The following is a 53927-nucleotide window of genomic DNA, read 5'->3' on the forward strand; positions in this document are numbered from 1 at the left end:
CAGTGAACACGCATTCTACGGCCGCCTTGAAACCCTCGACGTCAAACAAGTCGTCCTGGTCCAGGAACGTCAGCAGGTTGAGGCTTGCGAGGTTGCACGCCGAATTGTCGAGGTGGACGTACTCCGAGCATGGGTTGCTGCCGTTAATGCGGCCGGTGTTCGACGCGGTATGCCAGCGGTTTATCGTCGAGTCGAACTGCATGCCGGGGTCGGCGCATTCCCACGCAGCTTCGGCAATCTGCCTGAAGAGAGCACGGGCTTTCATGGTCTTTAGGACCTCGCCACTGCTGACAGCCCTTAGCTCCCAGTCCTTGTCGTCGAGCACAGCCTGCATGAACTCATCCGTGACCCTGACTGAATTGTTGGCATTTTGGTACTGGATCGAGTGGCTGTCCTTGCCATCGAGGTCCATATCGAACCCGGCATCTCGCAGAGCGCGTGCCTTTTTCTCCTCGATTGCTTTGCACCAGATGAAATCCTCGATATCTGGATGGTCGGCATTGAGGATCACCATTTTTGCGGCGCGCCTAGTTTTTCCGCCCGACTTTATGGTGCCGGCCGACGCATCGGCGCCGCGCATGAAGCTGACCGGGCCCGATGCAGTGCCGCCGCCGCGCAGCCCTTCTTTTGAGGACCGGATGCGCGAAAGGTTGATCCCGGCGCCCGAACCGCCCTTGAAGATCTTGCCCTCCTCGACGTACCAGTTGAGGATCGAGTCCATCGAGTCGTCGACGGAGAGGATGAAGCAGGCGGAGACCTGCTGCGGCGACTCGGTGCCGACGTTGAACCAGACGGGGCTGTTGAAGGAGAAGTACTGGTGGACCAGCAGCCAGGTCAGCTCGTGCTCGAAGACCTCGGCGTCGGCGTCGCCGGCGAAGTAGCCGTGCTCCACACCCGCCTTCGTGTAGGTCTTCACCACGCGGTCGACGAGCTGGCGCAGGCTCCACTCACGGGCGTCGGTGCCGACGGCACCGCGGAAGTACTTCGTCGTGACGATGGTCGAGGCGTTGACCGACCAGAAGTCGGGGAACTCGACGCCGCGCTGCTCGAAGACGGACTCGCCCGTCTTCCAGTTGGTCTGGACGACGTCGCGACGCTCCCAGGTGAGCTCGTCGTAGGGGTGCACGCCCGGGGTGCTGAAGACCCGCTCCAGAGTGAGACCCTTCCCCTTCGCGGACGCGCCCGTCGTCTCGCCGCTGACCGTCTCCGTCATGCCGTCTCCTCTGAATCCCGTGATGTGCATCGTTGTTGTCCATGGTCGTCGAGACCACCGACAGTTGGTGGGCCGTGCTGTCGTGCGTCCTGCTTGACGTGGTGCGCCCGGCACGCAGCTTCCCCACTACGTGCCGGGCGGCTCTGGGTCAGCCCGTGGCGACGGGCTGAGGGGCGGGGCCCGAGGAGGGTTGCGGCGCAACCTCCTCGCCCACCGTGGGCGCGCGCTCGGCGCGCAGCATCGCGATCTCGTCCTCGAAGTCGTCGGCGGACTCGAAGGCCCGGTAGACGCTCGCGAACCGCAGGTAGGCGACCTCGTCGAGCTCGCGCAGCGGGCCCAGGATGGCCAGGCCCACCTCGTTCGCGGGGATCTCAGCCGCACCGGACAGGCGCAGCGCGTCCTCGACGGCCTGGCCGAGGCAGGCCAGCTGGTCCTCGGTGACCGGGCGGCCCTTGCAGGCCTTGCGGACGCCGGAGACGGCCTTCTCCCGCGTGAACGGCTCGGTCGCGCCGGAGCGCTTGAGCACCGTCAACTGCATCATCTCGACGGTGGTGAACCGCTTCGTGCACGCCGAGCAGGTACGCCGCCGGCGGATCGAGCCGCCGTCGTCGGCCACCCGCGAGTCGAGGACCCGGGTGTCGGTGCCGCGGCAGTACGGGCAGTGCATCTGGGTCTCCTTCCGGGCGCGCCACGACGACCCCCGAAGGAGTGGTGAGGCTGTGGATATCGGGGGGATCTCTGTGTACAACAAGCGGTTCGCTGTGAGTCTTCCGGATCCAGCTGTGCACTAGATGTGGATAACTACAGCGATGTAAGTACTAGATGTGGTGAACCGTACGCCTGCTGGCAGGAGCGCGCAAGCGCACCGGCGTGTCGCCGGCCCACCGGCCTGGACCGCCCGCGAAACCGCAGGTCAGCGGCCCGCGAGTCCCGCCAGGTCGCGCCACCAGGACAGCCGGTTGGGCCGGCCGTCGTAGTCGCGACGCTGGTTGGCGCCACTGGTCCCGGGCAGCACGAAGACCTGGGCCGGGCCGACGTACCAGTCCTGGACGCCGAGGCCGGGACGACCACGGCGACCCAGCGCACGCGAGGCCTCGAAGGCCACGCCCTTGCTCGTGAACGCCAGCCACTCCGGCCGCCATCGCTCCGTCTTCGCGACCAGCTCGTCGATCTCGACCCACCGGGGGTCCCAGTGCCCGACCAGGTCGGTGAGGCCGAAGCCCAGCTCCGGGACGAGGCGGTCCTCCTCGGGAGCCAGTCGGCGTGGACTCAGCCCGCTGAGATGGAGCGACTCCCAGAAGCTGTTGCCCGGCGACTCGTAGAAGTGCTCGCGCGTCTTCGTCGACTCCGCACCCGCGAGCCCGCAGAAGACCACGACCGGCTCGCGGCCCACGATGTCCGGCAGCACCTCCATGTCCTCACTCTCCGGGCCGCACCAAACCGCGCGCCGAGGCGGGACGGGTCAGCTCGCGGCGGTGCGGTCCAGCTCGACCCAGACCGTCGTGCCGGTCTCGTCGCGCTCGGCCCCCCAGCGGTGCGCCAGGGCGTCGACCACCTGCAGCCCGCGCCCGCGCGGGCGGAGCGGGTCGCGATCGGCGTCGGGCGCGGCGACCTCGTCGGCACCACCCTGGTCGCGCACGACGAGAGTCAGCGTCGGGCCGTCCAGCACGACGTGCAGATCCGAGGCGGTCCCGGCATGGGTGACGGCGTTGGCGACCAGCTCGGAGAGGCACAGCACGGCCACGTCGACCAGCTCGCTCTCCACGTCCCAGGCCGCGAGCTCGCGGCGCAGGAACTGACGGGCGGTGCGCGCGGCCCGCGGATCCCCCTCCACGGCCGTCGAGGCGCTCCGGGCGTCCTCCGACGGCTCGAGACGCGAACCCGTCGCCGCCCGAGGGGTACGCCGTGGCTCGGGCCGCATGCCTACCTCCTGGGCTGTCCCGTCAACCGCTCGACCGCGGCAGGCCGAGCCGCCGCGGCTGACTGCAGTAGACCACGAACCGCCCCCACCTCGGCCAGTGCCCCGGACCCTCGATCAGCGCCGGCCGCGACACCCTGCGGATGGGCGGGTCCTGCCCCGCGATCAGGCACCGTGCGACACAATGACCGGCGTGGCGGGCGAGGGAAAGCGAGCAGGGTCCCGACGAGCCGCACGCCCACGTCCGACCTTCCGCCCGCGGCTGCTGCTGCTCGCCGTCGGCGTGACCCTGGCGGTCGTCGCCTGGGGCTACCTCGTGTACGCCGCCATCGACTTCGGCTCCAGCGCCCGGTCCGGCGACGGCGGCGCCTGGGCCTTCCTGGCACTCGCGTCCGTCGGCGCCATCGCCTGCCTCTTCCTCGGCCTGATGATGATCGCCCGCCTGCTCCGCAGCCTCGGGATCACCACCCCTCCCCCGTCGGCCGCCCCGGCCGTCGACACCGCGGACGAACTCGGACCCGGGACTCCGCCCGCACCGCGCGCACCCGGCGGTCGACGCGCGGCGCGCTGACAGTCACCGGATCAGGACGCCGCAGGGGCGGGGCCACCCGGTGGCCCCGCCCCTGTCTTCCCCGGCTCGCCAGCCGGGGTCGAAGCGGCTGGCGAAGTCTGTGGTGCGTCTACTCCGTGGGGATCCGGAGCTCCTGGCCGGCGATCAGCATCGTCGAGTCGAGGTCGTTGAGCCGCTTGATCCGGGCGATCATGTCCTGGACCCGGCCGTCCTCCGCCGCACCGGCGGCGATGTCCCAGAGGGTCTCCCCGGTCCCGACGGTGACCGCGGTCGTCGGCTCGGCGGCGCCGGGCTCCGGCGTCGCCACGGATCCCGCCGCGAGCATCAACCCGACCCCGAGCACGACGACCAGACCGACCAGGAAGATCACCAGCCGGCCGCGGCGGGTGAGCCGGAGCTCGCCGCGCGAGGTCATCAGGTCGGCGGACATCTGGATCGTGCTCATCGGGACCTCCTGGGGAAGTGGCGGTCAGCCTGGGTGCCTGGCCACGAGCGAATGTCTATCCGCGGCCACCGACAGTCCGGTGCGGGCCAGGTGATCGATCAGACGTTCGATCGAACATGTGTACGAGGTTAGAGCAGGTGTTCGAACGAAATCAAGCACCTGGCGAACATTTGTTCGAACTGCACCGGCGACGCGCCCGTTCGAACAGGTGTTTGAAGTCGACGGTGGGTGCCGATACCGTGGGTCCAGGAGCATCCCGGCGAAAGGCATCACCATGGCCCCCAAGAAGAACGTCCGCGAGCTGCCCGACGGGCCGCCCGACGCCACCGGTCTCACCCCGCGCCAGCAGCGCGTGCTCGCGCACATCAAGGACTGCATCGAGAAGCGCGGCTACCCGCCGAGCATGCGCGAGATCGGCGACGCGGTCGGGCTGACGAGCTCCTCGAGCGTCGCCCACCAGCTGAAGTCGCTGGAGGAGAAGGGCTTCCTCAAGCGCGACCCGCACCGCCCCCGCGCACTGGAGGTGTTCCTCCCGGAGGTGATGGCCGCCCGGCGGGCGCTGTCCGGGGCCGAGGAGTCGTCGTACGACGAGACCGGTGTCGGCGACGCCGCCCCGGCGCCCACCAACGTGCCGCTGCTCGGACGGATCGCCGCCGGTGGACCGATCCTGGCCGAGGAGCGCTTCGAGGACGTCTTCCCGCTCCCCCGCCAGCTCGTGGGCGAGGGCGAGCTCTTCCTGCTCGAGGTCGCCGGCGACTCGATGATCGACGCCGCCATCTGCAGCGGCGACTACGTCGTGATCCGCAAGGAGCAGACCGCGGAGAACGGCGACATCGTGGCCGCCCTCCTCGACGGCGAGGCCACCGTCAAGACCTTCAAGCGCAAGGACGGGAAGGTCTGGCTGCTGCCGCACAACGAGGCCTACGACCCGATCGACGGCACCCACGCCACGATCCTGGGCAAGGTCACCGCGGTCCTGCGCCGGGTCTGACCCGGCGCGGGTCGCCCCGTCCGGAGGGGAAGGGCGTGCGACGATTGCCCGCCCGCTCCCCGTCCGGATGGATGCTCGATGCCAACTCGTCGTCGCCCGCTGCTCGCGCTGGTCGGTGCTGCCGTCCTCGGCGCCTCCCTGCTGGTCGCGCCGAGCTCCGCCGCCGGTCCGACCGGTGGGCCGGACGACGCCGCGGCCGCGCTCCCGACCGCGCGGGCCGTCGCGGTGCTGGAGGAGGCCGCCGGGATCTTCCGCGGCACGCCGTCGGGTCGCGACACCAGCCTCGTGCTGCTCGAGCTCGCCCGGTCGCGTGCCGCTCTCCCGGCGACGCGGCGAGCCGAGGCCGACCGGCTCCTGGCCCGGCCCACCGACCATCCCGACCCCCAGCAGTTCGGCTACCGAGCCGGCGCGCTACCGACCTCGTCGTGCCAGGACGGGTTCTGCGTGCACTGGGCTCGCCGGACCTCCGATGCCCCCGACCTGGCCGACGCCGACGGGAACGGTCGTCCCGACTACGTCGACCTGGTCTTCGCCACCCTGTCGACGGTCAGCGGCACCTACGTCCGCGCCGGCTACCGCCGCCCGGTGGCCGACGGCGTCCGTGGCGGCGGCGTCGACCAGTTCGACGTCTACCTCGTCGACAGCGGCACCCGCGGGGGCGGGATCTACGGCTACTGCGCACCGGAGAGTGTCATGTCGAGCGCGCAGCGCAGCGCCCCGGCGTACTGCGCGCTGGACAACGACTTCGCCGAGTTCCCGGCCCACACACCGACCGAGAACCTCCAGGTGACCCTGGCGCACGAGTACTTCCACGCCGTCCAGCTCGCCTACGACCTGACCGAGGACCCGTGGTTCCTGGAGTCCACCGCCGCCTGGGTGGAGGACGAGCTCTTCGACAGCGTGAACGACAACCTGCAGTACCTCCGGCACAGCCCGATGAGCCAGCCCCGCGTGCCGATCGACCAGGGCGAGGGGCTCCGGGTCTACGGCAGCTGGATCCTCTTCCGCTACCTGAGCGAGATCGAGCCCGCGGCGCAGGGCGGGCTGCCGACGATCGTCCGCGAGATCTGGGAGCAGGCGGCCGGCCCGGCGTACTCGATCCAGGCCGTCCGGAGGGTCCTCGACAGGAGGGGACGATCGCTGACCGCGACCCTGGCCCGGTTCGCGGCGGCCAACCTGCAGCCGCGACGCAGCTACGCAGAGGGGGCGAGCTATCCCGTGGCCGCTCCCGAGACCAGCGTGCGGCTCGCGCGGGGGCAACGGCGGCGTGACCGTCTCGTCCTCGACCACCTCTCGAGCGGGACCCTGCGCTACCGGCCCGACGCGGCCCGGAGCGCGTCCCGGTTGCGGGTGGCGGTCGACCTGCCGCGGCGCACCCGACCGACCGCGGCGGTCGTGTCGGTACGCCCGAGGTCGGGTGCCCCCCGCATCCGGATCGTGCGGCTCAGCCGGTCCGGCGCGGGACGGGTCACCGTTCCCTTCGCCGCCCGCCGGGTCCGGTACGTCGACGTGACGCTCGTCAACGCCGGCACCCGCTTCCGGTGCGGTCTCGGCACCGTCTACTCGTGCCGCGGTCGGTCGCTCGACGACAACCTGGGCCTCCGGGCGGCCCTCCGCGCGCTGCGGTAGCCGCGAGATCGCTCAGCCGGCGGCGAGCCGGGCGAGGGCCTTGCGGACCACCGCAGGGTCCGTGGTGGTCCACATCGGGGGCAGGCTGGACCGGAGGAACCCGCCGTAGCGGGCGGTCGCGAGCCGGGGGTCCAGCACCGCGACGACGCCGCGGTCGGAGGTGGTGCGGATCAACCGGCCGGCCCCCTGGGCCATCAGCAGCGCGGCGTGCGTGGCCGCCACCTGCATGAAGCCGTTGCCGCCGGCCTTGTCGGCCGCCCGCTGGCGCGCGGACATCAGCGGGTCGTCGGGGCGCGGGAACGGGATCCGGTCGATCAGGACCAGCTGGCAGGTGTCCCCCGGCACGTCGAGCCCCTGCCACAGCGACAGGGTGCCGAACAGACAGGTGTGCGGGTCGGCGACGAACTGCTTGGCCAGCTCGGGGAGCTGGGCGTCGCCCTGCGCGAGCGTGGTCAGGTGCGGCAGCCGCTCACGGACCACCTCCGCGGCGGCCTCGGCGGCGCGCCGCGACGAGAACAGCCCGAGCGTGCGCCCCTCGGCCGCGTCGATCAGCTCCACGATCTCGTCGAGCTGGGACTTCACCAGGCCGTCACGCCCCGGCGGCGGCAGGTGGCGGGCGACGTACAGGATGGCCTGCTGGCCGTAGTCGAACGGCGAGCCGACGTCGATGCCGCGCCACGGCAGCCCGCTGCCGGAGGCGTGCGCGTCGGCGGGGGCGCCCTCCAGGACCCGCTCGGTCGGCTTCAGCCCGACGCCGGTCGCCACCGCGCCGAAGTCGCCGCCGAGCATCAGGGTCGCCGACGTCAGCACGACCGTCTTGTCGGTGAGCAGCTTGTCGCGCATCGTGCCCCAGACCTGCAGCGGAGCGACGCACAGCCGAGGAGGCATCCGCTCGGTGCCCTCGCTCATCCACAGCACGTCGGCGTCGGAGAACGCCGCCATCCGCTCGGACGTCGCGAAGACCTCCTGCACGGCGCCGCGGGCCTGGGTGCGGCCCGCGTCCGGGTCGCCGTCCTTCTCGGGCTTCGGGTACGCCGAGATGCACGCCCGGGCCGCGTCGCGCACCAGGACCAGTGCGTCGGCGAGATCCTCGGGCACCGGCTCGAAGCGGCCCGGCCGGGCCTCCCCCATCGCCGCCCGGAGCGCGTCCGCGGCGTCCGCGAGGTCGTCGGCCTCGGAGCCGTCGACGTAGCGCTGGGAGCGCCGGGCAGAGCGCTCGACCTCCGCCGCCCAGAGCTCGTCGGTGGCGGCCTGGGTGACCCGCGCGGTGAGCTCGTGCGCCTCGTCGACCACGACGACGTCGTAGTCGGGGATCATCGGCACGCCCTCGATCGCGTCGATCGCGAGCAGGGAGTGGTTGGTGACGATGAGGTGGGAGCGCTGCGCCTTCTCCTTGGCCAGCTCGGCGAAGCACTCCTGGCCGAAGGGGCACTTGGCGGCGCCGAGGCACTCGCGGTGGTTCACGCTGACCTGACGCCACTCGCGGTCGGTGTGGCGCGGCGCGTGGTCGCGCTCGCCGGTGCCGCCGTCCTCAGCCGCCTGCTCGGCCCACGCACGCAGCTCCAGGACCTTCGCGCCCATGGACCCCTCGGGCATCTGCACCAGCGCACCCTGGTCGTCCGGCACGCCCTCGCGGACGCGGTGCAGGCAGGCGTAGTTCGACCGGCCCTTGAGCACGGCGTACGACGTGTCGACGCCCGGCACACCCTTGACCGCCTCGGCCAGCCGCGGCAGGTCGCGCTCGACGAGCTGGTGCTGCAGCGCGAGCGTCGCGGTGGCGATCACCACCCGCTCGTCGTGCAGCAGGCTCGGGACCAGGTAGCCGAGCGACTTGCCGGTGCCGGTGCCGGCCTGGACGAGCAGGTGGCGCTCGTCGGCCATCGCCGCGGCGACCGCCTCGGCCATCGCGACCTGACCGGCGCGCTCCTGCCCGCCGAGCGCCTGAACGGCAGCGGACAGCACCTGCGTCACGGCGGGGGTCTCGGGCACCCGAGCACCCTAGACGTCCGCGCCGACCGCCGGGACGGCTGTCCCCAGGCCGTCCCGGCGGACCGGTCAGAACCGCAGGTGGTCGAGGTAGAGGTGGCCGACGGCGGCGCTCGTGAGCGGGCTGACGTCGGGCGTGTCGTTCTCGACGATGTACTCCTCGACCGTGTGCCGGCGGAAGATCCGGGCGAAGTCGACGACCCCCGTCCCGAGGTCGCACATGTCCCCCGTGGCCCCGTCACGATCCTTGACGTGGAACTGGCGCACCTCCTGGGGCGCCTTGCGGATCACGTCGATCACGAACCGGTCCGGATCGGCGGCGCCGACGCCGACCCCGCCGGTGTAGGCCCAGTAGAGGTCGACCTCGAGGTGCACCAGCCGCGGGTCGAGCCGCTCGGTCAGCACCTCCCACGGCGTCACCCCGCCGCCGAGGTCGGTCGTGAACTCGTGGGCGTGGTTGTGGTAGCCGTAGCGCAGTCCGTAGCGCCGCGCGAGCGCCGCCTCGGCGTTCATCTGGTCCGCCCAGCGCTGCCAGTCGGCGAGGGTGCTGGAGGCGAGGTACGGGACCACGACGTACCGCTGCCCGAGCGTCGCGGCGTTCTCGAGCTTGTCGCGCAGCGCGGTCCGGTCGGCGCTGATGCCGTCGTGGCTGGAGGAGGCCCGGATGCCGAGCCCGTCCAGGAAGTCGCGGAGCTCGGCGGCCGTACGGCCGTAGTAGCCGGCGAGCTCGACGCGCTCGTAGCCGTACTGCGCGAGCCGCTCCAGCACCACGTCGAAGCCCGGCGTGCCGCCGAGCGCCGCCCGCAGCGTGTAGAGCTGGATGCTGATCCGCTCGTGCGGTACGCCGTGTGGCCGGCCGCCTCCGTGCCGGCCGCCGGCGACGGCGGGCGAGGCGAGCCCCGACCCGGCAACGGCGACCCCGGCGGCCCCGGCGGCCCCGAGCGCCGCCCCGCGGAAGAGCGAGCGCCGGCTCGCCCCCTTCTCCTCGAGCGAGCGGCGCAGGGCGCCCTCGCCGTCATGTCCGAAGCACATGCGGTGTCCTTCCCGAGATGGTGGTGCACCCGGGCCGGCGGCCCGGGGAAGCGCTAGTCGTCCGTGGCGAAGGCGGCGTCGAAGGCGGCCGCGGGCGCGTCGAAGGCGAGCCGGCGCACGAAGGCCAGCGCCTCGGGCGCTCCGACGAGCCGGTCCATGCCGGCGTCCTCCCACTCGATCGAGATCGGGCCGTCGTACCCGATCGTGTTGAGCATCCGGAAGCACTGCTCCCAGGGGACGTCGCCGTGCCCGGTCGACACGAAGTCCCAGCCCCGGCGCGGGTCGGCCCACGGCAGGTGCGAGCCGAGCCGGCCGTTGCGACCGTTCCCGGTCTGGCGCTTCGCGTCCTTGCAGTCCACGTGGTAGATCCGGTCGGCGAAGTCCCACAGGAACCCGACCGGGTCCAGGTCCTGCCACACGAAGTGCGACGGGTCCCAGTTGAGACCGAACGCCTCACGGTGCCCGATCGCCTCCATGGCGGCCTTCGTCGTCCAGTAGTCGTAGGCGATCTCCGAGGGGTGCACCTCGTGGGCGAAGCGGACCCCGCACTCGTCGAAGACGTCGAGGATCGGGTTCCAGCGGTCGGCGAAGTCGCGGTAGCCGGCGGCGACCATCTCCTCGGTGGCCGGCGGGAACATCGCGACGTACTTCCAGATCGAGGAGCCGGTGAAGCCGACGACCGTCCGTACGCCGAGCCGCTGGGCGGCGCGCGCGGTCATCTTCATCTCCTCCGCGGCCCGCTGCCGCACGCCCTCGGCGTCGCCGTCGCCCCAGATCCGCGCGGGCAGGATCGCCTGGTGGCGCGCGTCGATCGGATCGTCGCAGACTGCCTGGCCCTTGAGGTGGTTGGAGATGGCGAAGACCTGCAGCCCGTGCTGCTCGAGCAGGTCGAGCTTGGCCTGGACGTAGGCGTCGTCCTCCGCGGCCTGCCAGGGGTCGAGGTGGTCGCCCCAGCAGGCGATCTCGAGGCCGTCGTAGCCCCACCCGGCCGCCAGGCGGACCACCTCCTCGAAGGGCAGGTCGGCCCACTGGCCGGTGAACAGCGTGATCGGGCGGGGCATGGCCGGTCCTTTCAGGAGGGGATCTGCTGCCAGGTGCGGGTGTCGGAGCTGGTCTCGACCGCGGCCAGCACCCGCTGCACCTGCAGGCCGTCGGCGAAGGTGGGTGCCGGGTCGGTGCCGTCGGCGATCGCCGTCACCAGGTCCACGACCTGGTGGGTGAACCCGTGCTCGTAGCCGAGCCCGTGGCCGGGCGGCCACCACGCACCGGCGTACGGATGGGTCGGCTCGGTGACCAGGATCCGCCGGAAGCCGGCGGTCTCGGCGGGCTCGGCGGCGTCGTACAGCTCCAGGACGTTCATGTCCTCGAAGTCGAACGCGAGCGATCCGGCCGAGCCGTTCACCTCGATGCGGATCGAGTTCTTGCGGCCGGTCGCGAAGCGGGTCGCCTCGAAGACGCCGAGCGCGCCGCCCGCGAAGCGGCCGATGAAGACCGCCGCGTCGTCGACGGTCACCGAGCCCCGCTCGGTGGACGCGGTGCCCGACAGCCCGACCCCGGTCGCCACCAGCGGACGCTCCTTGACGAAGGTCTCCAGCTGTCCGGAGACCTCGTGCAACCGGTCGCCGGTGATGTGCTGGGTGAGGTCGATGATGTGCGCACCGATGTCGCCCAGCGCCCCCGAGCCGGCGCGCTGCTTGTCGAGGCGCCAGGTCAGGGGCGCCTCCGGGTCGGCGATCCAGTCCTGGAGGTACGTCGCCCGCACGTGCCGGATCTCGCCGATCCGGCCCTGCGCCACCAGCCGACGCGCGAGCGCGACCGCCGGGACCCGGCGGTAGGTGAAGCCCACCATCGCCCGGACGCCGCGCTCGGCCGCGGTCGAGGCGGCCGCGGCCATCTCCTCGGCCTCGGCCACCGTGTTGGCCAGCGGCTTCTCGCACAGCACGTGCTTGCCCGCCGCCAGCGCGGCGATCGCGATCTCGGCGTGGGTGTCGCCCGGCGTGCAGACGTCGACCAGGTCGATGTCGTCACGGACGACGGCGGCGTGCCAGTCGGTGGCGCTCTCGGCCCAGCCGAGCCGGTCGGCGGCCTCGGCCGCCCGAGCCGCGTCGCGCCCGACGACGAGCGCCATGGCCGGGTGCAGCGGGAGGTCGAAGAAGCGGTGCGCGCTGCGCCACGCCTGCGAGTGGGCGGCACCCATGAAGGCATGGCCGACCATCGCGACGGCGAGCGTGGGGCGGGAGGAGGTCAACGTCGTTCTCACTTCCTGGTGCGGTCGGCAGGCCCCGCGGGCCCGCCCGGAGAGAGCCGGGCGGGTCCGCGGGAGACAGGGTCAGGACGCGAAGGCGGTGTCGATGAACTGGTCGACGTTGTCGGCCGTCACGACGGGGGCGTAGAGCTGCACCATCCGCGGTACCTCGACCTCGACCAGGTCGCTCATCGCCTTCTCCTGCACGAGCAGCCGCGCGAGCTTGACGCCGTCGGCGGCCTGGGTGGAGGGGTAGATGACGGTGGCCTTCAGGACACTGTCGTCGGCCTTGATCGCGTCCATCGCGTTCCTCGAGCCGGCGCCACCGACCATGATGAACTCGTCGCGGCCGGCGTTCTCGATCGCCGCGAGGACACCGACGCCCTGGTCGTCGTCGTGGTTCCAGAGCGCGTCGATCTGGGGTGCGGCCTGGAGCAGGTTGGCGGCCGCCTCCTCGCCGCCCTCGACCGTGAAGTCGGCGGCGACGCGGTTGTCGACGTCGAGGCCGCACTCGCTGAGCGCGTCCTCGAAGCCCTGGCTGCGGTCCTGGGTCAGCGGCAGCGAGTCGATGCCCGCGATCTCGGCCACGACCGCGTCCGGGTTGTCGCCCACCTGCGAGCAGACGTAGGCGCCGGCGGAGACGCCCATGCCGTAGTTGTCGCCGAGCACGGTCACCCGCGCCGCGTTCGGGTCGTCGAACTCCCGGTCGACGTTGATGACGGGGATGCCGGCCTCCATCGCCTTCAGCGCGACCGGGGTCATGGCCGCGCCGTCGAAGGGCAGCAGCACGATGGCGTCGACCTTGTCGTTGATGAAGGTCTCCACCTGGCTGATCTGGAGATTCACGTCGTTGGTGCCCTCGGCCACCCGCAGGTCGATGTCGTCGTACTGCTCCGCGACGTTGCGGGCGGACTCGGTGATCGAGCCCATCCAGCCGTGGTCGGCCGCCGGCGCCGAGAAGCCGATGACGACCGTGTCACCGGACTCGTCGTTGGAGCCCTGCTCGGCGGCCGAGGTGCCGCCGCCCAGGTCCTCGTCGTCGTTTCCGGACTCGTTGCTCGTGCACGCCGCCAGGGCGAACACCGTGACGCCGGCGAGCAGGCCGGCTCCGAACTTCGTGCGCATGGGTCGCAGGGGCCGTAGTGACATAGTGGGCTGCTCCTTGAACTGAGGTGGCGCTACTTGGTGAAGGACGACGCGGGAGGCGTCAGGTGGTGTTCCGAGACGCCAACCGCTGCTGGAGCAGGACGGCGGCGACGATGATGGCTCCCTTGAGGAGCGACTGCTCCGAGATGGAGCGGTTGTTGAGGGTGAAGACGTTGGTGAGCGTCGTGAAGATCAGCACCCCGAGCACGGTGCCGACGATGGTGCCGCGCCCGCCGGAGAGCAGGGTGCCGCCGATGACCACGGCCGCGATCGCGTCCAGCTCGTAGAGCCCGCCGTGCGTCGAGCTGCCCGTCGTGGTGCGCGAGATGATCATCAGCGCCGCGACGCCGCAGCAGAGCCCGAGCAGCACGTAGAGGTAGACGGTGTGCCGCTTGACGTTGATCCCCGCGAGGCGGGCGGCCTCCGGGTTCCCGCCGACCGCGAGGGTACGGCGCCCGAACGTCGTCCGGTTGAGGAGCACCCAGCCGGCCGCGGCCACCAGCACGAACAGGATCACGATGAACGGGACGCCGAGGATCTCGCGGGCGAAGAAGTCCTGGAACCCCGGGACGTCGACGATCTGGGTCTTGCGGTCGGAGATGATCTCGGCGAGACCGCGAGCGCTGGCGAGCATGGCCAGCGTGGCGATGAACGGCACCACTCCGCCGTACGCGATGAGCAGGCCGTTGACGAGCCCGCATCCCGCTCCGACGGCGAGCGCGGCCCCCACCATCACCATCCAGTGGAGGTCGTTGGCCAGGTCCTGGGTGGCCACTGTCGTGCACCACACGGACGCCAGGGCGAGGATCGCGCCGACCGACAGGTCGATGCCGCCGCCGGTGATCACGAAGGTCATCCCGATGCTGACCACGCCGATCGTCGCGGCGAGCCGGAGGATCGTGAGGACGTTGTCCATCGAGGCGAACCGGTCCCCCGCCGTCGCCGCGCCGACCACGCACAGCAGCAGCAGTGCGACCACCAGTCCGAGGTTGCGCCCGACGCTGGTCCGCAGCACGGCCAGCACCGGGTTGTCCGTGCGGGTGGTCTCCAGCGCCGCGCGCTCGACCCGGGCGGTGCTCTCGGTCATGCGACCTTCCCTTCCATGACCAGGTCCAGGACCCGGGACTCGTCGAGCTCCCCGGCCGGGGAGTCGTGCACGACCGCGCCCTCGCGGACGACCAGCACCCGGTCGGCGAGACCGAGCACCTCCTCGACCTCGCTGGACACCACGACCACGGCGACGCCGGAGTCGGCGAGCCGGCGGACCAGCTGGTAGATCTCGCTGCGCGCCCCGACGTCGACACCACGCGTGGGCTCGTCGAGCAGCAGCACCCGGCAGTCGCGCAGCAGCCAGCGGGCCAGCACGACCTTCTGCTGGTTGCCGCCCGACAGGGTGCGTACGGCGCGCTCCACGCCCGCCGGTCGTACGTCGAGGGAGCGGGTCAGCTCCTCGGCCCGCTTCCGCTCCGACCCAGAGCGCAGGAAGCCGCCCCGCGCGAACCGGCCGAGGGAGGAGATCGTGATGTTGCGGTAGACCGCCTGGTCGAGGAGCAGTCCCTGGCTCTTGCGCTCCTCCGGGGCGAGGCCGACCCCGGCGCGGACGGCGGCCGGGACCGAGCCCCGGCGCAGCGGCCGCTGGTCGACGCTCACCGTGCCGGCCGAGGCGTGGCGGGCGCCGTACAACGTCTCGAGGATCTCGGAGCGCCCGGCGCCGACGAGGCCGGCCAGACCGACGATCTCCCCGGCGTGCACGGTCAGGTCGACGTCGCGGAAGACGCCGGCGAGGGCGAGGCCCCGCACCTCCAGGACCGGGGCGCCGCGGTCGCGCGGCTCCTCGGGACGGGGCGGGAAGACGTACTCGATCGAGCGGCCGGTCATCAGCTCGATCAGCCGGCTGGTGGGCGTCTCCGCCACCGGCAGCCCGGTGGCCACGGTGATGCCGTCCTTCAGCACGGTGATGCGGTCGCCGATCGCCCGGATCTCCTCCAGGCGGTGCGAGATGTAGACGATCGCGACGCCCTCCTCGGTGAGGCCGCGGATCACCCGGAACAGGTTGTCGACCTCGCCCTGGTCGAGCACGGCGGACGGCTCGTCGAGGACCAGCAGCCGGGTGTCGTGGGACAGCGCCCGGGCCATGCTGACGATCTGCTGGCTCGCCGGGGAGAGGCTGCCGACCGAGCGGGTCGGCGAGATCTCGGCGTGGCCGAGCCGGGCGAGCAGGTCGCGCGCCACGGCGTTGGTGCGCTGCCGCTGGGTCAGGCCGCCGCGGGTGAGCTCGTGGCCGAGGACGATGTTCTCGGCGACGCTGAGGTCCGGGACCAGGTCGAGCTCCTGGTAGATCGTCGCGATGCCGACCTTCAGGGCCGCCATCGGCGACGCGAGGGTGACCTCCTCGCCCTCCCAGGCGATGGTGCCCTCGTCGGGCCGGTACGCCGCGGCCAGCACCTTGATCAGCGTCGACTTGCCGGCGCCGTTCTGACCGAGCAGGCAGTGCACCTCGCCCGCCCGCACGTCCAGGTCGACCCCGCCCAGTGCCCGGACGCCCGGGAACTCCTTGACGATGCCGCTCATCTGGAGCAGCGGTCGATCGTTCATGCGCACCTCGCCACGGGCCGATCGAGTGACGAGCGTCACTCGGTGGCGTCAACGTACGGCGACGAGAACGGAAAGAGCAAGGGGTTCTGGCGAAAGTTTGCACATCGCTGTGCAAACTTTCGCAACTAATTGGACAAAGTCGTCAGCCGACCGACTCCGGGGCGTAGACCGAGCCGCTGATCAGCCGGGCGGCGCCCACGACGCCGCCCTCGTCGCCCATCTCGCTCAGCACGACCGGCAGGCTGCCGGTCGCCAGGGAGAGCGAGCGGCTGTAGGTCACGCCACGGATCTCGGCCAGGAACGGGTGCCCGAGGCCGGTCACCCCGCCGCCGATGACGATCATCCCGGGGTTGAAGAACGACACCAGGGTCGCGAGCACCTGGCCCACCCGGCGGCCCCCGCCGCGGATGAGCTGCACGGCCTCGGCGTCGCCGCGCTGGACGGCCAGCCCCACGTCGGCCGCCGTCAGCGCGCCGTTGGTCTCGAGCAGCTCCGCGAGGACCGGCGACCGGCCGGCGCGCGCGGCCGCGGTGGCGTCGCGGGCCAGGGCGGCGCCGCCGGCGTACGCCTCCAGGCAGCCGATGTTGCCGCACGCGCACGTGGGACCGTCGTCGGCGACGCGGATGTGCCCGATGTCGCCGGCGCAGCCGTCGACGCCGCGGTAGAGCTCGCCGTCGATCACGATGCCGCAGCCGATCCCGGTACCGATCTTCACGAACAGGAAGTCCCGGGCACTGCGCGCCACCCCGGCGTGCTGCTCGCCGATCGCGAGCAGGTTGACGTCGTTGTCGAGCAGCGCCGGGCAGCCGAGCTCGCGCGAGACCGCGTCCCGGACCGGGTAGCCGTCCCAGCCCGGCATGATCGGCGGCGACGCCGGCTGGCCGCGGTCGAAGTCCACCGGGCCGGGTACGCCGATGCCCGCGCCGGCGACGCGCTCCACGCCGAGCTCCGCCAGCACCTCGCGGACCCCGGCGATCGCGATCCCCAGGACCTCCTCGGGTCCCGTGCGGATGTCGGAGGCGAACTGCCGGGTCGCCAGCGTCGCCAGCCGGCCGTCGGTCACCCCGACGGTCATCCCCGTGGCTCCGATGGCGATGCCCACGAAGCGGATGTCCTCGGCGAGGTCGACCATCGTCGAGCGCCGCCCACCCCGCGAGGCGGCCGGCCCGGCCTCCTGAGCCAGGCCCAGCTCGATCAGCCGGCCCACCTCCGCCGCGACCGTGGTCCGCGAGACCTCCAGCCGATCGGCGAGCTGGGCCTTCGACAGCGGCCCCTCGTCACGGAGCCGGGTCAGCAACCGGGCCTGGATGGCGCTCTCCGCCCGACCCGCCAACGAATGACGCACGGGCAGATCCTTGCACGCGCTACCGGACGAGGGCCTCGATCTGCGCGGCGACGTGGTCGCCGAACTCGCGGTGACCGTCGGCGGTCAGGTGCAGCCGGTCGTCGAGGTAGCCCAGCTGCAGGTCCGAGGTGCGGATGTACGACGCCCCGTGCGTCGCGCTCAACCGGGCCAGCAACGCGTCGAGCGCCGGCACCCGCCTCTCGCGTGCCGGGGCCGAGGCCGGCCCGACCACGACCAGCTGGCGGTCGCCGACGGCGCGGACCAGCCGCTCGAACCCGAGCGTGATGGCGGCCGGGGTCTGGTCCCAGTCGTTCAGGCCGCCCTCGACCACGACCATCCGGGCGCCGGATCCACGGAGCGCGTCGGGGGTGCGGCTGGCGAACGACACGGCGCCGCACGGGCTCGCGGCGCGGCTGAAGCCGGAGCCGGAGAACCCCGCGACGTGCACCCGGCCGGGCAGCCGGGTCGGCCACGAGTCGGCCGGCTCGTCGAGGCCCAGCCCGGCGGCGTACGAGTCGCCCACGACCAGGACGTCGGGGCCGGATCCGGTCACCTCGGCGGCGCGCGCCGCGGACGCCTCGGCGAACCGGTCGCACCGGGTGTCGCCGGCGCCGGCCCGGGCCGTGACCCAGCCGACGGCGAGGGTCGCCACGAGGGCGACGACCAGCACCAGCACGCGCGCGCGGGTCGGCCCCGCGACCCCCCGGAGGACCACCGGGCAATTCTGCGGCCCACGTCCCCAGGGCCGGTATGGCCCGGTCGGACTACCCGATGACTATCCGGGGAGCACCGTTCAGGGGCTGACGAGGAAGTCCGCGAGCTCGCCCGCGAGGGCCTCGCTGGCCCGGCCGGTGACCCGGGTGCCGTCGGCGGTGTGCTCCAGGCTCCCGATCTCGCCCTGCTGGTGGATCTTGTTGACCAGGTCGCCACGGGAGTACGGCACCAGCGCGTCGAACTCCACCGACGGCCGGGGCAGCTCGCCCTCGACGAGCGCGAGCGCCTCCGCGATGCCCTCCCCCGTCCGGGCCGAGACCACGACGGAGTGCGGCTCGCGCTGACGCAGCCGGGCCAGCACCAGCGGGTCGGCCGCGTCGGCCTTGTTGATCACGATGATCTCGGGCACGCCGGCCGCGTCGATCTCCGCGAACACCTCGCGGACGGCGGCGATCTGGCCCTCGGGGTCGGGGTGCGAGCCGTCGACCACGTGCAGGATCAGGTCGGCGTCCGCGACCTCCTCCAGCGTGCTCCGGAACGCCTCCACCAGCTGGTGCGGCAGGTGCCGGACGAAGCCGACCGTGTCGCTCATGGTGTAGACGCGGCCGTCGGCGGTGGTCGTACGACGGGTCGTCGGGTCGAGCGTCGCGAACAGCGAGTCCTCGACCAGCACGCCCGCGCCGGTGAGCCGGTTGAGCAGCGAGGACTTGCCGGCGTTGGTGTAGCCCGCGATCGCCACGGCCGGGATCTGGTGACGCCGGCGCTCCTGGCGCTTGGTGTCGCGGGTGCCCTTCATCTCCTTCAGCTCGCGGCGGAGCTTGGCGATCTTGGTGTTGATCCGCCGGCGGTCGGTCTCGATCTTGGTCTCACCTGGGCCACGACCACCGATGCCGGCACCGCCGGCGACCCGGCCGCCGACCTGGCGCGACAGGTTGCCGCCCCAGCCGCGCAGCCGCTGCTTCATGTACTGCAGCTGGGCCAGCTCGACCTGCGCCTGGCCCTCCTTGGACTTCGCGTGCTGGGCGAAGATGTCGAGGATCAGCGCGGTCCGGTCGACGACCTTGACCTTGAGCCGGTCCTCCAGGTTGCGCAGCTGGCTGGGCGCGAGCTCGCCGTCGCAGATCACCGTGTCCGCGCCGGTGGCCGCGACGATCTCGGCCAGGCCCTCGGTCTTGCCGCGGCCGATGTAGGTGGCCGGGTCCGGCGACTGGCGCCGCTGGTAGATCGCGTCGAGGACCTCCGAGCCGGCGGTCTCGGCCAGCAGCGCGAGCTCGGCCATGGAGTTCTCGGCGTCGGCGACGGTGCCCTCGGTCCACACTCCGACGAGGACCACGCGCTCCAGGCGGAGCTGGCGGTACTCGACCTCGGTGATGTCCTCGAGCTCGGTGCGCAGGCTGGCGACGCGGCGCAGCTGGTGGCGCTCGGCCAGGTCCAGCTGGCCCGTCGTGGGGTCGTCGGAGTCCTCGGGGTCGGGCGCGTCGAGGTCGGGCTCGGCGTACCCGGACTCGAACTCGTCGTTCTCCCAGGCGGAGGTCGCGTCGAGCTCGGCGTCGAGATTGAAGTCAGATGCGTTCGTCATACGCCTTCCAGAGTAGGTCTCCGTCTCAACGCGCGCGAACGGTTAACTAATCCCGTGCCACTGCCTCCGCTCCCCGACGTACGCCTGCTCGGCCTGACGGGGGCGCCCGGCGTCGGCAAGTCGACCCTCGCGGCGGCCCTCGGGCGGCCGGTCGTGGCGATGGACGGGTTCCACTACGCCGACGTCGAGCTGGTCCGCCGCGGCCTGCTCGACCGCAAGGGTGCACCGGAGACCTTCGACGCCGAGGGGTACGCCGCGCTGCTGCGCCGGGTCCGGCGCGGGGAGCCCGAGGTGGTCGCGCCGATGTTCGAGCGGGACCTGGAGCAGCCGATCGCCGGCGCGGTGCGGGTGCCGCCGACCGGGCCGGTGGTGACCGAGGGGAACTACCTGCTGCTCGACGAGCCGCGCTGGCGGGCGGTGCGGGCGGAGGTCGAGGTGGTCTGGCACCTGCACGTCGACCGCGCGGTGCGGGTGGAGCGGCTGGTCGCCCGGCACGTGCTGTTCGGCAGGTCCCCCGCCGACGCGCAGGCCTGGGTGGAGCAGGTGGACGAGCCCAACGCCCGCCTCGTCGACGTCGCCGCGTCGCGCGCCGACCTGGTGGTCGACCTCACCGACTGGGCTCCTCCCTCGGCTCCGCCGCGAACCGGCCCGGCGTGAGCCCGGTCGCGGTGCGGAAGTCGCGGGAGAAGTGGGCCTGGTCGGAGTAGCCCAGCTCGGCCGCGACCCGGGCGAGGTCGGGCGTCTCCCCCGCCTGCAGCCGCTCGGACGCCTCGTGCAGCCGGCGCCGCTGGATGAGCCACTTCGGCGTCAGCCCGAGCCGGCTGCGGGTGAGCCGCTGCAGGGTGCGCTCGGTCAGCGCGAACTTCTCGCACACCTCGCTGACCCGCTGGACGCGCGGATCGCCCTCGACGTACTCGACGACGGCGTTGATCAGCAGGCCCTCCTCGTCGACGGGCAGCAGCCCGGCCAGGGCCTCCTCGACGATCCGGACCCCGGCGGAGCGGCGGGCGGGGTCGAGCGGCTGGTCGGCGACCGCGGAGCGGATGCCGAACGTCAGCGCGGCGCCGTCGAGGACACCGGCCTCGGTGAGCGGGACGGTCGTGTCGGTGAGCCGCTCCACCGGGCCGCCCACGAGCGCGCGGCCGACCGCGGGCTGGAGCATGGTGCCGAGCGCCCAGCCGTCCCCGGCGAGCGACTGCACCGAGAGGCCCCGCTGCGGACCCACCAGCAGCGCGTAGTCGGCGGAGACCACGATCAGGCAGACGGGGTACTGCAGGACCCGCTGCTCGCTGACCCGGCCCGGCGGCAGCGACCAGACCGGCATCCAGTAGCGGCGTACGACGTCGGCGAGCGCCGGGCTCGGCGCGTAGCGGTGGATCGGCGGCGTGTAGCCCTCCGCGTCGAGCAGGTGCGCTCGCTCGGTGGGGTCGATCGGCCGCGGCTCGGGCATGTGTCGGATTCTTGCAAGAACCACCGACACCCGCGGACCCACGATGAGGCCATGAACCTCTACCTCGACGCCGCCGACCGCTTCACCTCCACCGTGACCGCCACGACCGACTGGTCGGCCGCCAGCCCCTGCCAGGGCTGGACCGCCGCCGACGTGGTCGACCACGTCGTCGACACCGAGCGCCAGTTCCTCGAGACCCACGGCCTCGGGCTCGGCGAGCGGCCGACCGGCACACCCGACGTCGTCTGGCTCCACCACCTCGACGCCGTCCGGCCGATCGCCACCGACGAGGACGTCCGCGCCCGCGAGTACGACGGGTTCTTCGGCCGCACCACGATCGGCGCGACGCTGGACCACTTCTACGGCTTCGACCTGGTGGTGCACGGCTGGGACCTCGGCTCCGCGGGCGGCCGCCCCACCACGTTCACCGACGCCGACATGGACGCGATGGAGCAGGCCTTCGTCGGGTTCGGCGACCACGCCTACGACGAGGGCGTGTTCAAGCAGCCGGTCGACGTACCCGACGACGCCGACCGGCAGACCAAGCTGCTGGCCCGGATGGGGCGGCGCTCGTAGCCGCCCTCGTTAGGTGACCCTCGCCGCGAGCTCCTTCGTCGCTCGCGACGAGGGCGCTCACTTCGGAGGCATGCGGATGCCGCCGTCGACGCGGACGACCTCGGCGTTCATGTAGGAGTTGGTCAGGCACTCCAGCACCATCGAGGCGAGCTCGTCGGGGGTGCCGAGGCGCTTCGGGAAGAGCACGCTCTCGCCCAGCTTGGCCTTGAACGCCTCCGACTCCGGCCCCTCGCCGTAGATCGGGGTCTCGATCAGGCCGGGGGCGACGGTGTTGAGGCGGATGCCGGCGGCGGAGAGGTCGCGCGCCACGGGCAGGGTCATGCCGACGACGCCGCCCTTCGACGCGGAGTACGACGCCTGCCCGATCTGGCCGTCGAACGCGGCGACGCTGGCCAGGTTGACGATCGCGCCGCGGTCGCCGGACTCGGTGAGCTCCAGCGTGCTCATCACGGTCGCGGCCTGGCGGACGACGTCGAACGTGCCGACCAGGTTGATGGCGACGACCTTCTTGAACGAGTCGAGGTCGTGGGCCGACTCCAGCCGGCCGTCGCGGCCGATGGTGCGCTGCGCCCAGCCGATGCCGGCGGAGTTGACCACCGAGCGGAGCGGCGCGATCTCGGCCGCCGCCTTGACAGCGGCCCCGATCTGCTCGGTGTTCGTCACGTCGACCTGGGCGAAGACGCCGCCGATCTCCTGGGCGAGCGCCTCGCCCTTGTCTGCCTGCAGGTCGGCGACGACGACGACGGCTCCGCGGGCGGCGAGCTGGCGAGCGACCGCGGCGCCGATACCCGACGCGGCGCCCGTGACGATGGCACTGGTTCCCTTGATGTCCATGCGCCGGAGCATAGCCATGGCGACAGTGGCGCTGTCACGATGCGAGACCGGCCGCGGGCGGCGTACCTCTCGGGTGGAACCGGACGTTCTGGGTCGGAACTTCGCCCGAGAACGTCCAGCTTCCCCGGTGGACCGGGGAATCCGCCCGCCGAGCCCTACAGCCCCGTCACGCCCCGCGCGACGACCACCGCGGGACCGGTGAGCAGGATCCGGTTGGCGGCGGTCCAGGTGACGGTGAGCGTGCCGCCGGGGACGTCGACGGTGTACGCCGTGTCGGCGGCGGGGGCGTCGTCGCCGGGGCCGACGACCCCGTCGCGGAGGGCGGCCGCGACCATGACGGCGCAGGCGCCGGTGCCGCAGGAGCGGGTCTCGCCCGAGCCGCGCTCGTGTACGCGCATGGCGACGTGCCGATCCCCGCGGTCGGCGACGAACTCGACGTTGACGCCGTGCGGGTAGACGGCGGGGTCGTGGCCCGGAGCCACGAGGAGCGGACCCGCGTCGTCGAGCGAGGCGACGAAGGCGACCGCGTGCGGGTTGCCCATGTCGACGTGGCGGGCCGGCCAGTCGGACGGCCCGACCGACACCGAGGTCTCCCCCAGCACCTGCGGGACGCCCATGTCGGCGGTCACGAGGTCGCCGTCGACGCGCAGCACCTTGATGCCGTCGCGGGTGCCGACCGGGATCGGCGCCGAGGGGTCGACGAGCCCCTCCTCGACCAGGTGGCGGGCGAAGACCCGGATGCCGTTGCCGCACATCTCCGAGACCGAGCCGTCGGAGTTGCGGTAGTCCATGAACCACTCGGCCGCGCCCGCGGGGACGTACGACGCCGCGTCGGCGTACGCCGCGGTCCGCACGACGCGCAGCACCCCGTCGCCGCCGATGCCGGCCCGCCGGTCGCACAGCGCCCGCACCCGATCGGCGTCCAGGTCGCCGTGCACGCTCCCGTCGTGGTCGGGCAGCAGCACGAAGTCGTTCTCGGTGCCGTGCCCCTTGAGGAACTCGTACGCGTCAGGCATAGAGACCCCGCGCGTAGGTCTCGGGCGAGTAGTACTCGTCGAGCTGCTCGAGGGTCATGCCGGTCGGCTCGACCTGCTGGGTGACCAGCGCGCGGCGCGGCACCTTCGCCTCGGGGTCCCAGGTCTCGGGCTGCCACAGGCCGGAGCGCATGAACGCCTTGGCGCAGTGGAAGAAGAGCTCGTCGATGTCGACCACCACGGCCAGGATCGGGCGGTGGCCCTTGACGACCATCTCGTCGAAGAAGGGCGCGTCGCTGACGAGCCGGGCCCGGCCGTTGATCCGGAGCGTGTCGCCGCGCCCCGGGATGAGGAAGTTCAACCCGACGTGGGGGTTCTCCAGGATGTTCCGGTAGCCGTCCGCGCGCCGGTTGCCGGGCCGCTCGGCCAGCGCGATCGTCGTGTCGTCGATGACGTGCACGAGCGAGCCGGCGGGGTCGCCCTTCGGCGAGGCGTCGCACTCGCCGCTGGCCGACGAGGTGGCCAGCACGCAGAACGGCGTCGCGGCGAGCCAGTCGCGGTCCACCGGGAGCAGCGCCGGGCGGGCCTTGTCGCGGGCGCGGTCGGTCGGGACCCCGAGCAGGCCGACGAGCTCGTCGGCGGTGGTGATCTCGGTCCAGGCAGCGGTCGGCACCCGCCCAACGATACGGGCGGGCGCCGACCGGGGCTCCGGAGGTTTCGAGACGGTCGCTGCGCGACCTCCTCAACCACGGAAGGGACGGACCACCCCCGCCGCGCCGCCACCGCGACGCTCCGGCTCGGCGACCGCGGTCAGGCGGCGGCCGCGGATCCCGATCGCCGTCGCGGCGCCGATCTCGGCGGCGCTGGTGAACGCGTCACCCGCGGGCACCAGCGTGTGGCCGTACGCCGTCAGCGCGTCGCCGTACCGCTGCAGGAACGCCGGCTCGGCCGTCACGTTGGCGGTGTTGCGCTGCGCGGCCCGGGGCGCGGCGATGGCCTGCGGGAGGCTCATGCCGAGGTCGAGCCGGTTGATGAGCATCTGCAGCACCGTCGTGATGATCGTCGAACCGCCGGGCGAGCCGAGCGCGAGGACCGGCTTGCCCCGCTTGGTCACGATCGTCGGCGACATCGAGGAGCGGGGGCGCTTGCCGGGCTGGATCCGGTTCGGGTCGTCGGCGTCGTACACCGTGGAGAAGTCGGTCAGCTCGTTGTTGAGCAGGAACCCACGTCCGGGTACGACGATGCCCGAACCGCCGGTCTGCTCGATCGTGAGCGTGTACTCGACCACGTTGCCCCAGCGGTCGACGACGGTGAGGTTGGTCGTCGAGACGTTCTCGGTGTCCTCGGCGGCCGCAGCCCGCGCGGGAGCGGCGCCGCACTTCCCGTCGTACGACCTCACGTTCCCGGCCGCGGTCGGCTTGGCCATCGCCCGGGCCGGGTCGATCAGGCAGGCCCGCTCGCGGGCGAAGCGCTGGCTCAGCAGGTGCTTCAGCGGGACCCGGGTGAAGCGCGGGTCGCCGACGTACTCCGCCCGGTCGGCGAACGCGAGCGCGCTGGCCTCCAGGTAGTGGTGCAGCGCGGCCGTCCGGTCGAGCCGGCGCAGGTTCGTGCCCTCGAGGATGTTGAGCGCCTCACCGACGGTGGACCCGCCGCTCGACGACGGCGGCATGCCGTGCACCCGGTAGCCGCGGTAGGCGACCTGGGTGGCGCGCCCGTCGACGGTCCGGTAGCGCTTCAGGTCGCGGGTGGTCAGGTGGCCGCGCGGGACCGGGAGCGTGGTGCTCCGGGTCTTGGGGGGCTTGCGCACCGCGCGGACGATCTGCCGGGCCAGCCGCCCCTCGTAGAAGGCGTCGGTGCCACGGCGGGCGATCAGGTCGTAGGTCCGGGCCAGGTCGCGGTTGCGGAACGTCGAGCCGACGCGCGGCGCGTCCCCGCCCCGGAGGAAGAGCCGTTTGGTGGACCGGAACGCCTCGAAGCGCTCCTGGTTGTCGAGCGTCTGCTGCCGGAACGTCCGGTCGACGCGGAAGCCCTCGCGGGCGATCCGGGTGGCCGGCGCGAGGGCCTCGGCGAGCGACCAGGAGCCCCAGCGGTCGAGCGCGCGCTGCCAGGTGGCGGGCGTGCCCGGCGTACCGACGGAGACGCCGCTGGTCACCAGCTCGGGAGTGAACGGGTAGGGCTCCCCCGTCTTCGGGTCGATGAACGCGTTGCGCGGCATGGTCCGCGGGGCGGTCTCGCGCCCGTCGATGGTGCGGACCCGGCCGGTCTTGGCGTCGTACACGACGAAGTAGCCGCCGCCTCCGATGCCGGCGCTGTACGGCTCGGTGACCCCCAGCGCCGCGGCGGTGGCGACGGCGGCATCCACGGCGTTGCCACCGCGCCGCAGGACCCGCAGGCCGACCCGGGTGGCGTACGGGTCGACCGAGGAGACGGCGCCGCCCGTGCCGCGGGCGGTCGGTTTCTTCGGCGGCGCGGCTCCGGCCGATTCCGCGCTGCCCACGGCCAGGGTGGCCGCCGGCAGGGCGAGGGCGAGCAGGACGGCGGGGATGCGCCGGTGGTTCATGGGAATACCTCCCGAGCGGAGTTGACCCCCGGGCGGTACCCGATCAGCGCGCCCCTACGACCTCGTAGCGCGCGCAGAGGAAGGCGCCGTTGACGCCGTGCTCGACCAGCCTCAGGTCGAACGGCTGCGTGAACAGCGGCCGACCGGCGCCGAGGGTGACCGGCGCGATCGAGAGCACGAGCTCGTCGAGCAGACCGGCGGCCGCGAACTGCGCCGCGAGGTCGCCTCCGCCGACGACCCAGAGATCCTTCCCGCCGGCCGCCTCGGCCATCTGCGCGTGCACCTCGCGTACGTCGCCCCGCGCGAACCGGACGTCGGCGCCCTCGATGCCGGGCAGGTCCGCGTGGGTCAGCACCCAGGCGGGCATGTCGTAGTACCAGGACTCGCCCTCGCGCTCGATGTGGTCACGCACCCACTCGTAGGTGGTGCGGCCCATCACGATCGCGCCGACGTCCTTGATGAAGTCGTCGTAGCTCATCGGCCCGCCCTCGTCCTGGGGCTGGGTGAGCAGCCAGTCGAGGCCGTCCTTCTCGTCGGCGATGAAGCCGTCGATGGTCGTGGCGGTGTAGAAGGTGGTCTTCACGGTCGTCCTCCGGTGCGTCGTCGTAGCCAGGTGATGGGGTCGCCCTCCGGCCAGGCCGCACCCGCGCCGAGCAGGTGCCGCGCCAGTAGCCGCCGGTGGGCGGAGTAGGTCAGGACGTGCGCGAGCACGCTGCCGAGGACGAAGCTCTCCGGCGGCTCGCAGAGCGCGTCGACGAGCCGGTCGTCCCAGGCGCCGCGGCGGTCCACGTCGCGGACCATCGCGAGCCAGCGGGGAGCCACGGCGTCGTGCCGCTCCAGCAGGACCGGTACGTCGTCGTCTCCCGCCGGCGGGACGTCGCGCCCCTCGATCGAGGCGAGCCAGATCTCCTTGGTCGCGACCAGGTGACCGAGCAGCTGGGCCAGCGACTCCTCCGGCCCGTCGAAGGCGAGCGCGGCATGGCCGGGGAGGCGGACGTCGCGGTAGGCGGACTCGTCCACCCCCTTCGCGAGCTCCAGCAGCTCGCGGGTGTCGTCGAGGTCGTGCTCGACGAGCAGGGCGGTGACCTCGCCGGCGGCGGGGCGGGCGTTGCCCGGCGCGCCCTCGATCCACAGGGACATGGGCGGGTGGAAGTGGATCCCGTTCGGGGCGGGCAGCCAGTGCGGTCCCGCCTCGCGCGGGACGGACCCCGGCGGCTCGCCGTACGCCCGCTGGAAGGCGCGGCTGAACCCCTCGACGCTCTCGTAGCCGGCCGCGAACGCCGCGTCGGTCACCGAGCTGCCGCGGCGCAGCTGCCAGGCGGCCCGCTCCAGCATCACCCGCCGGCGCATCGCGACGGGCGGCTCGCCGGCGCCCCGGCTCAGCTGGCGGCTGAAGTGGAACGGCGACGCGTACGCACCGCCCGCCATCTCGTCCAGCGTGCGGTGCTCCTCGTCGAGCACGGCCTCCAGCAGCTCGCGCAGCCGGTCCCGCCCGGCGCTCGTCTCGCTCATGGATCCAGTCTCGCCCGGGACCGCCGTACGGCGCCCGACCGATCTTGCTGTCGATGATTCCGGTGCCCGAGCCGGGTCGGTCCGGTCATGAGCAGAGTCATCGGGGACATCACGATCTCGCTGGACGGCTTCGTCGACGGGACCGGCGACGGCGTGGAGGCGCTGCACGCCTGGGCGCTGGCCAGCGACGACCCGGTCGACGCGGCCGAGCTCGCCACGGTCGCCACGGCCGGGGCCGTGGTGATGGGCCGCGGCACCTTCGACGTCGTCGACGGACCGCACGGCTGGCAGGACGGGCTCGGGTACGGCGCCCGCGAGGACGCCCGGCCGCCCTTCTTCGTGGTCACCCGCGAGGCGCCCGCCTCGGTGCGGCTGGCGGCGACCCACGACGTCAGCTTCGTGACCGGTGGCCCGGCTGCCGCCGTGGCCGCTGCCCGGAGGGCCGCGGACGGCGCGGACGTGTACGTGATGGGCGGCGGCGCCACCGTGGGGTCGTTCCTGGCCGCGAGGCTGCTCGACGTGCTGCAGCTGCACGTGGCTCCCCAGGTGCTCGGCAGCGGCACACGGCTCTTCACCGGCTCCGCACACCGGCTCGTGCAGCGCGACGTGCGGGTCTCCCGCGCGGCCGCCCACCTGACCTACGAGGTGCTCACCCCAGCGCCTTGACCAGGCTGATGCCCAACCCGTCGACGCTGCGCGCCCGGGCGGAGAGGACCACGACGGCGTCACCGGTCTCGGGCAGCACCGCCGCGAAGCTGCGGTACCCGCCGGTGCCCCCGTTGTGCCACAGCACGTCGCGCGGGAAGCGGAACCGCGCCGGCCCCTGCCCGCCGGCGATCCGCAGCCACGCGAGGCAGACCTCCATGAACGCGTTCGCCCGGTGCCGGGGTACGGCGGTCTCCGCCGCCGACTCCGCGAGCGGGCCGGGCGCGTCCGGTCCCCACAACGCGAGCAGGGCCAGGAGGTCGGCGGCCGTCGAGACCAGCCCACCGGCACCGGCGAGCGACGCCAGGTCCCAACGCCCGGCCGGGCGGCCCCACCGGCTGCTCCCCACGACGAGCCGATCCTCGCTCGGCGTCGCGAGCCCGGTGTCGGCCAGCCCCAGCGGCCCGGTCACGCGGTCGGCGACCAGGGCGCCGTACGACGTCCCGGCGGTGCGGGCCAGCGCGTAGCCGAGCAGCCCGGCGCCGTAGTTGGAGTACGCGAACCGCTCCCCCGGCGCGCGCTTCGGGCGGGTCTCACGGATCGCCCGCAGCATCCGCTCGTCGTCGAGCCGGGCGTACGGATCGGCACGGTCTCGGGTCATCGCCGGCACCAGCAGACCCGCGGGCAGCCGCGGCAGACCGGAGTGGTGGGTGGCCAGGTCGACGAGGGTGATCGGCCGGCCCACGACCGGCGGGGCGGCGGGGAGATGCGCGGCCACCGGGTCGTCGTACCGGACCTCGCCGGTGCGGACCAGGTCGGCCAGCAGCAGCGAGGTCACCACCTTGGTGACGGACCCGATCTCGAAGACCGACGAGTCCCCGTCGGGCAGCTCCCCCTGGCTCCACAGCCGGGTCGCGCCGCCGCTGCGCACGCCCACGACGGTGGGCCGGCCACGCAGGTGGGTCGTGCTCAGGATCTTCTCGATCGCCTCCATCGCCCCAGCCTGCCTGCTTCCGCCGCCCGGGCCATCGGACCGTGGTCGACTCCGGCCCCGACGAAAGTCTCAGCCCGAAGTCTCAGAGCGCGGCGACCGCAGCGAGCGCCTGCTCGACCCGGTCCGGGTCGTCGAAGCCGACCCAGACGATGCGCGGGTCCTTGCGGAACCACGAGTCCTGGCGGCGCGCGAAGCGGCGGGTCGCGGCCGCGGTGCGCTCCCGCGCCTCGGCCTCGCTCAGCTCGCCACGCAGCAGCGCGACCACCTCGCGGTAGCCGATCGCCCGCGACGCGGTCCGCCCCTCGGCGAGGCCCTCCGCGAGCAGCCGCTCGACCTCCGCGACGAGGCCGTCGGCGAACATCGCGTCGACCCGCTGCTCGATCCGCGCGTCGAGGGTCGGCCGGTCGATGTCGACGCCGATCTGGACGGTGCGCGGGTCGTCGTACTCCAGGCGGGGCAGGGACGCCGAGAACGGCCGTCCGGTCAGCTCCACGACCTCGAGCGCCCGCACGATCCGCCGGCCGTTCTCGACCAGGATCCGCTCGGCCGCCTCCGGGTCGGCCTCGCGCAACCGCGCGTGCAGGGCGACCGGGCCGACCTCCGCCAGCTCCGCCTCCAGCCGCGCCCGCACCGCCTCGTCGGTGCCGGGAAACTCGAAGCGGTCCAGGATCGCCCGCGTGTAGAGGGCGGAGCCGCCCACCAGCACCGGTGTCGTCCCCCGCCCGCGCAGCTCCGCGACGGTCGCCCGCGCCCACTCCTGGAACTCGGCGACCGTCGCCGGGTCACGGACCGACAAGCGGTCCAGCAGGTGGTGCGGGATGCCGCGGCGCTCGGCCGGCGGGAGCTTCGCCGTACCGATGTCCATGCCGCGGTAGAGCTGCATCGCGTCGGTGTTCACGACCTCTCCGCCGAGCCGCTGCGCGAGGTCCAGGGACAGCGCGGTCTTGCCCGACGCGGTCGCCCCGACCACCGCCACGACGGGCGTCGGAGGGGCACTGGGCATGTGGCTAGTGTGGCAAGACGGGTACGGAACCGGCACACCGACCAGGAGGAACGATGAGCTTCTTCGACAAGGCCAAGGACAGGCTGAGCGACGCCGTGGACCAGCACGGCGAGAAGATCGCGCAGGGCATCGACAAGGCCGCCGCCGTCGCCGACCAGAAGACCGGCGGGAAGCACGCCGACAAGATCCGCGACGGGGCCGCGAAGGCGAAGGACGCCCTCGACAAGCTCGACAAGAAGGACGACGGCGACCTCGGCGGCCCGGGGGCGGGCCGATGAACCAGAAGCAGCACGACAACCTCGACGCCCCGACCCCGCCGGGCGGTCCGCAGCGCACCGACGCGCCCGACGGCCGCGAGACACCCGGCACGCCCGCGCCCGACCCGGGTCCGCCCACGCCGACCTCCGGCTCGGACCTGCCGGCCCCCGAGGGCGACCGCCCGGAGCAGGACGCCGAGGAGCGCGACCTGCAGGAGGAGAACGCCGAGACCTCCCTGGACCAGCCCTCCCAGTGACCGGACCTGTGAACGAACCCGTGACGAAGGAGCACCGATGAGCGACCAGCCGATCGAGGCCGAGGCCGAGGAGATCGAGCCCGACGACCGTCCCGATCCCGAGGAGCACCACGTCGACGACGAGACCGTCTCGGACACCACGGGGACGGCGTACTCCCCCACCGGCGAAGCCGACGCGACCCCGCAGGACGAGCTGCCCGAGGACGTCGAGGAGTGACACACGGCCGCTTCGTCGTCGTCCCCGCCGCCTACGTCTTCCTGCTCCGCGACGGCGTCGCCGGACCGGAGGTGCTGCTCCAGCTGCGCCGGGGCACCGGCTACATGGACGAGCACTGGGCCGCGGCCGCCGCGGGCCACGTCGAGCAGGGTGAGACGGCGTACGACGCCGCCCACCGCGAGGCGCTCGAGGAGCTCGACGTGCAGGACCTCGACCTGCACTTCGTGACCGCCATGCAGCGCACCCGTGGGGGCGAGCCGATCGACGAGCGCATCGACTTCTTCTTCACCGCGCGCAGCTGGTCAGGCGAGCCCCGGATCGTCGAGCCGCTGAAGTGCGCCGACCTGCGCTGGTGCCCGCTCGACGCCCTGCCGGAGCCCGTCGTACCCCACGAGCTCAGCGTGTTGACGGCGATCCGGTCGGGTACCGCTTCGGCGTACTCGACCTTCGGATTCTGACCTTCGATCCCCGAGGAGGACCTGTGTCCGACCAGACCGCCGACCCCACCGACCTGGGGCCGATGCCCGAGCCCGAGATCGAGCCCGGCGAGCCGAACCCGGGCGGCGTGGACGCCGTCCCCGAGACCGACGAGGCGATCCCCGCCGACCTCCCCACCTCCGAGAACCCCGCCCTCGACTCCCAGGCTGCCCCGGACGAGATCCAGGAGGGCGAGGACACCTCCACCGAGGCCACCCGCGAGAGCCCCGAGGAGGCCGGCGACCAGGACTCAGGCAGCAGCGAGCAGGGCAAGGCCGAGTGAGTTCGTAGCCGGACGGGTGGAAGTCGCTCCCGCCGCGCTCCGTCAGGCGGGGCGACACGTGGGGCAGGCGACTTCCACCCGTCCGGCTACGGCAGCCCGCAGGACGGCCTCGACGTCCGGGGCGTGGAACATGACGTCCTCCCAGCTGAAGCGGAGCACGAGCCAACCCGCGATCGTGAAGGCGTTGTAACGGCGCGCGTCCCGCGTCAGCGCGCTCCGCCCTCCGTGCCACTCGAAAGAGTCGGCCTCCAGGATCACCTTCAGGCGTTCGTCCACGAGATCGGGGCGCCCCAGGAAGTGGGGTCGCGGATGCTGACCTGCGGCGTGACGTGCAGGCCATCCACCCGCAGCGCGATCCCGCGCAGCACCGACTCGAACGGGTTCGCCGCGCGCGCGTCGGCCGCCCGAGCCACGGCCCGGATGCGAGGCGCGCCCGGCCCCCGGGCGTCACGCGCGATCGCGAGCAGCCGCGCGCGGGAGAATCCGTCGCGCAACGCAGAGTCGGCGACGGCGAGCGCGCCGTCGAAGCCCTCCGATCGCAGGCAGTCCAGCAGTGTCCGGTCCCTGCTCGTGGCGATCCCGTCGACGTCGTCGGCTCCCAGGTCCGCGTAGTGGACCGCCACGTCGGACGGAGCAGACCGCATCCGGCGGTTCGGCGGCACGGTCACGTGCGGACGCTCGGGCGGTATCTGGACCGCCCACCCCCAGTACTGCGCGGCGCTCAGTCGCGACACCACCCCGGTCAGCCGGTGAGCCGCCGACACGGCGTCGTCCACGGCCGGGAGGGCGTAGCGGCCGCGGGCGAGCCGCAGCACCGACCCGGAGGCGACGGCCTCGTCGACCTCGCTGCGCGAGGTGGCGGCCACGAGCGCACGACGGGTGGCGACCCCGCCCATCTCGACGAGCACCTCGACCACGGACACCGGTCGAGCATCGGCAGAACCGGTCGCTCGCGCGACCGGTCCTCCACAGGCGTCAGCGGCAGGCGGGGGCGTCCGGGAGGGGGGCGGGGACGCCGACGGTGGGCATACCGAGGCCGACTCCGGCGGCGACGGGGGCGGCCGTACGGCGCTCCCACGCGTCGCCCGAGCGGGTACGCCGGACCGCGAGCACCGGGCCGTCGGCGACCAGGTGGTGCGGGGCGGCGTACGTGACCTCGACGGTGACCATGTCGCCCGGTCGGACGCCGTCGGCGCCGGTCGGGTTGAAGTGCACCAGTCGGTTGTCGGGCGCGCGGCCGGAGAGCCGCAGCGTCTCGGCGTCCTTGCGGCCCTCGCCCTCGGCGACCATCAGCTCCAGGGTGCGACCGACGAGCCGCTTGTTCTCGTCCCAGGCGATCTCGTTGACGAGGTCGACCAGGCGGCCGTAGCGGTCCTTGACGACGTCGGCCGGCACCTGGTCCTCCAGCGTGGCGGCCGGGGTGCCGGGGCGCTTGGAGTACTGGAACGTGAAGGCGCTGGAGAAGCGCGACTCGCGCACGACGCGGAGCGTCTCGAGGAAGTCCTCCTCGGTCTCGCCCGGGAAGCCGACGATGATGTCGGTGGTGATCGCGGCGTCGGGCATCGCGGCGCGGACCCGCTCGATGATGCCGAGGTACTTCGAGGACCGGTAGGAGCGGCGCATCGCCTTCAGCAGCCGGTCGGAGCCGGACTGCAGCGGCATGTGCAGGCTCGGCATCACGTTGGGCGTCTCGGCCATCGCCTCGATGACGTCGTCGGTGAACTCGGCCGGGTGCGGCGAGGTGAAGCGCACCCGCTCCAGGCCCTCGATCTCCCCGCAGGCGCGCAGCAGCTTCGAGAAGGCCTGCCGGTCGCCGAACTCCACGCCGTACGCGTTGACGTTCTGGCCCAGCAGCGTCACCTCGGTGACGCCCTCGGCGACCAGGGCCCGCACCTCGGCGAGGACGTCGCCGGGCCGGCGGTCCTTCTCCTTGCCGCGCAGCGACGGCACGATGCAGAACGTGCAGGTGTTGTTGCACCCCACGGAGATCGAGACCCAGGCGGCGTACGCCGACTCGCGCTTCGTCGGCAGGGTCGACGGGAAGACGTCGAGGGACTCGAGGATCTCGACCTGCGCCTCCTCCTGGACGCGCGCCCGCTCCAGCAGGACCGGCAGGGAGCCGATGTTGTGGGTGCCGAACACGACGTCGACCCACGGCGCACGGGTCGTGATCGTGTCGCGGTCCTTCTGGGCCAGGCAGCCGCCGACCGCGATCTGCATCCCGGGGTGCGCGGCCTTGATCGGCGCGAGGTGGCCGAGGTTGCCGTACAGCTTGTTGTCGGCGTTCTCGCGCACCGCGCAGGTGTTGAACACGACGACGTCGGCCTGCTCGCCCGTGGGCGCGGCGGCGTACCCCGCGTCCTCCAGCAGGCCGGTGAGCCGCTCGGAGTCGTGGACGTTCATCTGGCACCCGTAGGTGCGGACCTCATACGTGCGAGCCATGACCGCAAAAGGGTACGGCGCCCCCGACCGCTCGACCCAACCGCGAGGGCCGCGGCGTCAACGCACGTAGACCGAGCCGTCGAGGTCGAGCAGGCCGGCCGCCTCCAGCGCGGTGCTGGTCTCGCTGTTCTCGTCGGAGTCGGCGTGGGTCTCGACGTCGACCGCGACGACCTCGGCCAGGGCGATCATGTGCGTCTGCGGGGTCCGGATGCCGCTGCCGGAGCGGTCGGTGGCGACACCGTCCTCCAGGAAGACGAAGCCGTCGCGGATCCCCAGGATCCGGGCGTGCGGATGAACCTCGCGGGTGCCGTCGGTGCGGCGTACGGAGAGGGTGCTGAAGGCGGGGGTGTCGTCGGGCACGCACCCATCCTCCCCCAGCGCCTCCGTCCAGGGTCACGACTCGGTCTCGGTTCGCCCCACCCCAGGAGGGGGATGGTTCGGAAGGACTACTTGTGGATAGTGTCCCCGGGCATGACGGCACCGGACGCAGCGCCCGCCACCGCCGGCCGGGGCGAGCCCCTGGTCGTGCTCGACCACGTCGACAAGTGGTTCGGCCCGCTCCACGTCCTCCAAGACATCAATCTCACGGTCAAGCGCGGCGAGGTCGTCGTGGTCATCGGCCCGTCCGGCTCCGGCAAGTCGACGCTCTGCCGGGCGATCAACCGGCTCGAGGTCATCCAGCAGGGCTCGATCACCCTGGACGGCGAGCCGCTCCCCGCCGAGGGCAAGGCGCTCGCCAACCTGCGGGCCGAGGTCGGGATGGTCTTCCAGAGCTTCAACCTCTTCGCGCACAAGACGATCCTCGAGAACGTCACGCTCGGCCCGATCAAGGTGCGCGGGGTCAAGAAGGAGGCCGCCGAGACCCGGGCGCGCGAGCTGCTCGAGCGGGTCGGCGTCGGCCACCAGGCGGAGAAGTACCCCGCCCAGCTCTCGGGCGGTCAGCAGCAGCGGGTCGCCATCGCCCGAGCCCTGGCGATGGAGCCCAAGGTGATGCTCTTCGACGAGCCGACCTCGGCCCTCGACCCCGAGATGATCTCGGAGGTCCTCGAGGTCATGGTCGATCTCGCCGAGCGCGGGATGACCATGGTCGTCGTCACCCACGAGATGGGCTTCGCACGCACGGCCGCCGACCGGGTCATCTTCATGGCCGACGGCGCGATCGTCGAGGAGAACACCCCCGACGAGTTCTTCACCAACCCCCGCAGCGATCGGGCCAAGGACTTCCTCGGCAAGATCCTCAAGCACTGAAGGAGACAGCAATGCGCTCTATCAGGATCACGGCGGCCGCAGCGGCGGTCGTCCTCCTCGCCGGGGGCCTCGCGGCCTGCGGCGACGCCGGCAACGACGACTCCGGCGGCCGCGAGGTCGAGGCCGAGGAGAACGCCGCCGAGCAGTTCGACGAGGGCACCCGGATGCGGGAGCTCGCCGACTCCGGCACGATCAAGGTGGGCGTGAAGTTCGACCAGCCCGGCCTGGGCTTCAAGGGCGCGAACGACGACCTGCCGAGCGGCTTCGACGTCGAGATCGCCAAGCTCCTGGTCGCCGACCTCGGCATCGACCCCAACCAGTCCGACATCTACGTCGAGACCATCTCCGACAACCGCGAGCCGTTCCTGGAGAACGACCGGGTCGACCTGGTGCTGGCGACGTACTCCATCACCGACGAGCGCCGCCAGCTCGTGGGCCAGGCGGGGCCGTACATGATCACCGGCCAGCAGGTCCTGGTGCCGACCGACAGCGACGTCGAGTCCATCGAGGACCTGAAGGGCGAGGAGGTCTGCTCGGCCGAGGGCTCGACCTCGCTGGAGAACGTCAACGCCGCGGGCGCGGTCGGCGTCCCGGCCGACACCTACAGCGTGTGCGCCGAGCAGGTCGTCGACGGCTCCGTCCCGGCGATGTCCACCGACGGCTCGATCCTGCTCGGCCTCGCCGCCCAGTACGAGGGCGAGCTGAAGGTCGTCGGTGACGAGTTCTCCGAGGAGCGCATCGGCGTGGGCTACTCGAAGGACCACCCCGAGATGTGCCAGTGGATCAACGACGTGCTGACCGAGTCCTTCGAGGACGGCTCGTGGGCCGAGGCCTTCGAGCTCACCCTCGGCCCCTCGGGCGCCGAGACCCCGGAGCCGCCGGTCCTCGACGAGTGCGCCGCCTGACCTGACCTCGCTCCGGGGGTGACCCCGTTCGTCGGGGGCACCCCCGGAAGGAGGACCGCATGGACGTCATCCGCGAGAACTACCAGTTCATCGCGATGGGCTTCGCCCACACGATCCTGCTGTTCGTGTTCGCCGGCATCGGCTCGCTGCTGCTCGGCACCCTGCTGGCGGCCCTGCGGGTCGGGCCGGTCGCGGTGATGCGGAGCGTGGCGGGGCTGTACGTCACCCTCGTGCGCAACACCCCGCTGCTGCTGATCCTGCTGTTCTTCAGCATCGCCGGGCCGAAGATCGGCATCCGGTTCACCTGGGTCGACATCGTGATCCACACCGGGTGGGGCGACATCCGGATGACCAACGCCTTCGCCGGCGCGGTCGTGGGCCTGACGCTCTACACGGCCGCGTTCGTGTGCGAGGCGCTGCGCTCCGGCGTCAACGCCGTACCGCTCGGGCAGGCGGAGGCGGCGCGGGCGGTCGGGCTGCCGTTCGGCGGCGTCATGCGGCACGTCGTGCTGCCCCAGGCCTTCCGGGCGGCGCTGCCGCCCCTGGCCAGCGTGCAGATCGCCCTGATCAAGAACACCACCGTCGCCGGGACCGTCCTGGTCGTCGAGGCGTTCTACCGGATGCGGCTGCTGCTCAACGACTACCCGGGCGACCGGTGGTGGATCTTCGCCACCTTCGCCGCGGTCTTCGTCGTCCTGGTCGAGATCTACTCGCTCGTGGCCCATCGCCTCGAGCGCCGATGGAGGGTGGCCTGATGTCCGGCAGCGTGCTGTTCGACGCCCCCGGGCCGCGCACGATCGCGCGGCACCGGATCTACACCGTGGTCACCGTGCTGGTCATCGTCGCCGCGGTCGCCTTCATGGTCTACAAGCTGTACGCCGACGGTCAGCTGGAGGCCGACAAGTGGGAGGTCTTCACGACCCCCGGCTACCTCGAGACGATCCTCGTCGACGGCCTGCTCAACACGCTGAAGATGGCCGTCGGCGCGATCATCGGGGCGCTGGTCCTGGGCGTGGTGCTCGGGATCGGCAAGCTCTCCGAGCACCGCGTCGTCCGGGTGCCCTGCTGGGCGATCGTGGAGTTCTTCCGCGCCCTGCCGGTGCTGATGCTAATGATCATCTTCTTCTCCGCCTACGGCATCACCCGGGGTGATAGCGGGGCTTTCTGGTGCGTGGTGTGGGCACTCAGCCTCTACAACGGCGCCGTGCTGGCCGAGGTGTTCCGCGCCGGGGTGCTCGCGGTCCCGAAGGGGCAGGCGGAGGCGGCGTACGCCCTCGGCATGCGCAAGACCCAGGTGATGCGGACGATCCTGCTGCCGCAGGCGGTCAAGATCATGATCCCGGCGATCATCAGCCAGTGCGTGGTGGCGCTGAAGGACACCAGCCTCGGCTACGCGATCACCGCCCCCGGCCTGACCGCGATCGGCAAGCCCATCTACCTGGAGTTCCAGAACCACGTGCCGGTCATCTTCGTGATCGGCGCGATGTACGTCGTCATCAACCTGTGCCTGACCGGAGCCGCGACGTGGGCGCAGCGCAAGTTCGTCGGCGAGAAGAAGCCGCTCGAGGTGGCGATGGTCGGGGAGACCGACACCCGCACCCCCTAGGCGACGACCCGGACCGTCCCGGCCACCGGGGCTGCGGTCGCCGTTTGCTGACACGTGTCAACTTCGGTTGCTAGCGTCCCGGCGCGTGAGCGAAGACACCGCGGGACCGGCGTACCCCGAGCTCGGCTGCTACGGCCTCGCGGGCCACACCGCCTCGCCCGCCGACCTGCTGGAGGAGGTCAGGCTCGCCGAGGAGCTCGGGCTGGGCGCGGTCTTCCTGTCCGAGCGCTTCAACGTCAAGGACGCCGGCGTCCTCGCCGGTGCCGCGGTGGCGTCGTCGAGCCGGATCGGGATCGGCACGGCCGCGACCAACCACAACACCCGGCACCCGCTGGTCACCGCCACGATGGCCGCCACGCTGCACCGGATGAGCGGCGGCCGGTACGCCTTCGGCCTGGGTCGCGGCTTCGACCTGCTCTTCGACGTGATGGGACTCCCCCGCGTCACCGGCGCCCAGCTGGCCGACGCGGTGGGGATCTACCGGCGCCTGTGGCACGGCGAGGCGTTCGGGCACTCCGGCCCGGCCGGCGAGTACCCCTACCTCTCCCAGGACCCGTCGTTCGACGAGGACATCCCCGTCCTGATGATGGCCATCGGCCCGAAGAGCCTCGAGCTGGCCGGCCGGGTGGCCGACGGCGTCGTGCTGCACACCTTCCTCTCCGACGAGACCCTGGCCCGCTCGGTGGCGACGATCCGTCGCGCCGCCGAGGAGGCCGGGCGCGACCCGGCCTCGGTGCGGGTCTGGTCGGTGCTGGCCACGGTCGAGGACTCGATCGACGAGGAGCTGCGGCTGCGCAAGCTGGTGGGCCGGCTCGCGACGTACCTCCAGGGGTACGGCGAGGTCCTCGTGCGCGCCAACGGGTGGGACCTCGCGGCCTTGGAGCGCTTCCGCGCCGACCCACTGCTGCAGGGCTACCCCGGCGCGCTCGACGCGGTCGGCACCACGGCGGAGCTGAGCTACCTGCGCGACGAGGTGCTGCCCGCCGAGTGGCTCGCCGCCTCCGCCACCGGCACCCCGGAGCAGTGCGCCCGGCGCGCCCTCGACCAGCTGGCCGCCGGCGCCGACAGCGTCATCCTGCACGGCGCCACCCCCACCGAGCTCGCCCCCGTGCTGGCGGCGTACGGCGGGCTCCGGCCGGATCTCCCGGCGCTGCCGGCCAACCCGGGGTGGCGGCGATGAGCAGCCCGGCGCTCGTGGAGGAGCTGACCCCGGCGTGGCTGAGCGAGGTGCTCGGTGGCCGGGTGGACGCCGTCCGGGCCGAGCCGGTCGGCACCGGCCAGATCGGCACCTGCCACCGCCTCCACCTCGACGGGGAGGGCGTGCCCGGGACCGTGCTGGCCAAGCTCCCGGCCGTCGACCCGGCCGCCCGCGAGCTGCTCGCCGGGGTCTACCGCACCGAGGCGATCTTCTACGCCGAGGTGGCGCCGACCGTCGCGATCCGGGTCCCGGCGTGCCACCACGCGACGATGCCGACGGACTCCGGCGACTTCGTGCTGCTCCTGGAGGACCTCGCTCCCGCGGTGCAGGGCGACCAGCTCGTCGGCTGCACCGCGGACCAGGCCCGCGACGCGGCGGTCAACCTGGCCGGACTGCACGGCCCACGCTGGTGCGACCCGTCCCTGCTCGACCTCGACGGCGTGACCCTGACCGACGCCGAGGGCGCGCGGGTGCTGGGCGAGCTCTACGGCCCGGCGACCGACATCTTCCTCGACGGCCTGGGCGGGCTCCTGGCCGCCGAGGACCACGACACACTGCGCGCGTGCGTCGCCGTGACCGAGGGCTGGGCGCTGGCCCGGAGCGAGCGGTTCGGGCTGGTGCACGGCGACTACCGGCTCGACAACCTGCTCTTCCCACCCGGCGGCGGACCGGGCTCGGTCGCCGTCGACTGGCAGACCCTGTCGCTGGGACTGCCGGCCCGCGACCTCGCCTACCTGCTCGGCACCGGACTCCCGGTCGCGGACCGGCGCGCCCACGAGCGGGACCTGGTGGCGGCGTACCACTCAGCGCTGGCGGGGCACGGCGTCGCGGCGTACTCCGCCGAGCAGGCGTGGGACGACTACCGCTTCGCGATGCTCCAGGGACCGCTGGTCTCGGTGTTCGGTTGCGCCTACGGAACCCGGACCGATCGCGGGGACCGGATGTTCGCCGCGATGGTCACCCGATCGTGCGCCGCGATCCGCGATCTGGGCTCGCTGGAGATGGCCACCGGCTGACCTGACCTGGTGCTAGCCTGACGCTCGCCGGTCGTGGACGGCCCCTCGGGTGGAGCTCCCCCCGCTTCCCTCGGGGGGTCGCCCAGGACCGGCTGCTTCGTCACGGGACCCAGGCCACCACGAAGACCCGGCGGAACGGCAGCACGACGCCCCAGGGCCGCTCCGGGTACGCCGCCGCGAGCCGCCGCCGGAACTCCGCCTCGAAGCCGGGCCGCAGGTCGTCGGGCAGCGCCTGCAGGGTCGGGCGCGCGCCGGTCGCGGAGACCCAGGTGAAGACCGGGTCGGGGCCGCTCAGCCGGTGCAGGTACGTCGTCTCCCACGCGTCGACCTCGCAGCCGAGGCCGGCCAGCACCTCCAGATAGACGGCCGGGTCGTGGCTGGCCGGCACCGTGACGTCGCGGAGGTGCTCGGCGTACGGCGCCTCGTGCGCGAGCTCGGTGCGCAGCGTGTGGCTCGGCTCGCCGAAGTTGCCGGGGACCTGCACCGCGAGCCAGCCGCCGGGGCGCACCTCGCCGACGAGGCGGGTCAGCACCTCCAGGTGGTCGGGGAGCCACTGCAGGGTCGCGTTCGAGACCAGGACGTCGACGCCGCCCGGCTCGGCGCGCCAGTCCCGCAGGTCGCCGACGGCGAAGTCGATGCCCGGCACGTCGCGGCGGGCGGCGGCGATCATCTCCGCGCTGGCGTCGACCCCGCTCACGGTCGCACCCGGCCAGCGCTGGGCGAGCAGGGCCGTGAGGTTGCCCGGCCCGCAGCCGAGGTCGACCACCCGGGCGGGGTCGGGCACGGGCACGCGGGCCAGCAGCTCGAGGAAGGGGCGACCGCGCTCGTCGGCGTAGGCGAGGTAGCGCTCGGGGTCCCAGCGGTGGGTCATGACGTCCTCCGAGTCTCTTGATATCAAGATAGTTCAGCGTGCGCCCGAACTCTCTCGATGTCAAGAATCTCGACCAGGCGCTAGAGTGACGCCATGCAGGACCCCGAGCGGGACGAGGTCGACGAGCTGGTCGAGGCGTGGGCGCGCGAGCGCGCCGACCTCGACCTGGCGCCCGTCGCCGTCTTCAGCCGGATCTCCCGGCTCGCCCGCCACCTCGACCTGGCCCGCCGCGCGGCGTTCACCGCGCACGGCATCGAGTCGTGGGAGTTCGACGTGCTCGCCGCGCTGCGCCGTGCGGGCGCGCCGTACGAGCTCTCGCCGGGACGGCTGCTGCGCGAGACGCTGGTGACCAGCGGGACCATGACCAACCGGGTCGACCGGCTCGCCGCCCGTGGGCTCGTCGAGCGCTCCCCCGACCCCGACGACCGCCGCGGGGTCATCGTCCGGCTCACGGCCGAGGGCAAGACCGCCGTCGACGGTGCCTTCGAGGCGCTCCTCGGCGCGGAGCGCACCTTCCTCGCCGGACTCTCGGCGCCCGAGCGCGAGCAGCTCGGCGGGCTGCTGCGGACGCTGCTCATCCCCTTCGACGGATCCTGAGCGCTATCCCCTATCCGGGCTATTGCGCCGGGAGTCGCGCCGGGAGAAGCATGGCGAGGTCTCGATGTCCGGGGTCGATGCGCGGCCCCGCGTCCTCATGGGGAGACCGACGACGCGCCCGCGGCGCGATGTCCCTCCGAGCCTGCACCACGCCGGACGGGTCGCCACCGAACTACCGCACCGAAGCCCCCGGAGACACCCCCCATGTCCACCACCGAAAGCGCACCTCCCGCCACGACCGACCATCTCGACGGCCGACCGACCGAGGAGCTGGTCAACCAGGCCGCGTCCTCGCGCGGCTTCGGCACCCCGCACCGGCCGGCCCGCGGCCACGGCTACGAGCAGCGCGGGCTGGCCTACCTGCCGGTCTCCCAGCTCTTCGAGGGCAGGTTCGGCCGGATGTTCCGGCTGCCGCCGTACGTGCCCGACGCCACGCGGATCAAGGCGGTCGCCGACCTGATGATCGAGGGCGACGCCGACGCCGGCTCCGCCTCGGACAACCCGGACATCCCTGCCGGCTACACCTACCTCGGCCAGTTCATCGACCACGACCTGACCTTCGACCCGGTCTCCAGCCTGACCCGGCAGAACGACCCCGACGCGCTCACGAACTTCCGCTCGCCGCGCTTCGACCTCGACTGCGTGTACGGCCGCGGCCCGAACGACGACCCCTTCCTCTACGACAAGCGCGTCGGCCGGGAGGACATGCTGCTGGTCGGCGAGCACGACAACGAGGAGGACCTGCCGCGCAACGGCCAGGACACCGCCCTGATCGGCGACCCGCGCAACGACGAGAACACCTTCGTCAGCCAGCTGCAGCTCACGATGCTGAAGTTCCACAACCGTGTCGTCGAGCTCGTGCGGGCCGACCCGACGATGCGCACCGGCAGCGAGAGCACCTTCGAGACGGCCCAGCGGATCGTGCGCTGGCACTACCAGTGGGTGGTCGTCCACGACTTCCTGCGCCGCACCGTGGGCCAGACGATGCTCGACTCGGTCCTCGACGAGACCGGACCGCGCCCCGTGGTCACGCTGGAGCACTACGCCCCGCGCTCGGCAGCGCCGTACATGCCGGTGGAGTTCTCCGTGGCGGCGTACCGCTTCGGGCACTCGCAGATCCGGGGCGGCTACGCGCTCAACACGCTGGTCCGCAACCCGCTCTTCACCCCGGACCCGGTCTCGCAGAACCCGCTCGGCCACTTCGGCGGGTTCCGGATCCTGCCGCCGGCCTGGACGATCGAGTGGAAGCGCTTCTTCGAGGTCGACGGGGCCGGCGACGGCGCGCTCCAGCACACCCGGCTGATCGACACCAAGCTCGCCCGTCCGCTCGCCGCGATGCCGCCCGAGATCGGCGGCGACCGTCCCTCCCTGGTCGATCGCAACCTGACCCGCGGCGCCCGGCTCGCGCTGCCGTCCGGACAGGACGTGGCGGCAGCCATGGGCGAGACCCCGCTGAGCGACACCGAGCTCAAGCTGCCCGGCGGTGGACCCGCGCCGCTCTGGTACTACGTCCTGCGCGAGGCGCGGGTGAAGGCGGCCGGCCGGCACCTCGGCCCGGTCGGCGGGCGCATCGTCGCGGAGGTCTTCCTCGGGCTGCTCTCGCGCGACCCCTCGTCGTACCTCCGCAAGGCGCCGACCTGGCGGCCCTTCCTGCCGGCCAAGGTCGCGGGGACGTTCACCATGCCCGACCTGATCACCCTCTCGGGGCACGGACTGGAGGTCACCTCGGGCGTCTGACGCACGGTCCCGGTCGCGCCATGACCCCCGGGGGCATGGCGCGATCAGGCGCGGGTACCGTGACAGCCCAGTCACCCCCTCCAGGAGCAGACGATGCGCGATCTCGGCGGCTACCCGCTCTACGTCGCCTTCGTCGACCTCCTGAGCCGCGAGGCGAGCACCGACCCGCGCTGGGCCGAGCGGATGCAGGACGGCGTGTGGCGCCTGGGCGTCCACGGCCCGACTCCCGACTGGTCCTGATCCTCAGGAGGACGCCCCCTCCGCCGATGGTCGGGGCATGGCTCCCTCGCTCCTGCCACCGGCCGCGGCCGTGCACTCCGCGGACGACCAGGCGCCGGCGTACCGACGCGGCGCCTGGGACGCCTGGCTGCACGGCCGGGTGGGAGCGGTGCACGCCGGCGAGGGCCTGCGTCTGCTGGTGCCGATGGCCCAGCCCACGCCGGCCGCCGTCGACCTGGCGCTGCGGCTGTACGCCGTGGGCTCGGTCGAGCTCCTCGACTGAGCCGCTCCCCTACTCGACGAGCTCGGCCGCCTCGAGCCACTCGAGCTCGAGCTCGTCCTTCTCGGCGGACAGCGCGTCCAGCTCCCGGCTGAGGTCGGCGAGCCGCTCGTAGTCCTGCGCGTGCTCGAGCACCTGCTCGTTCAGGCTCGCCTGCAGCTCCGCGATCCGGGCCAGCCGCTTGTCGATGCGGGCCAGCGTCTTGCGCGCCGCCCGCTCCTCCGCGCTGCCGGCCCGGGCCTTGGCCTGGTCCGGGACCTGGTCGGGGGCCTGGGCCGGGACCTGGGCTGCGGGCTGTCCGACGGCCGCAATTGCGGCCGTAGGACGGGCTGTGGCGCCGGGAACCTGTCCTTCGGCCGCAATTGCGGCCGTACGGCGCTCGAGGTACTCGTCCACCCCGCGGGGCAGCATCGAGATCTGGCCGTCGCCGAGCAGTGCCCAGGTCGAGTCGGTGACCCGCTCGAGGAAGTAGCGGTCGTGCGAAACCACGACCAGGGTGCCGGGCCAGCCGTCGAGGAAGTCCTCCAGGACGGTGAGGGTCTCGATGTCGAGGTCGTTGGTGGGCTCGTCGAGGAGCAGCACGTTCGGCTCGTCCAGGAGGAGCAGGAGCAGCTGGAAGCGGCGCCGTTCGCCACCGGAAAGGTCGCCGATCCGAGCGGTCAGCCGGTCGCCGGTGAAGCCGAAGCGCTCCAGCATCGACGTCGCGGTGATCTCGCCGTCGGCGACCTTGGTGACCCGTCGTACCGACTCGACGGTGGGCAGCACGCGCGCCTCCGGGTCGAGGTCGTCGAGCTGCTGGGTGAGCGCGCGGAGCGCGACGGTGCGTCCGGTGCGGACCCGGCCGGCCGCGGGCGCGATGGTGCCGGAGAGCAGGCCGAGCACCGAGGACTTGCCGGCTCCGTTGACGCCGACGATGCCGACCCGGTCGCCCGGGCCGAGCCGCCAGGTCGCATGACGCAGCAGCACCCGGTCGCCGCGGACGAGGTCGACGTCCTCCACGTCCAGGACGTCCTTGCCGAGGCGCTGGGTGGCGAAGCGCTGCAGCTCCAGCCGGTCGCGCGGCGGCGGGACGTCCTCGATCAGCGCGTTGGCGGCGTCGATGCGGAACTTGGGCTTCGAGGTCCGCGCGGGGGCGCCGCGGCGCAGCCAGGCGAGCTCCTTGCGGACCAGGTTCTGGCGGCGTACCTCCGAGGCGGCGGCCTGGCGCTGCCGCTCCGCCTTGGCCAGCACGAAGGCGGCGTACCCGCCCTCGTAGACGTCGACCGCGCCGTCGTGGACCTCCCAGGTCCACTGGCACACCGCGTCGAGGAACCAGCGGTCGTGGGTCACCACGACCAGGGCCGAGGACCGGCCGGCGATGTGCTGGGCCAGCCAGGCGACGGCCTCCACGTCGAGGTGGTTGGTCGGCTCGTCGAGCACCAGCAGGTCGTGGTCCCCGAGCAGCAGGGCCGCCAGCGAGCAGCGCCGCCGCTCCCCGCCGGAGAGACCGAGCACGGACCGGTCGAGCGAGATGCCGGCGAGCAGCACCTCGACGACCTCACGGGTGCGCGCGTCGGCCGCCCACTCGTGGTCGGCCCGCCCGCCCAGCACCGCCTCGCGGACGGTGTGGGTGTCGACGAGCTCGTCGCCCTGGTGCAGGTAGCCGATGATCAGCCCGCGGCTGCGCGACACCCGGCCGGAGTCGGCCTCCTCGAGGCCGGTCATCACCTCCAGCAGGGTCGTCTTGCCGTCGCCGTTGCGTCCGACGATGCCGATCCGCTCGCCCGCCGCGATGCCGAGCGAGACGTCGCTCAGCAGCGGCCGGACGCCGTACGACTTGGACACGCGCTCGAGGTTCAGGAGATTAGCCATAGGTCACCAGGTGGGCTCCCGCGACGGCGCCGTTGGCGACCAGTACGACGGGATGCGATTCGTCGTCGGACAGGGCGCCGGCCACCGCGCGGGCGGCCTCGGCCGACTCGCACAGGAAGACGCAGGTCGGGCCGGAGCCGGAGATCAGGCCCCGGAGCGCGCCCTCGGCCTCGCCCCGGTCGAGCAGGTCGCCGAGCTCGGGGCGCAGGTCGATCGCGGGCGCCTGCAGGTCGTTGTGCAGGGCGGCGGCGAGCGCGTGCGGGTCGCCGGCCGCGAGCGCGGCGACGAGGTCGTCGGCCGGCGGCGGATCGCACGGCGCGTCGGGGTGCAGCTCGTCGAAGTGCCGGTAGACGGCCGGGGTGGACAGCCCGTCCCGGGACGGTACGGCGACCCACCACCAGGTGCCGGTGTCGGTCAGCGCCTCGACCAGCTCGCCGCGGCCGGTGCCGAGGGCCGAGCCGCCGACCAGCGCGAACGGGACGTCGCTGCCGAGGTCGGCCGCGATCCGCAGCAGGTCCTCGTCGGAGGTGTCGACCCCCCACAGCCGGTCCAGCGCGACCAGCGCGGCGGCGGCGTCGGCGGAGCCCCCCGCCATCCCGCCCGCGACCGGGATCGACTTCGCGACGTGCACCGAGCCCGTCGGCTCGATGCCGTGGTGGCGCGCCAGCAGCCGTGCCGCGCGGGTGACGATGTTGTCCTCGACGGTGGGCAGCGCGATGCCGCCCATCCAGTCCGGCACCTCGACCTCGACCGACCAGGTCTCGGCCTCGCGGACGGTGAGATCGTCGTGCAGGCCGACGGCCTGGTAGACGGTCAGCAACGGGTGGTACCCGTCCTCGCGCGGGGCGCCGACGCCGAGGTGGAGGTTGATCTTCGCGGGCGCCCGGACGGTGCGCTCGCTCACCCCGCGGTCCTTCCCTGCAGCCCCTCGGCGATGCGGGCGAAGTCCTCGACGCGCAGCGCCTCGCCCCGGGTCAGCGGGTCGACGTCCGCGGCGGTCAGGGCCGCGTCGACGACCTCGCTCGGCGCCAGGGCGCGCAGCACCCCGCGCAGCGCCTTGCGCCGGTGGGCGAACGCGGCGTCGACGACCGCGAACACCTCCTCCCGGGTGGCGGTCGTCTCCGGGGGCTCGCGCCGGGTCCAGGCGACCAGGCCGGAGTCGACGTTCGGCGCGGGCCAGAAGACGTTGCGGCCGATCGCGCCGGCGCGCCGTACGTCGGCGTACCAGGCGGCCTTGACCGACGGGACGCCGTACACCTTGGAGCCGGGGGCGGCGGCGAGCCGGTCGGCGACCTCCGCCTGCACCATCACCAGGCCCCGCTCCAGCGACGGCAGCAGCGCGAGCAGGTGCAGCAGGACGGGGACCGACACGTTGTACGGGAGGTTGGCCACCAGGGCCGTCGGCGCCGGCCCCGGGACCTCGCTCACCCGCATCGCGTCGGCGAGCACCACCTCGAAGCGGTCGGCCTGGTCGGGGGCGAACTCGGCGATGGTGGCCGGCAGGCGCGCCGCGAGCACGTCGTCGATCTCGAGCGCGACCACCCGGTGGGCGACCTCCAGCAGCGCCAGCGTCAGCGAGCCCAGGCCGGGGCCGACCTCGACGACGACGTCCTCGGGGCCGATGCCCGACTCGCGCACGATGCGGCGGACGGTGTTGGCGTCGATGACGAAGTTCTGGCCGCGCTGCTTGGTGGGGCGCAGGTCGAGCTCGGCGGCGAGCGAACGCACCTCCGCCGGCCCCAGCAGACGGGGACCGGCGGAGGTGGACATGCGGTGAAGGCTAGTCGGCAGGGTGTCTCCCCTAGCGCGGCAGGCCGAGCTTGGAGGCGCAGCCCGGCCACGGGCCGTAGCCGCCGGAGGCGTCGCGGAGCTTGGTCGCGACGGCGATCTGGGTCTCGCGGCTGGCATTGCTGGGCAGGCCGGTGCCGCCGTACGACTGCCAGGTGCCGAGGTTGAACTGCAGGCCGCCGTAGTAGCCGTTGCCGGTGTTGATCGCCCAGTTGCCGCCGGACTCGCACTGGGCGAGCCGGTCCCAGACGGTGTTGCCGCCGGAGAAGTCGGGCGCGGCCGGCTCGGGCTTCTCCTTGGTGCCGACCTCGACGACCTTGTCGACGGGCTTGCGGAGCACCCGCTGGCGGACCACGGAGCGCTCGGTGAGCTCGCCGTTGCGGAAGACCAGCCGGTAGACGACGTCGCGAGCACCGGCGCGGCCCTCGCGGACCACCGTCTCCTCGCCCTCGAACGCCTCGTCGTCGTCACGCTTGACGGTGTCGTAGGACAGGGACTCGCCGGCGACCTTGCGGTTCGCCACCCGGATGTCGGTGAAGACCACCCGGTCGCCGTCCTCGAGCGGACGGTCGACGGCGGGCTTCACGCGGTCGTGCTCCTCGACCTCGACGCCGAGCTGCTGGAGCGCCTCGCCGACGGTCAGCGCCAGGACGGTGCGCTCGCGGACCTTGCGGTCGGCGATCTTGACCTGGACGGTCTTGGGGGTGACCACGTCGACCGCGAGGCCCTCGCGGCCGATGGTGGCGCTCCGGCTGCTGGACAGGCGGGCGCCGCCGTACGACTGGCCGAGCTCGCCGAAGGCGTCGGAGACCTCGGTGGAGGTGACCCAGTGGGTCTGCTCCTCGCCGTCGACGTTCAGCGTCAGCGGCCGGCCGTACTTGACGTTGATGCGGCTGCCGTCGGCGACCGACTCGTCGAGGTCGGGGGCGACCAGGTCGTGCTCGCCGACCTCGATGCCCTCCGACTCCAGCACGTCCCCGACGGTGTCGGCCATGGCGCTGACCTCGCGGTCCTGGCCGTCGACCGAGACCGTGACCGTGGTGCTGAGCGCGCGGTAGCCGAGCGCGCTGCCGGCGACGGCGAGGACCACGACGGACGACAGGGCCACCAGGGCGATCCTGCTGCGGGTGAGTCGCGTGAGCGCGTCACGCACGCGGTTCGTGCTGGGGCTGCTGGGTGTGGAAGCCACACTTCTCCAATGTCGTGCGTCCCGGTCCTCGGGGGCCGGCGCTCCGCGCACACGGCCTCACCCTGAGGGTGAGGATGGCTCGCGGGAGGGGTGCTGCTCGGGCCGTCGTGGCCCCGTCGCGCCGACCGGATCAGTCCCGATCCCGGCCTTCTGTCCGTCCAGAAGAACAAAGGCGGCCACCGGAAATCAAACCCTCGGACCACCCTGTGGGCACCGACACGTAGTCACACCGGTGTCACCACGGCCCGCCGAAGGCCCGTTCCGTGGTGCTGTCGAGGGCCGCGCAGAGGGTCTCCAGGTCGTCGCCGCGGACCTCCGCCATCGCCCGCACGGTGAGCGGGACGAGGTACGACGCGTTGGTTCGGCCGCGGTGCGGCGTGGGCGTGAGGTACGGCGCGTCGGTCTCCACCAGGACCCGGTCGAGGGGCGTGATCGCCAGCGCGTCGCGCAGCGGCTGGGCGTTCTTGAACGTGACGGTGCCCGCGAAGCTGAGGTGGGCGCCCCGGTCGAGGCACGCCCGCGCGAACTCCGCGTCCCCGGAGAAGCAGTGCATCACCCAGCGCTCGGGCGCCCCCTCCTCGTCGAGGACCTGGAGCACCTCGGCGTGCGAGTCGCGGTCGTGGATGACCAGGGTCTTGTCGAGCCGCTTGGCGAGGTCGATGTGGCGCCGGAACGACTCCACCTGCACCGCTCGGCCCTCCTCGCCGGTGCGGAAGTGGTCGAGCCCGGTCTCCCCCACCGCGCGCACCTTGTCGTGCGCGCCGGCGAGCGCCTCGATCTCGGCCATCGCCTCGTCGAGGCCGACCCCCTGCTCGACCAGCCGGGGAGCCTCGTTCGGGTGCAGCGCGACCCCGGCCACCAGCGCGCCGTACGACGCCGCGGCCTGGACCGCCCAGCGCGCCCCCGGCAGGTCGCAGCCGATCTGCACGATCCGGGCCACCCCCACCGACGCCGCGAGCGCGATCGCCTCGTCGACGGCCAGTGGCCCGTCGTCGCCGTGCCGGGCGATGTCGAGGTGGCAGTGGTTGTCCACCACCGGCAGCGGCAGCGGCTCGGGGACGGGCGGGCGCTCGGTGGTCACCGGGTGATCCTGCCAGGGGTGGTCACCGGGGCTGCAGGTTCATCACGGTATGCAGACGAGTTGTCACCTCCCATGGCGTACCCGCCGTGGGAGGTGCCGGCTCGTCTGCATACCGTGATGAATCCGCAGCGGCTCCGGCTCAGCCCGCCACCGACCCCGCCGCCCGCGCCAGGATCGCGTCGGCGAGCGCCTGGGGAGCGTGGGTGGGGATCCAGTGGCTGACGCCGTCCAGCACGACCAGGTCGTACGGCGCCTCGACGTGGTCGGCGCAGCCGTCGACGCCGGGGCGCGCGATCGCGGTGTCCTCGGTGCTCCACACCAGGGTGGTGGGGACCCGGACGCGACCGCCCATGCCGCGACCGCGGGAGAGCGGGAGGGCGCGGTACCAGGCGAGGGCGCCCGGGAGCGCGCCGTACTCCACGATCTCGGAGCGGAAGCGGGCCACCTCGTCGCGGGTCATGCCGCTGCGGCGCAGGCCCTGGTCGATCGGGCCGCCGGGCAGACGGGCGAGGCCCTCGACGACGAACGGGAGCTGGAACAGGCCCATGTACCAGCTGCGCAGGCCCTGCCGCGTGGTCTTGATCGCCCGCACGAACGCCGCCGGGTGCGGGACCGAGACCGCCGTCCAGCTCGTGACGAGCTCGGGGTGCCGGGCGGCGACCGACCAGCCGACGTTGGCGCCCCAGTCGTGGCCGACGAGGTGCACCGGCCGGCCGATCCGCTCGATCAGGGCGACGACGTCGGCGACCAGCTCGGGCACGGTGTACGACGACCTGCCGCCGGGCCGCGCACCCGGCGAGTAGCCGCGCTGGTCGGGCGCGTAGGTGCGCATCCCCCGCGCGTGCAGCAGCGGCGCCACCTCGCGCCAGCAGGTCGCGCGCTCGGGGAAGCCGTGCAGCAGCACCACCGGGGCGCCGTCCTCGGGACCCGCGTCGGTGACATCGAAGGTCAGCCCGTCGCGCTCGAACGCGTCGATCCTCACGACCTGTGCACCAGGTCGTAGACCTCGCGCTTCGGCACCCCGGCCAGCCGGGCCACCTCGGCGATCGCCTCCTTGCGGGTCATCCCGTCCTCCTCGCGCTCCGCCACCGCGGCCCGCAGGCCCGCCGGGTCGGTGGCGATCTCGGCGCCGGGGACCGCGCCGGCGACGACGATGGTCACCTCGCCCCGTACCCCGTCGGCGGCCCACGACACGAGCTCGGTCAGCGGCCCGCGCCGTACCTCCTCGTGGGTCTTGGTCAGCTCGCGGCAGACCGCCGCGGGTCGGTCGTCACCGAACGCCGACGCCATCGCCTCCAGCGCGGCCTCGGTGCGGTGCGGCGCCTCGAAGAAGACCATCGTCCGCTCCTCGCGCGCCAGCGACTGCAGCCGCCGCGACCGCTCCCCCGCCTTGCGCGGCAGGAAGCCCTCGAAGCAGAACCGGTCGACCGGCAGCCCGCTGACCGCCAGCGCGGTCAGCACGGCACTGGGGCCGGGGACGGCGGTGACGGGTACGTCGTGCTCGACCGCGGCCGCGACGAGCCGGTACCCCGGGTCGGACACGCTCGGCATCCCCGCGTCGGTCACCAGCAGCACCCGCTCGCCGGCCAGCAGCGCCTCCAGCAGCACGGGGGTGCGGGCCGTCTCGTTGCCCTCGAAGTACGACACGACCCGCCCGGTCACACTCACGTCCAGGTCGGTCGTCAGCCGCTTGAGCCGCCGGGTGTCCTCGGCCGCGACGACGTCCGCCGTCGCGAGCTCCTCGGCCAGCCGGGGCGGCGCGTCGCCCACCCGTCCGATCGGCGTTGCCGCGAGCACCAGGACGCCGGTCATGCGGCCGATCATGTCAGGCCCGGCACCCACCCCCGCCGACCCGGCGCGAGTTCGCGCCGGGTCGGCGGTGAACTGGCGCCGGGTCGGCGGGTGGGACGTAGAGTTCGCGCGTGCCGACGTCCGCCCCGACCCCTGCGCGCGAGCGCGACGTCACGGGGCTCGTCGTACCGACGGCGTGGCAGCGGGCGCGGGCGCGGGTCGGCAGCGAGGACCCGCTGATCGGCTGGTCGGCGAGCATCGGGGTGGCGCTGCTGGCGCTGTTCCTGCGGCTGTGGAAGCTGGGCTCGCCGCGGGAGTTCGAGTTCGACGAGACCTACTACGCCAAGGACGCGTGGTCGCTGCTGCACCACGGCTACGTCCAGTCGTACGCCGACGACGCCAACGAGCAGATCCTCGCGGGGAACACCTCGGGCCAGTGGACCGGCGACCCGTCGATGGTCGTGCACCCCGAGGCCGGGAAGTGGCTGATCGCGCTCGGCGAGAAGGCGTTCGGCATGGACCCGTTCGGCTGGCGGGTCTCCGCGGCCGTGGCGGGCGCGCTGATGGTGCTGGTCATGTGCCGGCTGGTACGACGCATGACCGGGTCCACCCTGCTGGGCTGCACCGCCGGACTGCTGCTCAGCCTCGACGGCCTGCACTTCGTGCTGTCCCGGCTGGCCCTGCTCGACATCTTCCTGGCCTTCTTCACGCTGTGCGCCATCGCCTGCCTGGTCAACGACCGCGACTGGTTCCGCGCGCGCCTGGCGCGCGAGGTCGACGAGCCGGTGACCGAGGGCTGGGGGCCGGTCCGCGCGCTGCTCTGGCGGCCCTGGCTGCTGGTCGGCGGCCTCTGCTTCGGCCTGGCCATCGGCACCAAGTGGACGGCGCTCTACCCGCTCGCGGCGTTCGGCATCCTGGTCTGGCTGTGGAGCGCCGGAGCCCGCCGTACCTTCGGCGTGCGCCGGGCGGTGCTCCGCTCGGCGGTGGTCGACGGGCTGCCGGCGTTCGGCTACCTCGTGGTCGTGGGCCTGATCGTGTACGTCGCCACCTGGACCGGCTGGCTGGTGCACGCGGACGAGTACGAGGAGCACCTCTCCAACACCCAGTACACGACGTTCGTCAGCGGTCACTGCGACGGCGAGAACTTCGTCGTCGACGAGAAGGACGACGGCAGGCAGTGGCCCTCGGCGGCCGAGCCGGACGCGCGCGGGCTCGCGGAGGTCGAGCAGTCGCTGCGGTCGCTGTGGAGCTACCACCGTGACGTGTACACGTTCCACACCCACTTCCTGAACTGCAGCACCCACACCTACGCCTCGAAGCCGTCGGGCTGGCTGCTGCTGAACCGGCCCGTCGGCGTCGCCGCCGACACCGGCATCGAACCCGGCACCCGTGGCTGCGACGCCCCCGCCGACAGCGACTGCCTGCGCCAGGTGCTGCTGATCGGCACCCCCACCATCTGGTGGGGCGGCATCCTCGCGCTGCTCTTCGCCGTCGTCGCCTGGGTCGGGCAGCGGGACTGGCGCTTCGGCGTCGCCGTCGTCGGTACGGCGTCCACCTGGCTGCCCTGGCTGCTGTACGACGACCGCCCGATCTTCCTGTTCTACATGGTCGTGACGCTGCCGTTCGTCGTCCTGGCGCTGACCCTGACGATGGGACGGCTGATCGGGCCGGACCGAGAACCCACCGCCCGCCGTACCTTCGGCGTGATCGTGTCGGGCTCGTTCGTCGTCCTGACCCTGCTGAACTTCGCGTGGTTCTGGCCGATCTTCACCAACGGCCTGCTCACCCATGCCGAGTGGCTGAACCGGGTCTGGTTCTCGCGCTGGATCTGAGCCCGGTGACCCGGCTGGGTACCGAGGACGCATGGACCTCGCCCGCCGCCTGACCGTGACCCTCGCCGAGATCTTCTGCATCGTCGGCACGCTCGTCGGGACGGGGGTGATCGGTACCCGGGTGGCGGAGTCGTCGGGCGGCGCGCTGTCGGCCGACGCCACGCTGCTCGCTCCCGCCGGGACGGCGTTCTCGATCTGGTCGGTGATCTACGCCGGGCTGGCGGCGTACACGGTGTGGCAGTGGCTGCCGGGCAACGGCACCGACGAGCGCGCCCGCGCGACGGGGTGGCTGGCCGCGGCGTCGATGGTGCTCAACGCGACCTGGCTCCTGGTCACCCAGGCGGGCTGGATCTGGGTCAGCGTGCTGGTGATCCTCGCGCTGCTCGCGACCCTGGTCGCGCTGATCGCCCGGCTCTCGCGCCTGCCCGCGCGGGGGCTCGTCGACCGGCTGGTCGTCGACGGCACCTTCGGGCTCTACCTCGGTTGGGTCGCCGTGGCCACCTGCGCCAACACCGCCGCCGCCCTCGCCGTGGACGTCAGCGTGAGCCGGGCGGTCGCCGAGATCGGGGCGGTCGCCGCGGTCGCGCTGGTGCTCGTGGGAGGCGCCTGGCTCGCCATGCGGTACGGCGGCCGCTGGGCCGTCGCCCTCGCCAGCACCTGGGGCCTCGTCTGGATCGCGGTCGGTCGGCTCGGCGACTCCCCCGAGTCCGTCGTGACCGCCGTCGCGGCCCTGGTCGGTGCGGTGGCGATGATCCTGCTCGTCGCCCGGCAGCGAGGCCCTACGCTCACCGCGTGACCAGCTTCGTCCCCGGGTGGGACTCCCTTCCG

At 72.8% G+C, this 53927-nt stretch carries 59 protein-coding genes and 1 pseudogene (1 of these 60 running past the window's edge); 24 read left to right on the forward strand and 36 right to left on the reverse strand.

Annotated features, from left to right (window positions below):
- The 4 genes and pseudogenes from VMF51_RS04190 to VMF51_RS04205 all read right to left on the reverse strand — a co-directional run.
- Positions 1-1213, reverse strand: a pseudogene (locus tag VMF51_RS04190) (vitamin B12-dependent ribonucleotide reductase); the annotation flags it as partial.
- A 148-nt stretch (positions 1214-1361) separates the two neighbouring features.
- Positions 1362-1880: a transcriptional regulator NrdR gene (nrdR, locus tag VMF51_RS04195; RefSeq protein WP_325473146.1), complete on the reverse strand. Its 519-nt coding sequence runs from the start codon at positions 1878-1880 to the stop codon at positions 1362-1364.
- A 246-nt stretch (positions 1881-2126) separates the two neighbouring features.
- Positions 2127-2627: a mismatch-specific DNA-glycosylase gene (locus VMF51_RS04200; RefSeq protein ID WP_325473147.1), complete on the reverse strand. Its 501-nt coding sequence runs from the start codon at positions 2625-2627 to the stop codon at positions 2127-2129.
- A 48-nt stretch (positions 2628-2675) separates the two neighbouring features.
- A complete protein-coding gene (locus tag VMF51_RS04205; RefSeq protein ID WP_325473148.1) occupies positions 2676-3134 on the reverse strand; it encodes an ATP-binding protein in 459 nt (152 codons plus the stop codon).
- Between the two features lie 190 nt (positions 3135-3324).
- Between VMF51_RS04205 and VMF51_RS04210 the strand changes: the two genes are divergently transcribed.
- On the forward strand, positions 3325-3702 hold the full coding sequence (locus VMF51_RS04210; protein ID WP_325473149.1) for a hypothetical protein: 378 nt from the start codon (positions 3325-3327) through the stop codon (positions 3700-3702).
- A gap of 109 nt (positions 3703-3811) precedes the next feature.
- Here the strand turns inward: VMF51_RS04210 and VMF51_RS04215 are convergent, their stop codons facing one another.
- Positions 3812-4147 carry a LysM peptidoglycan-binding domain-containing protein gene (locus VMF51_RS04215; RefSeq protein ID WP_325473150.1) on the reverse strand — a complete coding sequence of 112 codons (336 nt, stop codon included), beginning with the start codon at positions 4145-4147 and terminating at the stop codon, positions 3812-3814.
- A gap of 274 nt (positions 4148-4421) precedes the next feature.
- Between VMF51_RS04215 and lexA the strand changes: the two genes are divergently transcribed.
- Complete coding sequence (gene lexA, locus VMF51_RS04220) at positions 4422-5138, forward strand: transcriptional repressor LexA (protein WP_325473151.1); 717 nt, start codon at positions 4422-4424, stop codon at positions 5136-5138.
- A gap of 78 nt (positions 5139-5216) precedes the next feature.
- Positions 5217-6767, forward strand: coding sequence for an MXAN_6640 family putative metalloprotease (locus tag VMF51_RS04225; RefSeq protein ID WP_325473152.1), 1551 nt, complete (start codon positions 5217-5219; stop codon positions 6765-6767).
- Between the two features lie 12 nt (positions 6768-6779).
- Here the strand turns inward: VMF51_RS04225 and VMF51_RS04230 are convergent, their stop codons facing one another.
- The 10 genes from VMF51_RS04230 to hflX all read right to left on the reverse strand — a co-directional run bounded on the left by VMF51_RS04230 (position 6780) and on the right by hflX (position 19409).
- A complete protein-coding gene (locus VMF51_RS04230) occupies positions 6780-8756 on the reverse strand; it encodes an ATP-dependent DNA helicase (RefSeq protein ID WP_325473153.1) in 1977 nt (658 codons plus the stop codon).
- A gap of 66 nt (positions 8757-8822) precedes the next feature.
- Positions 8823-9785: a sugar phosphate isomerase/epimerase gene (locus tag VMF51_RS04235; RefSeq protein WP_325473154.1), complete on the reverse strand. Its 963-nt coding sequence runs from the start codon at positions 9783-9785 to the stop codon at positions 8823-8825.
- 53 nt (positions 9786-9838) lie between these two features.
- On the reverse strand, positions 9839-10846 hold the full coding sequence (locus VMF51_RS04240; RefSeq protein WP_325473155.1) for a sugar phosphate isomerase/epimerase family protein: 1008 nt from the start codon (positions 10844-10846) through the stop codon (positions 9839-9841).
- Positions 10847-10857: 11 nt separating this feature from the next.
- Positions 10858-12033, reverse strand: coding sequence for a Gfo/Idh/MocA family oxidoreductase (locus VMF51_RS04245; RefSeq protein ID WP_325473156.1), 1176 nt, complete (start codon positions 12031-12033; stop codon positions 10858-10860).
- Positions 12034-12114: 81 nt separating this feature from the next.
- Positions 12115-13155: a substrate-binding domain-containing protein gene (locus VMF51_RS04250; protein ID WP_325473157.1), complete on the reverse strand. Its 1041-nt coding sequence runs from the start codon at positions 13153-13155 to the stop codon at positions 12115-12117.
- An 82-nt stretch (positions 13156-13237) separates the two neighbouring features.
- On the reverse strand, positions 13238-14263 hold the full coding sequence (locus VMF51_RS04255; RefSeq protein WP_325473158.1) for an ABC transporter permease: 1026 nt from the start codon (positions 14261-14263) through the stop codon (positions 13238-13240).
- Positions 14260-15771, reverse strand: a complete 1512-nt coding sequence (locus VMF51_RS04260; RefSeq protein ID WP_325473159.1) for a sugar ABC transporter ATP-binding protein — start codon at positions 15769-15771, stop codon at positions 14260-14262. Before VMF51_RS04260 ends, VMF51_RS04255 begins: the two co-directional genes overlap by 4 nt.
- Before the next feature lie 142 nt (positions 15772-15913).
- Positions 15914-17116, reverse strand: coding sequence for an ROK family transcriptional regulator (locus tag VMF51_RS04265; protein WP_325473160.1), 1203 nt, complete (start codon positions 17114-17116; stop codon positions 15914-15916).
- Between the two features lie 19 nt (positions 17117-17135).
- The gene (locus VMF51_RS04270) at positions 17136-17831 is read right to left on the reverse strand and encodes an SGNH/GDSL hydrolase family protein (RefSeq protein ID WP_325473161.1); all 696 of its coding nucleotides are present in this window, start codon (positions 17829-17831) and stop codon (positions 17136-17138) included.
- A 78-nt stretch (positions 17832-17909) separates the two neighbouring features.
- Complete coding sequence (gene hflX, locus VMF51_RS04275; protein WP_325473162.1) at positions 17910-19409, reverse strand: GTPase HflX; 1500 nt, start codon at positions 19407-19409, stop codon at positions 17910-17912.
- Positions 19410-19463: 54 nt separating this feature from the next.
- On the opposite strand from hflX, the gene VMF51_RS04280 reads away from it, so the two are divergent.
- Positions 19464-20066, forward strand: a complete 603-nt coding sequence (locus tag VMF51_RS04280) for a nucleoside/nucleotide kinase family protein (protein ID WP_325473163.1) — start codon at positions 19464-19466, stop codon at positions 20064-20066.
- Here VMF51_RS04280 and VMF51_RS04285 read toward each other — a convergent pair.
- Positions 20017-20859, reverse strand: coding sequence for a helix-turn-helix domain-containing protein (locus VMF51_RS04285; protein WP_325473164.1), 843 nt, complete (start codon positions 20857-20859; stop codon positions 20017-20019). The genes VMF51_RS04280 and VMF51_RS04285 overlap by 50 nt on opposite strands.
- Before the next feature lie 51 nt (positions 20860-20910).
- On the opposite strand from VMF51_RS04285, the gene VMF51_RS04290 reads away from it, so the two are divergent.
- Complete coding sequence (locus VMF51_RS04290) at positions 20911-21435, forward strand: maleylpyruvate isomerase family mycothiol-dependent enzyme (protein ID WP_325473165.1); 525 nt, start codon at positions 20911-20913, stop codon at positions 21433-21435.
- 57 nt (positions 21436-21492) lie between these two features.
- Here VMF51_RS04290 and VMF51_RS04295 read toward each other — a convergent pair whose 3' ends face one another.
- From VMF51_RS04295 to VMF51_RS04320, 6 genes are all read right to left on the reverse strand, one after another.
- Positions 21493-22269, reverse strand: a complete 777-nt coding sequence (locus tag VMF51_RS04295) for an SDR family NAD(P)-dependent oxidoreductase (RefSeq protein WP_325473166.1) — start codon at positions 22267-22269, stop codon at positions 21493-21495.
- A 155-nt stretch (positions 22270-22424) separates the two neighbouring features.
- Entirely contained in the window at positions 22425-23285 is an 861-nt protein-coding gene (gene dapF, locus VMF51_RS04300; protein ID WP_325473167.1) for a diaminopimelate epimerase, read from the reverse strand.
- On the reverse strand, positions 23278-23916 hold the full coding sequence (locus VMF51_RS04305; RefSeq protein ID WP_325473168.1) for a pyridoxamine 5'-phosphate oxidase family protein: 639 nt from the start codon (positions 23914-23916) through the stop codon (positions 23278-23280). The genes dapF and VMF51_RS04305 overlap by 8 nt, the downstream gene beginning before the upstream one ends.
- Before the next feature lie 69 nt (positions 23917-23985).
- A complete protein-coding gene (ggt, locus tag VMF51_RS04310) occupies positions 23986-25803 on the reverse strand; it encodes a gamma-glutamyltransferase (protein WP_325473169.1) in 1818 nt (605 codons plus the stop codon).
- Between the two features lie 43 nt (positions 25804-25846).
- Positions 25847-26386: a dihydrofolate reductase family protein gene (locus tag VMF51_RS04315; protein WP_325473170.1), complete on the reverse strand. Its 540-nt coding sequence runs from the start codon at positions 26384-26386 to the stop codon at positions 25847-25849.
- Complete coding sequence (locus tag VMF51_RS04320; RefSeq protein WP_325473171.1) at positions 26383-27315, reverse strand: helix-turn-helix domain-containing protein; 933 nt, start codon at positions 27313-27315, stop codon at positions 26383-26385. Before VMF51_RS04320 ends, VMF51_RS04315 begins: the two co-directional genes overlap by 4 nt.
- 87 nt (positions 27316-27402) lie before the next feature.
- Between VMF51_RS04320 and VMF51_RS04325 the strand changes: the two genes are divergently transcribed.
- Entirely contained in the window at positions 27403-27981 is a 579-nt protein-coding gene (locus VMF51_RS04325) for a dihydrofolate reductase family protein (protein ID WP_325473172.1), read from the forward strand.
- Here the strand turns inward: VMF51_RS04325 and VMF51_RS04330 are convergent.
- Both VMF51_RS04330 and miaA read right to left on the reverse strand, forming a co-directional pair.
- Positions 27965-28954: a serine hydrolase domain-containing protein gene (locus VMF51_RS04330; RefSeq protein WP_325473173.1), complete on the reverse strand. Its 990-nt coding sequence runs from the start codon at positions 28952-28954 to the stop codon at positions 27965-27967. The two genes, VMF51_RS04325 and VMF51_RS04330, sit on opposite strands and share 17 nt — an antisense overlap.
- Positions 28955-29036: 82 nt before the next feature.
- A complete protein-coding gene (miaA, locus tag VMF51_RS04335; RefSeq protein ID WP_325473174.1) occupies positions 29037-29957 on the reverse strand; it encodes a tRNA (adenosine(37)-N6)-dimethylallyltransferase MiaA in 921 nt (306 codons plus the stop codon).
- Positions 29958-30010: 53 nt separating this feature from the next.
- Between miaA and VMF51_RS04340 the strand changes: the two genes are divergently transcribed.
- From VMF51_RS04340 to VMF51_RS04360, 5 genes are read left to right on the forward strand one after another with little or no spacing between them, the layout of a single operon-like run.
- Positions 30011-30235, forward strand: a complete 225-nt coding sequence (locus VMF51_RS04340) for an antitoxin (protein ID WP_325473175.1) — start codon at positions 30011-30013, stop codon at positions 30233-30235.
- A complete protein-coding gene (locus VMF51_RS04345; RefSeq protein WP_325473176.1) occupies positions 30232-30471 on the forward strand; it encodes a hypothetical protein in 240 nt (79 codons plus the stop codon). The genes VMF51_RS04340 and VMF51_RS04345 overlap by 4 nt, the downstream gene beginning before the upstream one ends.
- Before the next feature lie 37 nt (positions 30472-30508).
- A complete protein-coding gene (locus tag VMF51_RS04350) occupies positions 30509-30688 on the forward strand; it encodes a hypothetical protein (RefSeq protein ID WP_325473177.1) in 180 nt (59 codons plus the stop codon).
- On the forward strand, positions 30685-31146 hold the full coding sequence (locus VMF51_RS04355) for an NUDIX hydrolase (RefSeq protein WP_325473178.1): 462 nt from the start codon (positions 30685-30687) through the stop codon (positions 31144-31146). The genes VMF51_RS04350 and VMF51_RS04355 overlap by 4 nt, the downstream gene beginning before the upstream one ends.
- Before the next feature lie 23 nt (positions 31147-31169).
- On the forward strand, positions 31170-31448 hold the full coding sequence (locus tag VMF51_RS04360) for a hypothetical protein (RefSeq protein WP_325473179.1): 279 nt from the start codon (positions 31170-31172) through the stop codon (positions 31446-31448).
- Between the two features lie 42 nt (positions 31449-31490).
- Here the strand turns inward: VMF51_RS04360 and VMF51_RS25860 are convergent, their stop codons facing one another.
- Genes VMF51_RS25860 through VMF51_RS04375 form a run of 4 tightly spaced genes read right to left on the reverse strand, consistent with a single transcriptional unit; the run spans position 31491 to position 34250 of the window.
- On the reverse strand, positions 31491-31724 hold the full coding sequence (locus tag VMF51_RS25860) for a DUF559 domain-containing protein (RefSeq protein ID WP_414689440.1): 234 nt from the start codon (positions 31722-31724) through the stop codon (positions 31491-31493).
- Complete coding sequence (locus VMF51_RS04365) at positions 31709-32371, reverse strand: hypothetical protein (RefSeq protein WP_325473180.1); 663 nt, start codon at positions 32369-32371, stop codon at positions 31709-31711. The genes VMF51_RS25860 and VMF51_RS04365 overlap by 16 nt, the downstream gene beginning before the upstream one ends.
- A gap of 52 nt (positions 32372-32423) precedes the next feature.
- Complete coding sequence (gene miaB, locus VMF51_RS04370; RefSeq protein ID WP_325473181.1) at positions 32424-33890, reverse strand: tRNA (N6-isopentenyl adenosine(37)-C2)-methylthiotransferase MiaB; 1467 nt, start codon at positions 33888-33890, stop codon at positions 32424-32426.
- Between the two features lie 57 nt (positions 33891-33947).
- On the reverse strand, positions 33948-34250 hold the full coding sequence (locus VMF51_RS04375) for a hypothetical protein (protein WP_325473182.1): 303 nt from the start codon (positions 34248-34250) through the stop codon (positions 33948-33950).
- A 111-nt stretch (positions 34251-34361) separates the two neighbouring features.
- Here VMF51_RS04375 and VMF51_RS04380 point away from each other — a divergent pair, with 111 nt between their 5' ends.
- The 6 genes from VMF51_RS04380 (at position 34362) to VMF51_RS04405 (ending at position 39863) form a co-directional block, all read left to right on the forward strand.
- On the forward strand, positions 34362-35138 hold the full coding sequence (locus VMF51_RS04380; RefSeq protein WP_414689441.1) for an amino acid ABC transporter ATP-binding protein: 777 nt from the start codon (positions 34362-34364) through the stop codon (positions 35136-35138).
- Between the two features lie 11 nt (positions 35139-35149).
- Complete coding sequence (locus VMF51_RS04385; RefSeq protein ID WP_325473183.1) at positions 35150-36043, forward strand: glutamate ABC transporter substrate-binding protein; 894 nt, start codon at positions 35150-35152, stop codon at positions 36041-36043.
- A 59-nt stretch (positions 36044-36102) separates the two neighbouring features.
- A complete protein-coding gene (locus tag VMF51_RS04390; protein ID WP_325473184.1) occupies positions 36103-36798 on the forward strand; it encodes an ABC transporter permease subunit in 696 nt (231 codons plus the stop codon).
- The gene (locus tag VMF51_RS04395) at positions 36798-37649 is read left to right on the forward strand and encodes an amino acid ABC transporter permease (protein WP_325473185.1); all 852 of its coding nucleotides are present in this window, start codon (positions 36798-36800) and stop codon (positions 37647-37649) included. The genes VMF51_RS04390 and VMF51_RS04395 overlap by 1 nt, the downstream gene beginning before the upstream one ends.
- 85 nt (positions 37650-37734) lie before the next feature.
- Positions 37735-38829 carry a TIGR03857 family LLM class F420-dependent oxidoreductase gene (locus VMF51_RS04400; protein WP_325473186.1) on the forward strand — a complete coding sequence of 365 codons (1095 nt, stop codon included), beginning with the start codon at positions 37735-37737 and terminating at the stop codon, positions 38827-38829.
- Positions 38826-39863, forward strand: coding sequence for a phosphotransferase family protein (locus tag VMF51_RS04405; protein ID WP_325473187.1), 1038 nt, complete (start codon positions 38826-38828; stop codon positions 39861-39863). The genes VMF51_RS04400 and VMF51_RS04405 overlap by 4 nt, the downstream gene beginning before the upstream one ends.
- A gap of 100 nt (positions 39864-39963) precedes the next feature.
- Here VMF51_RS04405 and VMF51_RS04410 read toward each other — a convergent pair whose 3' ends face one another.
- Positions 39964-40734 (reverse strand): methyltransferase domain-containing protein, encoded by a 771-nt coding sequence (locus VMF51_RS04410; protein ID WP_325473188.1) that lies wholly within the window; start codon positions 40732-40734, stop codon positions 39964-39966.
- Between the two features lie 93 nt (positions 40735-40827).
- On the opposite strand from VMF51_RS04410, the gene VMF51_RS04415 reads away from it, so the two are divergent.
- From VMF51_RS04415 to VMF51_RS04430, 4 genes are all read left to right on the forward strand, one after another.
- Positions 40828-41331, forward strand: coding sequence for a MarR family transcriptional regulator (locus VMF51_RS04415; RefSeq protein ID WP_325473189.1), 504 nt, complete (start codon positions 40828-40830; stop codon positions 41329-41331).
- A 204-nt stretch (positions 41332-41535) separates the two neighbouring features.
- The gene (locus VMF51_RS04420) at positions 41536-43068 is read left to right on the forward strand and encodes a heme peroxidase family protein (RefSeq protein WP_325473190.1); all 1533 of its coding nucleotides are present in this window, start codon (positions 41536-41538) and stop codon (positions 43066-43068) included.
- 93 nt (positions 43069-43161) lie between these two features.
- Positions 43162-43308: a hypothetical protein gene (locus tag VMF51_RS04425; protein WP_325473191.1), complete on the forward strand. Its 147-nt coding sequence runs from the start codon at positions 43162-43164 to the stop codon at positions 43306-43308.
- A 37-nt stretch (positions 43309-43345) separates the two neighbouring features.
- Entirely contained in the window at positions 43346-43570 is a 225-nt protein-coding gene (locus VMF51_RS04430) for a hypothetical protein (RefSeq protein ID WP_325473192.1), read from the forward strand.
- A 9-nt stretch (positions 43571-43579) separates the two neighbouring features.
- On the opposite strand, the gene VMF51_RS04435 is transcribed toward VMF51_RS04430, so the two are convergent.
- The 7 genes from VMF51_RS04435 to rsmI all read right to left on the reverse strand — a co-directional run bounded on the left by VMF51_RS04435 (position 43580) and on the right by rsmI (position 51288).
- Positions 43580-45418 carry an ABC-F family ATP-binding cassette domain-containing protein gene (locus VMF51_RS04435; RefSeq protein WP_325473193.1) on the reverse strand — a complete coding sequence of 613 codons (1839 nt, stop codon included), beginning with the start codon at positions 45416-45418 and terminating at the stop codon, positions 43580-43582.
- Positions 45411-46322 (reverse strand): 4-(cytidine 5'-diphospho)-2-C-methyl-D-erythritol kinase, encoded by a 912-nt coding sequence (locus tag VMF51_RS04440; RefSeq protein ID WP_325473194.1) that lies wholly within the window; start codon positions 46320-46322, stop codon positions 45411-45413. Before VMF51_RS04440 ends, VMF51_RS04435 begins: the two co-directional genes overlap by 8 nt.
- The gene (gene rsmA / locus VMF51_RS04445; protein ID WP_325473195.1) at positions 46319-47188 is read right to left on the reverse strand and encodes a 16S rRNA (adenine(1518)-N(6)/adenine(1519)-N(6))-dimethyltransferase RsmA; all 870 of its coding nucleotides are present in this window, start codon (positions 47186-47188) and stop codon (positions 46319-46321) included. Before rsmA ends, VMF51_RS04440 begins: the two co-directional genes overlap by 4 nt.
- Positions 47189-47219: 31 nt before the next feature.
- On the reverse strand, positions 47220-48359 hold the full coding sequence (locus VMF51_RS04450; protein ID WP_325473196.1) for a ubiquitin-like domain-containing protein: 1140 nt from the start codon (positions 48357-48359) through the stop codon (positions 47220-47222).
- A 271-nt stretch (positions 48360-48630) separates the two neighbouring features.
- On the reverse strand, positions 48631-49476 hold the full coding sequence (locus VMF51_RS04455; RefSeq protein WP_325473197.1) for a TatD family hydrolase: 846 nt from the start codon (positions 49474-49476) through the stop codon (positions 48631-48633).
- Positions 49477-49615: 139 nt separating this feature from the next.
- Positions 49616-50458, reverse strand: coding sequence for an alpha/beta fold hydrolase (locus VMF51_RS04460; protein WP_325473198.1), 843 nt, complete (start codon positions 50456-50458; stop codon positions 49616-49618).
- A complete protein-coding gene (gene rsmI / locus VMF51_RS04465; protein WP_325473199.1) occupies positions 50455-51288 on the reverse strand; it encodes a 16S rRNA (cytidine(1402)-2'-O)-methyltransferase in 834 nt (277 codons plus the stop codon). Before rsmI ends, VMF51_RS04460 begins: the two co-directional genes overlap by 4 nt.
- Positions 51289-51398: 110 nt before the next feature.
- Here rsmI and VMF51_RS04470 point away from each other — a divergent pair, with 110 nt between their 5' ends.
- The 3 genes in view from VMF51_RS04470 to VMF51_RS04480 are tightly spaced (at most 31 nt apart) and all read left to right on the forward strand, a layout consistent with a single transcriptional unit that may run on beyond the window.
- Entirely contained in the window at positions 51399-53099 is a 1701-nt protein-coding gene (locus tag VMF51_RS04470) for a dolichyl-phosphate-mannose--protein mannosyltransferase (protein ID WP_325473200.1), read from the forward strand.
- 31 nt (positions 53100-53130) lie between these two features.
- On the forward strand, positions 53131-53895 hold the full coding sequence (locus VMF51_RS04475; RefSeq protein WP_325473201.1) for a tryptophan-rich sensory protein: 765 nt from the start codon (positions 53131-53133) through the stop codon (positions 53893-53895).
- A protein-coding gene (locus tag VMF51_RS04480; protein WP_325473202.1) for a PPOX class F420-dependent oxidoreductase crosses the window boundary here: on the forward strand, positions 53892-53927 show its 5' portion. 378 nt of this gene lie beyond the right edge of the window; only the first 36 of its 414 coding nucleotides appear in the window; the start codon lies at positions 53892-53894; its stop codon lies beyond the right edge, outside the window. The genes VMF51_RS04475 and VMF51_RS04480 overlap by 4 nt, the downstream gene beginning before the upstream one ends.

The sequence above is a fragment of the Nocardioides sp. genome (assembly GCF_035503875.1).
Classification (GTDB): Bacteria; Actinomycetota; Actinomycetes; order Propionibacteriales; family Nocardioidaceae; genus Nocardioides.

What these genes read in the sequence shown, in the direction of transcription:
- nrdR (WP_325473146.1), bottom strand. Translation starts at nt 1,880, where the DNA reads ATGCACTGCCCGTACTGCCGCGGCACCGACACCCGGGTCCTCGACTCG.
- VMF51_RS04200 (WP_325473147.1), bottom strand. Translation starts at nt 2,627, where the DNA reads ATGGAGGTGCTGCCGGACATCGTGGGCCGCGAGCCGGTCGTGGTCTTC.
- VMF51_RS04205 (WP_325473148.1), bottom strand. Translation starts at nt 3,134, where the DNA reads ATGCGGCCCGAGCCACGGCGTACCCCTCGGGCGGCGACGGGTTCGCGT.
- VMF51_RS04215 (WP_325473150.1), bottom strand. Translation starts at nt 4,147, where the DNA reads ATGAGCACGATCCAGATGTCCGCCGACCTGATGACCTCGCGCGGCGAG.
- lexA (WP_325473151.1), top strand. Translation starts at nt 4,422, where the DNA reads ATGGCCCCCAAGAAGAACGTCCGCGAGCTGCCCGACGGGCCGCCCGAC.
- VMF51_RS04225 (WP_325473152.1), top strand. Translation starts at nt 5,217, where the DNA reads ATGCCAACTCGTCGTCGCCCGCTGCTCGCGCTGGTCGGTGCTGCCGTC.
- VMF51_RS04235 (WP_325473154.1), bottom strand. Translation starts at nt 9,785, where the DNA reads ATGTGCTTCGGACATGACGGCGAGGGCGCCCTGCGCCGCTCGCTCGAG.
- VMF51_RS04240 (WP_325473155.1), bottom strand. Translation starts at nt 10,846, where the DNA reads ATGCCCCGCCCGATCACGCTGTTCACCGGCCAGTGGGCCGACCTGCCC.
- VMF51_RS04250 (WP_325473157.1), bottom strand. Translation starts at nt 13,155, where the DNA reads ATGCGCACGAAGTTCGGAGCCGGCCTGCTCGCCGGCGTCACGGTGTTC.
- VMF51_RS04255 (WP_325473158.1), bottom strand. Translation starts at nt 14,263, where the DNA reads ATGACCGAGAGCACCGCCCGGGTCGAGCGCGCGGCGCTGGAGACCACC.
- VMF51_RS04260 (WP_325473159.1), bottom strand. Translation starts at nt 15,771, where the DNA reads ATGAACGATCGACCGCTGCTCCAGATGAGCGGCATCGTCAAGGAGTTC.
- hflX (WP_325473162.1), bottom strand. Translation starts at nt 19,409, where the DNA reads ATGACGAACGCATCTGACTTCAATCTCGACGCCGAGCTCGACGCGACC.
- VMF51_RS04285 (WP_325473164.1), bottom strand. Translation starts at nt 20,859, where the DNA reads ATGCCCGAGCCGCGGCCGATCGACCCCACCGAGCGAGCGCACCTGCTC.
- VMF51_RS04290 (WP_325473165.1), top strand. Translation starts at nt 20,911, where the DNA reads ATGAACCTCTACCTCGACGCCGCCGACCGCTTCACCTCCACCGTGACC.
- VMF51_RS04295 (WP_325473166.1), bottom strand. Translation starts at nt 22,269, where the DNA reads ATGGACATCAAGGGAACCAGTGCCATCGTCACGGGCGCCGCGTCGGGT.
- dapF (WP_325473167.1), bottom strand. Translation starts at nt 23,285, where the DNA reads ATGCCTGACGCGTACGAGTTCCTCAAGGGGCACGGCACCGAGAACGAC.
- ggt (WP_325473169.1), bottom strand. Translation starts at nt 25,803, where the DNA reads ATGAACCACCGGCGCATCCCCGCCGTCCTGCTCGCCCTCGCCCTGCCG.
- VMF51_RS04320 (WP_325473171.1), bottom strand. Translation starts at nt 27,315, where the DNA reads ATGAGCGAGACGAGCGCCGGGCGGGACCGGCTGCGCGAGCTGCTGGAG.
- VMF51_RS04325 (WP_325473172.1), top strand. Translation starts at nt 27,403, where the DNA reads ATGAGCAGAGTCATCGGGGACATCACGATCTCGCTGGACGGCTTCGTC.
- VMF51_RS04330 (WP_325473173.1), bottom strand. Translation starts at nt 28,954, where the DNA reads ATGGAGGCGATCGAGAAGATCCTGAGCACGACCCACCTGCGTGGCCGG.
- miaA (WP_325473174.1), bottom strand. Translation starts at nt 29,957, where the DNA reads ATGCCCAGTGCCCCTCCGACGCCCGTCGTGGCGGTGGTCGGGGCGACC.
- VMF51_RS04340 (WP_325473175.1), top strand. Translation starts at nt 30,011, where the DNA reads ATGAGCTTCTTCGACAAGGCCAAGGACAGGCTGAGCGACGCCGTGGAC.
- VMF51_RS04345 (WP_325473176.1), top strand. Translation starts at nt 30,232, where the DNA reads ATGAACCAGAAGCAGCACGACAACCTCGACGCCCCGACCCCGCCGGGC.
- VMF51_RS04350 (WP_325473177.1), top strand. Translation starts at nt 30,509, where the DNA reads ATGAGCGACCAGCCGATCGAGGCCGAGGCCGAGGAGATCGAGCCCGAC.
- miaB (WP_325473181.1), bottom strand. Translation starts at nt 33,890, where the DNA reads ATGGCTCGCACGTATGAGGTCCGCACCTACGGGTGCCAGATGAACGTC.
- VMF51_RS04380 (WP_414689441.1), top strand. Translation starts at nt 34,362, where the DNA reads ATGACGGCACCGGACGCAGCGCCCGCCACCGCCGGCCGGGGCGAGCCC.
- VMF51_RS04385 (WP_325473183.1), top strand. Translation starts at nt 35,150, where the DNA reads ATGCGCTCTATCAGGATCACGGCGGCCGCAGCGGCGGTCGTCCTCCTC.
- VMF51_RS04390 (WP_325473184.1), top strand. Translation starts at nt 36,103, where the DNA reads ATGGACGTCATCCGCGAGAACTACCAGTTCATCGCGATGGGCTTCGCC.
- VMF51_RS04395 (WP_325473185.1), top strand. Translation starts at nt 36,798, where the DNA reads ATGTCCGGCAGCGTGCTGTTCGACGCCCCCGGGCCGCGCACGATCGCG.
- VMF51_RS04405 (WP_325473187.1), top strand. Translation starts at nt 38,826, where the DNA reads ATGAGCAGCCCGGCGCTCGTGGAGGAGCTGACCCCGGCGTGGCTGAGC.
- VMF51_RS04410 (WP_325473188.1), bottom strand. Translation starts at nt 40,734, where the DNA reads ATGACCCACCGCTGGGACCCCGAGCGCTACCTCGCCTACGCCGACGAG.
- VMF51_RS04415 (WP_325473189.1), top strand. Translation starts at nt 40,828, where the DNA reads ATGCAGGACCCCGAGCGGGACGAGGTCGACGAGCTGGTCGAGGCGTGG.
- VMF51_RS04420 (WP_325473190.1), top strand. Translation starts at nt 41,536, where the DNA reads ATGTCCACCACCGAAAGCGCACCTCCCGCCACGACCGACCATCTCGAC.
- VMF51_RS04425 (WP_325473191.1), top strand. Translation starts at nt 43,162, where the DNA reads ATGCGCGATCTCGGCGGCTACCCGCTCTACGTCGCCTTCGTCGACCTC.
- VMF51_RS04430 (WP_325473192.1), top strand. Translation starts at nt 43,346, where the DNA reads ATGGCTCCCTCGCTCCTGCCACCGGCCGCGGCCGTGCACTCCGCGGAC.
- VMF51_RS04435 (WP_325473193.1), bottom strand. Translation starts at nt 45,418, where the DNA reads ATGGCTAATCTCCTGAACCTCGAGCGCGTGTCCAAGTCGTACGGCGTC.
- rsmA (WP_325473195.1), bottom strand. Translation starts at nt 47,188, where the DNA reads ATGTCCACCTCCGCCGGTCCCCGTCTGCTGGGGCCGGCGGAGGTGCGT.
- rsmI (WP_325473199.1), bottom strand. Translation starts at nt 51,288, where the DNA reads ATGACCGGCGTCCTGGTGCTCGCGGCAACGCCGATCGGACGGGTGGGC.
- VMF51_RS04475 (WP_325473201.1), top strand. Translation starts at nt 53,131, where the DNA reads ATGGACCTCGCCCGCCGCCTGACCGTGACCCTCGCCGAGATCTTCTGC.